The 56,798-nt window shown below is 69.7% G+C and carries 50 protein-coding genes, 2 tRNA genes and 1 riboswitch; of the genes, 30 read left to right on the top strand and 22 right to left on the bottom strand.

Going from position 1 to position 56,798, the window contains the following annotated elements; translation table 11 throughout:
* Positions 1-53: 53 nt before the first annotated feature.
* Both KUM44_RS11490 and KUM44_RS11485 read right to left on the bottom strand, forming a co-directional pair.
* A tRNA-Ser gene (locus tag KUM44_RS11490) sits at positions 54-140 on the bottom strand.
* Positions 141-255: 115 nt separating this feature from the next.
* Positions 256-1,833: a S1C family serine protease gene (locus KUM44_RS11485; RefSeq protein ID WP_217207707.1), complete on the bottom strand. Its 1,578-nt coding sequence runs from the start codon at positions 1,831-1,833 to the stop codon at positions 256-258.
* A gap of 266 nt (positions 1,834-2,099) precedes the next feature.
* Here KUM44_RS11485 and KUM44_RS11480 point away from each other — a divergent pair, with 266 nt between their 5' ends.
* The 3 genes from KUM44_RS11480 to KUM44_RS11470 all read left to right on the top strand — a co-directional run bounded on the left by KUM44_RS11480 (position 2,100) and on the right by KUM44_RS11470 (position 4,871).
* The gene (locus KUM44_RS11480; RefSeq protein ID WP_217207706.1) at positions 2,100-2,927 is read left to right on the top strand and encodes a glycerophosphodiester phosphodiesterase; all 828 of its coding nucleotides are present in this window, start codon (positions 2,100-2,102) and stop codon (positions 2,925-2,927) included.
* A 201-nt stretch (positions 2,928-3,128) separates the two neighbouring features.
* Positions 3,129-3,767 (top strand): ATP-binding protein, encoded by a 639-nt coding sequence (locus KUM44_RS11475; protein WP_217207705.1) that lies wholly within the window; start codon positions 3,129-3,131, stop codon positions 3,765-3,767.
* Between the two features lie 138 nt (positions 3,768-3,905).
* A complete protein-coding gene (locus KUM44_RS11470) occupies positions 3,906-4,871 on the top strand; it encodes a DUF5926 family protein (protein WP_217207704.1) in 966 nt (321 codons plus the stop codon).
* Positions 4,872-5,114: 243 nt separating this feature from the next.
* Here the strand turns inward: KUM44_RS11470 and KUM44_RS11465 are convergent, their stop codons facing one another.
* Positions 5,115-5,783, bottom strand: coding sequence for a hypothetical protein (locus KUM44_RS11465; protein ID WP_254389381.1), 669 nt, complete (start codon positions 5,781-5,783; stop codon positions 5,115-5,117).
* 56 nt (positions 5,784-5,839) lie between these two features.
* Entirely contained in the window at positions 5,840-6,499 is a 660-nt protein-coding gene (locus tag KUM44_RS11460) for a bifunctional DNA primase/polymerase (RefSeq protein WP_217207703.1), read from the bottom strand.
* A gap of 502 nt (positions 6,500-7,001) precedes the next feature.
* On the opposite strand from KUM44_RS11460, the gene KUM44_RS11455 reads away from it, so the two are divergent.
* Both KUM44_RS11455 and KUM44_RS11450 read left to right on the top strand, forming a co-directional pair.
* Positions 7,002-8,513 (top strand): PP2C family protein-serine/threonine phosphatase, encoded by a 1,512-nt coding sequence (locus KUM44_RS11455; RefSeq protein ID WP_217207702.1) that lies wholly within the window; start codon positions 7,002-7,004, stop codon positions 8,511-8,513.
* A 144-nt stretch (positions 8,514-8,657) separates the two neighbouring features.
* Positions 8,658-10,142 (top strand): aminopeptidase P family protein, encoded by a 1,485-nt coding sequence (locus tag KUM44_RS11450; protein WP_217207701.1) that lies wholly within the window; start codon positions 8,658-8,660, stop codon positions 10,140-10,142.
* A gap of 365 nt (positions 10,143-10,507) precedes the next feature.
* Here KUM44_RS11450 and KUM44_RS11445 read toward each other — a convergent pair whose 3' ends face one another.
* On the bottom strand, positions 10,508-10,957 hold the full coding sequence (locus tag KUM44_RS11445) for an ATP-binding protein (RefSeq protein WP_217207700.1): 450 nt from the start codon (positions 10,955-10,957) through the stop codon (positions 10,508-10,510).
* A 258-nt stretch (positions 10,958-11,215) separates the two neighbouring features.
* On the opposite strand from KUM44_RS11445, the gene KUM44_RS11440 reads away from it, so the two are divergent.
* The 9 genes from KUM44_RS11440 (at position 11,216) to KUM44_RS11400 (ending at position 21,278) form a co-directional block, all read left to right on the top strand.
* Entirely contained in the window at positions 11,216-12,076 is an 861-nt protein-coding gene (locus tag KUM44_RS11440) for a hypothetical protein (RefSeq protein ID WP_217207699.1), read from the top strand.
* Between the two features lie 192 nt (positions 12,077-12,268).
* The gene (locus KUM44_RS11435; RefSeq protein ID WP_217207698.1) at positions 12,269-13,009 is read left to right on the top strand and encodes a YcnI family protein; all 741 of its coding nucleotides are present in this window, start codon (positions 12,269-12,271) and stop codon (positions 13,007-13,009) included.
* A gap of 122 nt (positions 13,010-13,131) precedes the next feature.
* Positions 13,132-13,785 carry an SCO family protein gene (locus tag KUM44_RS11430; RefSeq protein ID WP_217207746.1) on the top strand — a complete coding sequence of 218 codons (654 nt, stop codon included), beginning with the start codon at positions 13,132-13,134 and terminating at the stop codon, positions 13,783-13,785.
* On the top strand, positions 13,782-14,240 hold the full coding sequence (locus tag KUM44_RS11425; RefSeq protein ID WP_217207697.1) for a copper chaperone PCu(A)C: 459 nt from the start codon (positions 13,782-13,784) through the stop codon (positions 14,238-14,240). Before KUM44_RS11430 ends, KUM44_RS11425 begins: the two co-directional genes overlap by 4 nt.
* A 13-nt stretch (positions 14,241-14,253) precedes the next feature.
* Entirely contained in the window at positions 14,254-16,215 is a 1,962-nt protein-coding gene (locus KUM44_RS11420; protein ID WP_217207696.1) for a copper resistance CopC/CopD family protein, read from the top strand.
* A gap of 8 nt (positions 16,216-16,223) precedes the next feature.
* The gene (efeB, locus tag KUM44_RS11415) at positions 16,224-17,534 is read left to right on the top strand and encodes an iron uptake transporter deferrochelatase/peroxidase subunit (protein WP_217207695.1); all 1,311 of its coding nucleotides are present in this window, start codon (positions 16,224-16,226) and stop codon (positions 17,532-17,534) included.
* Between the two features lie 120 nt (positions 17,535-17,654).
* Positions 17,655-18,587 carry a prephenate dehydratase gene (gene pheA, locus KUM44_RS11410; RefSeq protein ID WP_217207694.1) on the top strand — a complete coding sequence of 311 codons (933 nt, stop codon included), beginning with the start codon at positions 17,655-17,657 and terminating at the stop codon, positions 18,585-18,587.
* Positions 18,588-19,185: 598 nt separating this feature from the next.
* Positions 19,186-20,463 (top strand): serine--tRNA ligase, encoded by a 1,278-nt coding sequence (serS, locus tag KUM44_RS11405; RefSeq protein ID WP_217207693.1) that lies wholly within the window; start codon positions 19,186-19,188, stop codon positions 20,461-20,463.
* On the top strand, positions 20,460-21,278 hold the full coding sequence (locus tag KUM44_RS11400; RefSeq protein ID WP_217207692.1) for an HAD family hydrolase: 819 nt from the start codon (positions 20,460-20,462) through the stop codon (positions 21,276-21,278). The genes serS and KUM44_RS11400 overlap by 4 nt, the downstream gene beginning before the upstream one ends.
* A 97-nt stretch (positions 21,279-21,375) precedes the next feature.
* Here the strand turns inward: KUM44_RS11400 and KUM44_RS11395 are convergent.
* The 6 genes from KUM44_RS11395 to KUM44_RS11370 all read right to left on the bottom strand — a co-directional run bounded on the left by KUM44_RS11395 (position 21,376) and on the right by KUM44_RS11370 (position 25,687).
* Positions 21,376-21,480, bottom strand: a tRNA-OTHER gene (locus tag KUM44_RS11395).
* A 310-nt stretch (positions 21,481-21,790) separates the two neighbouring features.
* The gene (locus KUM44_RS11390) at positions 21,791-22,033 is read right to left on the bottom strand and encodes a hypothetical protein (RefSeq protein WP_217207691.1); all 243 of its coding nucleotides are present in this window, start codon (positions 22,031-22,033) and stop codon (positions 21,791-21,793) included.
* A 128-nt stretch (positions 22,034-22,161) separates the two neighbouring features.
* Complete coding sequence (locus KUM44_RS11385; protein ID WP_217207690.1) at positions 22,162-22,881, bottom strand: ABC transporter permease subunit; 720 nt, start codon at positions 22,879-22,881, stop codon at positions 22,162-22,164.
* 10 nt (positions 22,882-22,891) lie between these two features.
* On the bottom strand, positions 22,892-23,803 hold the full coding sequence (locus tag KUM44_RS11380) for an ABC transporter ATP-binding protein (protein ID WP_048586465.1): 912 nt from the start codon (positions 23,801-23,803) through the stop codon (positions 22,892-22,894).
* Positions 23,800-24,708, bottom strand: coding sequence for an ABC transporter permease (locus tag KUM44_RS11375; RefSeq protein ID WP_217207689.1), 909 nt, complete (start codon positions 24,706-24,708; stop codon positions 23,800-23,802). The genes KUM44_RS11380 and KUM44_RS11375 overlap by 4 nt, the downstream gene beginning before the upstream one ends.
* Entirely contained in the window at positions 24,698-25,687 is a 990-nt protein-coding gene (locus KUM44_RS11370) for an ABC transporter ATP-binding protein (protein ID WP_217207745.1), read from the bottom strand. The genes KUM44_RS11375 and KUM44_RS11370 overlap by 11 nt, the downstream gene beginning before the upstream one ends.
* Before the next feature lie 277 nt (positions 25,688-25,964).
* Between KUM44_RS11370 and KUM44_RS11365 the strand changes: the two genes are divergently transcribed.
* The 6 genes from KUM44_RS11365 to KUM44_RS11340 all read left to right on the top strand — a co-directional run bounded on the left by KUM44_RS11365 (position 25,965) and on the right by KUM44_RS11340 (position 32,282).
* Positions 25,965-26,816: a M24 family metallopeptidase gene (locus KUM44_RS11365; RefSeq protein ID WP_217207688.1), complete on the top strand. Its 852-nt coding sequence runs from the start codon at positions 25,965-25,967 to the stop codon at positions 26,814-26,816.
* Positions 26,813-28,579, top strand: coding sequence for an SDR family oxidoreductase (locus KUM44_RS11360; RefSeq protein WP_217207687.1), 1,767 nt, complete (start codon positions 26,813-26,815; stop codon positions 28,577-28,579). Before KUM44_RS11365 ends, KUM44_RS11360 begins: the two co-directional genes overlap by 4 nt.
* Before the next feature lie 44 nt (positions 28,580-28,623).
* Complete coding sequence (locus KUM44_RS11355; protein WP_217207744.1) at positions 28,624-29,571, top strand: MerR family transcriptional regulator; 948 nt, start codon at positions 28,624-28,626, stop codon at positions 29,569-29,571.
* Positions 29,572-29,693: 122 nt separating this feature from the next.
* Complete coding sequence (locus KUM44_RS11350) at positions 29,694-30,242, top strand: RNA 2'-phosphotransferase (RefSeq protein WP_217207686.1); 549 nt, start codon at positions 29,694-29,696, stop codon at positions 30,240-30,242.
* A 125-nt stretch (positions 30,243-30,367) separates the two neighbouring features.
* Positions 30,368-31,270, top strand: a complete 903-nt coding sequence (locus tag KUM44_RS11345) for an LLM class flavin-dependent oxidoreductase (RefSeq protein WP_217207685.1) — start codon at positions 30,368-30,370, stop codon at positions 31,268-31,270.
* 112 nt (positions 31,271-31,382) lie between these two features.
* A complete protein-coding gene (locus KUM44_RS11340) occupies positions 31,383-32,282 on the top strand; it encodes an HAD-IIB family hydrolase (RefSeq protein ID WP_217207684.1) in 900 nt (299 codons plus the stop codon).
* Here the strand turns inward: KUM44_RS11340 and KUM44_RS11335 are convergent.
* From KUM44_RS11335 to KUM44_RS11320, 4 genes are all read right to left on the bottom strand, one after another.
* Entirely contained in the window at positions 32,279-33,361 is a 1,083-nt protein-coding gene (locus KUM44_RS11335; RefSeq protein WP_217207683.1) for a M23 family metallopeptidase, read from the bottom strand. The two genes, KUM44_RS11340 and KUM44_RS11335, sit on opposite strands and share 4 nt — an antisense overlap.
* 143 nt (positions 33,362-33,504) lie before the next feature.
* A complete protein-coding gene (gene cydD, locus KUM44_RS11330) occupies positions 33,505-37,029 on the bottom strand; it encodes a thiol reductant ABC exporter subunit CydD (protein WP_217207682.1) in 3,525 nt (1,174 codons plus the stop codon).
* 72 nt (positions 37,030-37,101) lie between these two features.
* Positions 37,102-38,121, bottom strand: a complete 1,020-nt coding sequence (gene cydB, locus KUM44_RS11325; RefSeq protein WP_217207681.1) for a cytochrome d ubiquinol oxidase subunit II — start codon at positions 38,119-38,121, stop codon at positions 37,102-37,104.
* A 20-nt stretch (positions 38,122-38,141) separates the two neighbouring features.
* The gene (locus KUM44_RS11320) at positions 38,142-39,650 is read right to left on the bottom strand and encodes a cytochrome ubiquinol oxidase subunit I (protein ID WP_217207680.1); all 1,509 of its coding nucleotides are present in this window, start codon (positions 39,648-39,650) and stop codon (positions 38,142-38,144) included.
* A gap of 143 nt (positions 39,651-39,793) precedes the next feature.
* On the opposite strand from KUM44_RS11320, the gene KUM44_RS11315 reads away from it, so the two are divergent.
* Positions 39,794-40,186 (top strand): cyclophilin-like fold protein, encoded by a 393-nt coding sequence (locus KUM44_RS11315; RefSeq protein WP_217207679.1) that lies wholly within the window; start codon positions 39,794-39,796, stop codon positions 40,184-40,186.
* A gap of 15 nt (positions 40,187-40,201) precedes the next feature.
* Here the strand turns inward: KUM44_RS11315 and hisC are convergent, their stop codons facing one another.
* The gene (gene hisC / locus KUM44_RS11310) at positions 40,202-41,281 is read right to left on the bottom strand and encodes a histidinol-phosphate transaminase (RefSeq protein ID WP_217207678.1); all 1,080 of its coding nucleotides are present in this window, start codon (positions 41,279-41,281) and stop codon (positions 40,202-40,204) included.
* A 488-nt stretch (positions 41,282-41,769) separates the two neighbouring features.
* Here hisC and KUM44_RS11305 point away from each other — a divergent pair, with 488 nt between their 5' ends.
* The 3 genes from KUM44_RS11305 (at position 41,770) to KUM44_RS11295 (ending at position 45,266) form a co-directional block, all read left to right on the top strand.
* Complete coding sequence (locus KUM44_RS11305) at positions 41,770-42,882, top strand: LacI family DNA-binding transcriptional regulator (protein WP_217207677.1); 1,113 nt, start codon at positions 41,770-41,772, stop codon at positions 42,880-42,882.
* A 244-nt stretch (positions 42,883-43,126) separates the two neighbouring features.
* Positions 43,127-44,203: a metallophosphoesterase gene (locus KUM44_RS11300; RefSeq protein ID WP_217207676.1), complete on the top strand. Its 1,077-nt coding sequence runs from the start codon at positions 43,127-43,129 to the stop codon at positions 44,201-44,203.
* 193 nt (positions 44,204-44,396) lie between these two features.
* Positions 44,397-45,266, top strand: coding sequence for a hypothetical protein (locus tag KUM44_RS11295; RefSeq protein WP_217207675.1), 870 nt, complete (start codon positions 44,397-44,399; stop codon positions 45,264-45,266).
* Between the two features lie 154 nt (positions 45,267-45,420).
* On the opposite strand, the gene thiC is transcribed toward KUM44_RS11295, so the two are convergent.
* On the bottom strand, positions 45,421-47,205 hold the full coding sequence (gene thiC / locus KUM44_RS11290) for a phosphomethylpyrimidine synthase ThiC (RefSeq protein ID WP_254389379.1): 1,785 nt from the start codon (positions 47,203-47,205) through the stop codon (positions 45,421-45,423).
* A riboswitch (TPP riboswitch) is annotated at positions 47,198-47,387 on the bottom strand. It overlaps the preceding gene by 8 nt.
* Positions 47,388-47,740: 353 nt before the next feature.
* Between thiC and KUM44_RS11285 the strand changes: the two genes are divergently transcribed.
* The gene (locus KUM44_RS11285) at positions 47,741-49,297 is read left to right on the top strand and encodes a YibE/F family protein (protein ID WP_254389378.1); all 1,557 of its coding nucleotides are present in this window, start codon (positions 47,741-47,743) and stop codon (positions 49,295-49,297) included.
* 143 nt (positions 49,298-49,440) lie between these two features.
* On the opposite strand, the gene KUM44_RS11280 is transcribed toward KUM44_RS11285, so the two are convergent.
* The 4 genes from KUM44_RS11280 to KUM44_RS11265 form a co-directional block, all read right to left on the bottom strand.
* Positions 49,441-49,878 carry an SsgA family sporulation/cell division regulator gene (locus tag KUM44_RS11280; protein WP_030048438.1) on the bottom strand — a complete coding sequence of 146 codons (438 nt, stop codon included), beginning with the start codon at positions 49,876-49,878 and terminating at the stop codon, positions 49,441-49,443.
* A 96-nt stretch (positions 49,879-49,974) separates the two neighbouring features.
* Entirely contained in the window at positions 49,975-50,835 is an 861-nt protein-coding gene (locus tag KUM44_RS11275) for an IclR family transcriptional regulator (RefSeq protein WP_217207673.1), read from the bottom strand.
* 205 nt (positions 50,836-51,040) lie between these two features.
* Positions 51,041-51,253 carry a DUF5326 family protein gene (locus KUM44_RS11270; RefSeq protein WP_030048440.1) on the bottom strand — a complete coding sequence of 71 codons (213 nt, stop codon included), beginning with the start codon at positions 51,251-51,253 and terminating at the stop codon, positions 51,041-51,043.
* A gap of 190 nt (positions 51,254-51,443) precedes the next feature.
* Positions 51,444-51,761 (bottom strand): cupin domain-containing protein, encoded by a 318-nt coding sequence (locus KUM44_RS11265; RefSeq protein ID WP_217207742.1) that lies wholly within the window; start codon positions 51,759-51,761, stop codon positions 51,444-51,446.
* A gap of 59 nt (positions 51,762-51,820) precedes the next feature.
* On the opposite strand from KUM44_RS11265, the gene KUM44_RS11260 reads away from it, so the two are divergent.
* From KUM44_RS11260 to KUM44_RS11240, 5 genes are all read left to right on the top strand, one after another.
* On the top strand, positions 51,821-52,198 hold the full coding sequence (locus tag KUM44_RS11260) for a phage holin family protein (protein WP_217207672.1): 378 nt from the start codon (positions 51,821-51,823) through the stop codon (positions 52,196-52,198).
* Between the two features lie 7 nt (positions 52,199-52,205).
* Complete coding sequence (locus tag KUM44_RS11255; RefSeq protein ID WP_217207671.1) at positions 52,206-52,697, top strand: low molecular weight protein-tyrosine-phosphatase; 492 nt, start codon at positions 52,206-52,208, stop codon at positions 52,695-52,697.
* Positions 52,694-53,848, top strand: a complete 1,155-nt coding sequence (locus tag KUM44_RS11250) for a cystathionine gamma-lyase (protein WP_217207670.1) — start codon at positions 52,694-52,696, stop codon at positions 53,846-53,848. Before KUM44_RS11255 ends, KUM44_RS11250 begins: the two co-directional genes overlap by 4 nt.
* 251 nt (positions 53,849-54,099) lie before the next feature.
* Positions 54,100-55,005, top strand: a complete 906-nt coding sequence (locus KUM44_RS11245; protein WP_217207669.1) for a LysR family transcriptional regulator — start codon at positions 54,100-54,102, stop codon at positions 55,003-55,005.
* Positions 55,006-55,117: 112 nt separating this feature from the next.
* Positions 55,118-55,600, top strand: a complete 483-nt coding sequence (locus KUM44_RS11240; RefSeq protein ID WP_217207668.1) for an NUDIX domain-containing protein — start codon at positions 55,118-55,120, stop codon at positions 55,598-55,600.
* 35 nt (positions 55,601-55,635) lie between these two features.
* On the opposite strand, the gene KUM44_RS11235 is transcribed toward KUM44_RS11240, so the two are convergent.
* Positions 55,636-56,798: globin domain-containing protein (locus tag KUM44_RS11235; protein ID WP_254389377.1), on the bottom strand; the 1,163-nt coding region annotated here is incomplete at its 5' end.

The following is a 56,798-nucleotide window of genomic DNA, read 5'->3' as shown; positions in this document are numbered from 1 at the left end:
GGTGCTCCGTCGACGGGAGCACCCCTCCTGACCAGCACCTACGCTGACCTGCGCGGTGGGTGTGGGATTTGAACCCACGGTGACATCGCTGCCACGACGGTTTTCAAGACCGTTCCCTTAGGCCGCTCGGGCAACCCACCTCGCCCCGGCCCACCAGGGGCGGGAGCGCGTACAGACTACCGGCCCCGCCCGCTGCGCGGGATGGTGATCCCCTCTTGTCGAAGCCGGGCCCTACGCGCGCGCGTGGCGGTCGGGTCAGCTGTCGCCCGTGCGGGAGCCCAGGGTGACGTCGACGGTGTGGGTCTGGCCGCCCCGTTCGTAGGTGATCGTGACCTTGTCGCCGGGCTGGTGGGTCCAGATCTCGCCGATCAGAGTGGGGCCGGAGTCGATCACCGTGTCGTCCAGCTTGGTGATGACGTCACCGGGCTTGAGGCCGGCCTTGTCGGCGGGGCCGCCCGCCTCGATCGCGTCCGAGCCGCCGGTGTTCTGGTCGATGATCTTGGCGCCGTCGGTGGTGTCCCCCGTGGAGACGGAGGCACCGATCTTGGCGTAGACCGGCTTACCGGTCTTGATCAACTGCTGGGCGACGTACTTGGCCTGGTTGACCGGGATGGCGAAGCCGAGGCCGATCGAGCCGGACTGGCTGGTGCCGCCCAGGCCGTTGGCGGCGGACTGGATCGCGGAGTTGATGCCGATCACATTGCCCTGGGCGTCCAGCAGCGGGCCGCCGGAGTTGCCGGGGTTGATCGAGGCGTCGGTCTGGAGGGCGCTCATGTAGGACGCGTTGCTGCTGGTGCCGTCGCTGGAGGCGACCGGGCGGTTCTTGGCGCTGATGATGCCCGTGGTGACCGTGTTGGAGAGGCCGAACGGGGCGCCGATCGCGATGGTCGAGTCGCCGACCGCCACCTTGTCGGAGTTGCCGAGCGTCAGGGGCTTGAGGTTCGGCGGGGCGCCCTTGAGCTTGATGACCGCGACGTCGTAGCCCTGCGCATGGCCGACGACCTCCGCGTCGTACTTCTTGCCGCTCGGGAAGGTCGCCGTGAGCTTGCCGCCGTCGACCGCGTCGGCCACCACGTGGTTGTTGGTGAGGATGTGGCCCTCCCTGTCGAAGACGAAGCCCGTGCCTGTCCCGCCCTCGCCCGCGCTGCTCTCGGCCTGGATGGTGACGGTGCTCGGCAGCGCCGTGGAAGCCACGCCGGCGACCGTTCCCGGGTCGCGCTTCAGCGAGCCACCGCTGTCGGAGGCGGAGACGGTCGTCGAGGAGGTGTTGTCGTCGTTCCTGGCCAGCGTGTAGCCGAGGCCGCCGCCCAGGCCGCCCGCGACCAGCGCGGCAATGAGCACCGCGGCCAGCAGGCCACCGCGCCCGCGGCCGGACTTCGGCGCCGGCTGCTGATACGTCGCGCCCCAGCCGGAGCCCGCACCGGCTCCGCCCATACCGGCGGCGCCCATACCGGCACCGGCACCCGCAGGGGCACCGGCGTCGGCGTACGGCGGAGTGCCGGGCGGCGGCGGGGGCGGCCAGGAGGCGTCGGGGGCCGAGCCCTGCGGACCGGTCGGGCCGGTCGGCTGAGCTCCGTGCGAGGCGGCCGCGGCGGGAGTCGGCTGCGGCCCGTTGGCGGGCACCTCGGGCGCGTGCGGCTCTGCGGCGTACGGCTGGGTGCCGTTCGAGCTCGCCGGGGTGTCGCTCGGCACCGGCGGCAGCGGGGTGGTCGGGGCGGCACCGCCCTCGGGAGCGGGGGGCTGCTGGGGCGCCGGAGCAGCAGGAGCGTCCACCGGCACGGGGGGTGCGGACGGCGCCGGGGGTACCGCGGCGCCCTCGTTCTCGGTGCTCACAGCTTCTCTCCTCGATCCACGGCTGGTGTTTTCGGTCGCACTCGGTCACGCCCGTTCACGCTTGTCCACGGCCGGTGCGCTCAGCTGTGCATGCCTTTGTGTATGCGGTCAGCTTTTCCCATGGGCCGTCAGAGCACCATAAGCGGTTGCTGTGCGTCCACGGCCACTCCTTACATAGGTCAAGTGCGACCAAAAAGGCACAATCTCAGTGTCCTCGCACCTGCTCCGACCGCACGTCTACCCCTCTGCGGTGGCACCATGACGCGGTGACCCACGCACGGCAGCACCAGATCCAAGTCGTCGCCCACCGCGGAGCCTCCGAAGACGCTCCTGAGCACACCCTGGCCGCGTACAAGAAGGCGATCGAGGACGGTGCGGACGCCCTTGAGTGCGATGTACGCCTCACCGCGGACGGCCATCTCGTCTGCGTCCACGACCGTCGCGTCAACCGTACGTCCAACGGCCGCGGCGCGGTCTCCGCGCTGGAGCTCGCCGAGCTCGCCGCCCTGGACTTCGGCTCCCGCAAGAACCGCGACTCGTGGAAGAACCGGGCCGAGGAGCCCGACTGGGAGTTCCGGCCGGAGGACCCGGAGGACACCTCCGTACTGACCCTGGAGCGGCTGCTGGAGCTCGTCGCGGACGCGGGGCGGCGCGTGGAGATGGCGATCGAGACCAAGCATCCGACCCGGTGGGCGGGGCAGGTCGAGGAACGGCTGCTGGTTCTGCTGAAGCGGTTCGGGCTCGACGCGCCCGCCTCGGCCGCCGAGTCCCCGGTACGCGTCATGAGCTTCTCCGCTCGCTCGTTGCATCGCGTGCGTGCCGCCTCGCCGACGCTGCCGACGGTCTATCTGATGCAGTTCGTCTCACCGAGACTGCGGGACGGGCGGCTGCCCGCGGGTGTCCACATCGCGGGCCCCTCGATCCGGATCGTGCGCAGTCACCCGGCGTACGTGGAGCGCCTGAAGCGGGCCGGCCACCAGGTGCACGTCTGGACCGTGAACGAGCCCCAGGACGTCGACCTCTGTGTCGAACTGGGCGTCGACGCCATCATCACCAACCGCCCGCGCGCGGTGCTCCACCAGCTCGGCCGCTGACACGCGCGCGGGCGGCAGACACACGCGCCCTGTGCAAAGCGCGCATCCGGAAACCCCTGAAACCTCACCAATCTCTGCGCAACCTATTGACCCCCGGACCTCTTCAGCCCCATCCTCCACTCTCGGCCACACCGACGGATTTCAGCCATCCCGATTACAGGGTGTGCTCCGGCGCGTTCGGTCCGTATTCGATCGTTGCGAATGCGTCACCGGACCTTGATTGGCCGGTTTCCGGTACAGGCCAATGGGGCATCCACACCGTGGCGTGGGGCAAAGGAGGTCTCGGGGGTGGCGTTGGTGGTGGCACAGGAGGTGCCCGCGTCGTCGAGCATGGCCGTACCCCATGGTCCTGCGGGCGTGGGGGAAGCGAGACACCGTATGCGCTCGCAGTTGCGCATGGGCGGTGTGGCGGAATCGGTCATCGACGATGCAGTACTCATTCTTTCCGAACTCTTGAGCAACGCGTGCAAACACGGCCGACCACTGGGTGACGCGCTTGCCGGGGACGGGGACGTCCGGGCCGCATGGCGCGTGGACGCGAGCGGCAGGCTCACCGTGGAGGTGACGGACGGCGGCGGACCCACTCGCCCCGCTCCGGCCACGCCCTCGGTCACCGCACACGGCGGCCGCGGGCTGAACATCATCACCGCCCTCGCCGACGACTGGGGTGTCCGGGACGACGCCCGGGGCGAGGTCACGGTCTGGGTCGTGGTCCACGACGACGTTCACGATCCCGATGCGGGGCACCGTCGCGCCGACTTCGCTACGCGCGTCGCGGCACCCGCGGTGAGCGCGATATCCGGCCTCGACTTCGCGGACGCCTTCGACAACCTGGACTAAGGGCAGCTGAGGCCACCCGGTTGCCGGAGCACCGCCTCCGGCACGACCCGTGGGTTGTCCACAGGCTCCCGTCGACCATGGCGTGAACGGCTAGGCTCGCGCCCGTACGAGACGAGCCGTAACCGGGAGACACCCACGATGGCCAAGAAGCGACCCCAGACCAAGGCCAAGCGCCCGCAGCTCAGCGATGAAGAGATCCCGGTCGTCGGCGCACGCGAACCCTGCCCCTGTGGCAGCGGCCGACGCTACAAGGCCTGTCATGGCCGGGCCGCCGCGCAGGCGGTGACCGAGCTGGTGCAGCGCCCGTTCGAGGGACTGCCCGGCGAGTGCGACTGGGTGGCCCTGCGCGAGCTGGTGCCCGCCGCCACCGTCGAACTGCCCCTGAAGGGCGGCCTCCCCGAGGGCGTCCCGTCCGTCACGCTGGCCACGGTGCTGCCGATGGCCTGGCCGGCCCTGCGCCGCGACGACGGCTCGGTGCTGCTCGGCCTTCAGAACGACACGGCGTCCGGCGACATCAGCCGCGACCTCGCCGACACGCTCCAGCAGGCGCTCACCGCCAAGCCCGGCACCCCCGTGCAGGGCCGACGCGCCCCGGCCGACGGTCCGCGGCTGCAGGATCTGCTCGACCCGGAAGGCGCGTTCGAGCCAGTTGTGCACCCGGGATTCGAGTTCTGGGTCCCGGACGCGGAGAACGCCACTCCGGAAGTGACAGCCTCCCTGGAGCGGGCCAACGCCGCGGCCATCCCGACCGTGAAGCTCACCGGCGTGGACGCCGCCTACTGGTGCGAGACGCCGGAGAAGAACCACCTGCGCTGGGTCATGCCGCACCCCGAGGAGCAGCTTCTGGACGCCCTCGCGCGACTGCACGCGGCAGGCAGGTCGAACCTCGGCGAGGGCACCCGCCTCGTGGGTTCCTTCCGCGCTCACGGTCTCACCGTGCCGGTCTGGGACCTGCCGAGCGGTGTCGGCGCGGAGGATGTGGAGAAGCCGGCGGCCGAGTTCGCCGAGCGCCTCGCCACGGCCCTGGCCACGGACGCCCCGCTCACTCCTGACGAGCGTCGCGCGCGCGGCGGACTGACCAACCGGCAGGTCACGCTCAGCTGACGTGCGCCGCGGAGATCGGGTTCGGCTGAACGGCCGTTCAGCCGAACCGGCCCGCGCCGGGACGGTGAATCCGATCACAACTCCCATGCGGAGCAAGGGAATCCGTGACTGGAAAGCCCGGATCGAATTTGCGAACCGCCGATCTCTTGTTACCGTTCCAGTAGCCCGGTTGCTGGTGCATCCCCCGTCGCCAGCAACCGGGTCTTTCCATGTGCGCGTTCCTTTACGGAACGCGGTCACATGTCAACGGCCCGAGGACTCCTCGGAATTGCCGTGCTCGGAGTTGCTCGCGGAACGCAGCAACAGCGCCCCGCGCCCGGCCCGCTCCGCGAACTCCGTGACCGCCGTATAGGCGTCCGAACCTCCGCGCGTGCGCTCCCGAGGCGTCTCGCACGTCCCCGGCTCGTCCTCGGCGCCCACGACGCAGCGCATCTGAAGCGTGCGCCCACCGGGCCCCATGAGGCTCAGCACGGAGTCCAGCGCACCGCCCGTCGCATTGCGGAAGTACGTGCGCGCCCAGGTCTCCTCGCCCTGGGTGAGGACACAGGTCTGCGCCTCGATGCCCTCGGGCGAGGTGAGTTCGGGACCGCAGCGCACGGCGGTGGAGAGACCGAGGTCGAGCAGCAGCGCGGTGCCGGTCGGATCGGCGGAGGGCGCCTTGGCGTCGCCGCGCGGTGACGGACGCACGGCGCCGTCCTTCGGGGCGGGCGAGGAGGGCCGTACGGCCTCTCGATCGGCTGCCCCCACGGCGGCCCGGCCCGCGTCCACGACCTGGCCGGCGGCCGCCCAGGCCAGTGGCAGGGCGACCGCGGCCGCCGCGACGGACGCGAGGGCGATCAGACGGACTCTTCGATGGTTCGGCCCGCGGCGATGCGACGACGGTGCCCTATTTCCCCTGGTATGACGCGGCATACAGCGGAATGTAACGACCGCACGGGCATGTGCCGTTCCGCGCGCGCCGGATGGCCCTACAACTCGGGCGCGCTCACACCCGTACGAGTGAGGGCCTCGACCACGGCGTCCACCACGGCCTCGACATCGGGCACCCACGGGGAGGCCGAGCCGGGGAGGGGGGCGCGGTGCCAGGTGATGGGGCCCTGGCCGGTCTCGGAGGGCGGCAGGGCGATGTAGCCGCCCTCGCCGTGGAAGCGGAGGGAGCCGGGGACGAAGTCCTTGGCGTACAGCAGTTCGCCCAGCTGTTCCATGGAGTACGGCTTCACCAGGATCGCCCAGCGGGCGGGCGAGGCGACGACCGGGCCGAGGCGCATGCCCATACGGTCGAGTGCCGAGAGAGCGTGCGCGGCCGGCAGTGCGGGCAGGCTGACCGCGCAGGGCGCCGTGCCGCCGGTGGCGAGGATGATCGGCGCCGCGGGCCGGTTGGCCCACCACCAGCGCACCATGCGCTCGTCGGTCGTGGCCGCGAGGAGTCCGGGATCGAAGGGGTGCGCGCCGGGCACCGTGCAGTCCGGGTCGGGGCAGCCGCAGCGGGAGCGTCCCTGCGGGTTTGTCGTCGCGCCCGGGAGTACGGGCCAGCGCCATTCCGTCGCGAAGGTCAGGGCCGCGCTGATCAACTCAGACTTCCCGTCGCCGCGCAGAAGCCTGCGTCGCCTTCCGAGGATCTCGCGCATGAGCGCTCGTTCCTTTCCGTTGCACCGCTGGCAACACCGTGGTCACATCACACCATGTGTCGATCACTTCACTGTGCGTACCTGTAGGCGCATCACACCCCTGCCGCGAGCAAGGGGATCCCCTATCGGCCGAGCGTTGGCTGCTTCCGCGGCAGCCTCGTCCATACGTCGTCCATCAAAAACATGGGCACGGCGTGGGGGTGGCGAAGTATGGCGTTTGCCGTCGCGCGTATTTCTCTTCGCCTCCGCCACGGGAGGATGGGGCACGATCGTCGGTGGCTAAGACGCCCGGGTCCGTCACCAGGTTCCGGGTGACTGTCAACCACCCCTGGCCTTCACCGAGTACGTACCCATCACGACCGCTGTGACGCTCTGTGGAACGAAACCAGTCGACCGCAATACCCCGTTCCCTGAGGCAGTTTTAAGCCAACTTTGCCTTTACGCAAGAGGACTGCGACGAGTACTCAGGTTACCCACGGACACCAGGAATCCCGGCAGGACAATGCTGGACATCCCCTTACGAGTGCGTGTAGATGTGGAGACACTGCTAGCGGCGCAGAATGACATGGGGGTTTGCGATGCTTTTGAGCAATACGCACCGGTCGGAAAGCCGGACGCCATGAACGCCCCTCACCCTTCGAAAGTGGCCGGAATCGATTCCACGGTTCCCTCGCCCGCACACACTGTCGCGCCCGCGCCCGCGGCCCCGGGAACCCCAGCGGTCCCCCCGCCGAACGCACCCGGCGCGGTACTTCAGGACCGTCTCGCCGGCTGGGTCTCGGACCTCACGACGCTGCACGAACTCACCGAACGCCTGGCCCGCACGGACGCGCTCGCCGACGCCCTCCAGGAACTGCTGCGCGCCGGATCCGCCCTCGTGGGCGCCCGGCGCGGTCTCGTCGTACTGGAACCGGCGGACGGGCTGGGCCCGGACACCACCATCGGGCTGGGCCTCGCCCGCGCCGACCTCGGGCACATCGAGACCGTCCCGCGCAGCGCGATGTCGTACGGCAGGATCCTCGACGGGCTGCCCGGCGGCGACGGCGAGATCGCCCAGCCGGACCTGCTCTCCGAGGACGGACTCGACCCCCGCCACCGCGAGGTCGCCGCGCGCCTCGGCTACGCCGCCAGCTACGCCCTCCCTCTGTCCACCGAGGCCGCCGGCCGCCTCGGCGCCGCCGTCTGGCTGTACGACGAGCCCGCCGAACCGGCCGATCGACAGCGCCACCTGGTCGGCCTGTACACCCGCTACGCCACCGAGCACCTGTCCCGGCTCCTGGAGATCGAGCGCACGCGCGCGTGCATGAAGACGATGGCCGAGGAGCTGCTCCCCTCCCGCCTGCCGCGCATGGCCGGCGTCCAGCTCGCCGTGCGGCACCGCACCGGCCCGCGCGGGGGCGGGGACTGGTACGACGCGCTGCCGCTGCCGGACGCCGCGCTCGGCCTGGCGGTCGGCTCCGTCACCGGGTCCGGGCCCAGCGCGGTCGCCGCGATGGGACGGCTGCGGGCCAGCCTGCGGGCGTACGCCGTGATGGAGGGCGAGGACCCGGTCGCGGTCCTGTCCGACCTGGAGCTGCTGCTCAGACTGACCGAGCCCGCCCGTTCGGCCACCGCCCTGTTCGCCTATTGCGAGCCCTCCCTGCGGAAGATCACGCTAGCCGGAGCCGGACACACCCCGCCGCTGCTGATCGGCGAACGGCGCACGGAGTTCGTGGAGACCTCCGTGTCCGCACCACTGGGCATGCTGGCCTGCTGGGAGGCGCCGAGCGTGGAGCTGATGACAGAACCCGGAGAGACGGTTCTGCTGTACACCGACGGGCTGCTGCACCGTACCGGCGACCCCACCGACCGGGCCTTTGCCCGGCTGCACGCGGCGGCGGCCGGGGTACCGAGGGCGATCCGGCACGACCCGGACGCCGTCGTCGACCACGTCCTGCGGACCGTGCTGCCGGACGGGAGGGACCAGGCGGACAGCGAGGAGGACGTCGTACTGCTGGCGGCTCGCTTCGAGTAGCGGCTCGTGGCCCTCGGTGACCCACCCATAACAGGCGCGTGGCCTGCGCCATAGCAGCGGTGGGCGAGCGGTCTTCCACCCTGGGCGCTCTCCTGCGCGACCGTACGATGGACGGGGTCCAGTGCCGTATCGAGGAGGATGACCGTGGCCGACGAGCTCACCCCGGCAGTGTCCGATTCTGCTGCTGACGCAGCGGGCCCGGAAGAGTCTGAAGAGCCGATCAAGCAGCGCAAGAACGGCCTGTACCCGGGCGTGTCCGAAGAGCTCGCCGAGAACATGAAGTCCGGCTGGGCCGACACCGAGCTGCGCGACCTTCGGCCGATCCCCCAGGCCGCCGAGACGGCTGCCCGCCGTGCCGCGCTGTCGGCGCGGTTCCCGGGTGAGCGTCTGGTGATCCCCGCGGGCAACCTGAAGACGCGGTCGAACGACACCGAGTACGCCTTCCGCGCGTCCGTCGAGTACGCGTACCTCACCGGCAACCAGACCGAGGACGGCGTGCTCGTCCTGGAGCCCAGGGGCGGGGGCCACGAGGCCACGATCTACCTCCTGCCGCGCTCCGACCGGGAGAACGGCGAGTTCTGGCTCTCCGGCCAGGGCGAGCTGTGGGTCGGCCGCCGGCACTCGCTCACCGAGGCGCAGACGCTGTACGGCATCCCCGCCTCCGACGTGCGCGAACTCGCGGACAAGCTGCGCGAGGCCACCGGTCCCGTGCGGGTCGTCCGTGGTTACGACGCCGGCATCGAGGCCGCCCTGACCGACAAGGTCACCGCCGAGCGGGACGAGGAGCTGCGGGTCTTCCTGTCCGAGGCCCGCCTGGTCAAGGACGACTTCGAGATCGGCGAGCTCCAGAAGGCCGTCGACTCGACCGTGCGCGGCTTCGAGGACGTGGTGAAGGTCCTCGACAAGGCCGAGGCGACCAGCGAGCGCTACATCGAGGGCACGTTCTTCCTGCGCGCGCGTGTCGAGGGCAACGACGTCGGCTACGGCTCCATCTGCGCCGCCGGGCCGCACGCCTGCACGCTGCACTGGGTGCGCAACGACGGGCCCGTGCGCTCCGGCGACCTGCTGCTGCTCGACGCGGGCGTCGAGACGCACACGTACTACACCGCCGACGTCACGCGCACGCTGCCGATCAACGGCCGCTACAGCGAGATCCAGGAGAAGATCTACGACGCCGTGTACGACGCCCAGGAGGCCGGTATCGCCGCCGTGCAGCCGGGGGCGAAGTACCGGGACTTCCATGACGCGGCGCAGCGTGTGCTGACCGAGCGCCTTGTCGAGTGGGGGCTTGTCGAGGGGCCGGTGGAGCGGGTGCTGGAGCTGGGCCTTCAGCGGCGGTGGACGCTGCACGGGACCGGGCACATGCTCGGCATGGATGTGCACGACTGCGCTGCCGCGCGGACCGAGACGTACGTCGAGGGTGTGCTGGAGCCCGGGATGGTGCTGACCGTCGAGCCCGGGTTGTACTTCCAGGCCGATGACCTGACCGTGCCGGAGGAGTACCGGGGGATCGGGGTGCGGATCGAGGACGACATCCTGGTGACGGGCGACGGTAACCGGAACCTGAGCGCTGGGCTGCCTCGGCGGTCGGATGAGGTCGAGGGCTGGATGGCCTCTTTGAAGAGCTGACGTTGGTTGATGGCCGGATACCGAAGGGGTGTCCGGCCATCGTTGCGGGCTGCGGGCCGCATGTGGCTCCCGCCAGTAGGCCCGCGCTGCCTCTCGCGCTCCACGCGCGTGCGTGCAGGTCGGTGTCGAGCGAAGCCAAGGCCGCCGCGCCTGCCTTTGCCGCCGTGCAGAGCAGTTCGGTGTCCCGGAGCCAATGCCCGGCGTACGTGCGGGAATCCGGCCCTTCCCTCGCCCCGCGCTCCGGCGGCGCCGCGCCATCGCGGTGACCGGCGGCACGGTTCGCGGCGGACGGGCTCGCCGTCGCCGGTTACCAGGCGGCCTTGGCCAACACCGGCAGGACCACGACCACGACCGTGCCGTCGGCGCTACACCGCCATCAGTGACGGGTCCTTCTTCCACTTGAGGATCTTGTCGAAGCTCACCACCGCACCGCTCCGGCCCGGCTTGTTGCCGATCGAGACGTGGTCGGCGAGTTCCTGGATGAGACAGAGCCCCCGGCCGTGCTCGGCGTCAGAGTTCGCCGGGCGGGGCGGCCGGTGGGGTGCGGTGAACCCGGGGCCCGAGTCGGTGACCTCGATGTGGCACTTCTCGCCGTCCAGGTACGCCGTGACGCGGTACGCCGGTGGGGAGCCGTCGGGCGTGGTGTCCCCGCCGTGCTCGACGGCGTTGGCGCAGGCTTCGCTGAGGGCGACGGAGAGGTCGTAGGACACATCGGGGTCGACGCCCGCGGTCTCCATGGTGCCGATCAGCAACCGCCGGGCGAGCGGCACGCTCGCGGCTTCCCGCCGCAGATGGAGTGACCACCAGATGCTCATGCTCCAGCCTCCTGGCTGCGGCTCGACATACCGTTACGTATTGCCGCGAGTGCCCGGCTGTAAGCACATCATTGACGTGATGCCGCCCATATGGTCGATGCATCTACGAGGGAATCGGTGTATGTGGGGCCGGGCCACACCAGAAGGTGATCTTCCGGTCGTACAACCCCTATGCCCCGTACGTCCCCAACCGCCCGTATGTCATCTTGCGGACCTGCCGTATGGCGGCCATGAGGCCAGTGCGATGATGAGCCCGCCATGAGTGCCCCCCACCCGCGCACGACGCGCTCCGGACGTGATCTCCGGATACTGCGGGCCGCGGTGTTCGCCGCGGTCTGCGTCGTGCTGGCCGGGGTCGGGCATGTGCTGGGCTCCTGCGCCAGGATCCCGCTGTGGACGCTGGGCGCGGGGTTCCTGGGGATCCTGCTGGTCACGGTGCCGTTCACGGGTCGCGAACGCTCGCTGCCCGGGATAGCCGCGCTGCTCGCGGCCGGGCAGACCGTTCTGCATACGCTGTTCGGGCTCGGGCAGCACGGGGCGATTGCCGGTGCCGCCTCCGCGTCCGTCGCCTCCTCCGCATCCGCCTCGGACGCCGCCCTGGTCGAACAGGCCGCGCGGCTCCTGTGCGGGACCGCCGCGGCGGCGATCAGCCCGGCCCAGGCCCAGCGGATCCTCACCGAGGCGCGGATCGGCACGGGGACGGGCACAGGGGCTGGGGTGCATGTCTCGCACCGGTCGACGGACGCCATGTCCGTCGCCGCCGACTCCTCCGCCGCCTCCGTCTCACTGCTGCCGTCCCTGCCGATGCTGCTCGCCCACGTCCTCGCGGCGGTTGTCGCGGGGTGGCTGCTGCGCCGCGGGGATCTGGCCCTGCTGCGGATCGCCGAGATGTCCACGCTGTCGGCGCATTCGGTCGCCGAGGGGGCCTTCGTACGTTCCCTGCGCGGGGCGCTCGCGCTGGTGCGCGCCCTGCGTGCCGGGCTGCCGGGCGCGCCCGAAGCGGGCCCGCGCTTCCTGCGCACCGAGTCACTCGCGCGCCCCACGCCCCGCACCGTCGCCCTCCAGCACACGGTGATCAGGCGCGGCCCGCCGGCCACCGCGCTCACCCTCGCCGCCTGACACGGCGCGACCGCCACTCCACTGACGTGGGCTGAGGGCCGCCGTCGTGCGGCACGCGCGCGTGCCCGTGTTTCGATCGAGGGACGACTCATTGCCGTCGTTTCCGTCGTTCCCGCCTGATCGGGCACCCCACGCACGCGTACTCCTCTTCACCACCGGAATCCGAATCTCACTCACAGTGGAGTGCTCCGAATGAAGGCCTCTCGTCTCGCCGCCGCCGGCGCCCTCGCCGGCACGGCCGTGCTCGCCCTCTCCGCCCCCGCCTTCGCCCACGTCAGCGTGCAGCCGGAGGGCACCGCCGCCAAGGGCGGTTACGCGGTCGTCGACTTCAAGGTGCCCAACGAGCGCGACAACGCGTCGACCACCAAGCTCGAGGTCACGTTCCCGACCGACCACCCGCTGGCCTCCGTGATGCCGCAGCCCGTTCCCGGTTGGAAGCCCGAGGTCACCAAGTCCACGCTGGACAAGCCGCTGGAGATGCACGGGAAGAAGATCACGGAGGCCGTCACCAAGGTCACCTGGACCGCGGACGGCAAGGGCATCGAGCCCGGCTTCTTCCAGAAGTTCCCGGTCTCCATCGGCCAGCTCCCCGAGGACGCCGACGAACTCGTCTTCAAGGCGATCCAGACGTACTCCAACAAGGAGGTCGTCCGCTGGATCGAGGTGCCGCAGGAGGGCCAGGAGGAGCCCGAGAACCCGGCGCCGGTACTCACGCTGTCCGCCGCCCAGGACGACCACCACGGCTCGTCGTCCTCATCCGACAAGGCCGCCGACTCCGACGACGCCGAGGCCGCCGCCGCGAAGACCGAGGCCGCGAAACCTGCCGACAGCAGCGACACGACCGCCCGCGTCCTGGGCGTCGTCGGCATCGTCGTCGGCGCCCTGGGCGTGGCGTACGGCGTGCTCGCCGGCCGTCGGCGCACCGAGGCCTGACGGCCCCTCCGGTTCACGGCGCGCGCCGGGGCACATCCCCGGTGCGCGCCGGAGCACTCACCACTGGGACGTTTTTTCTATGCGTAAGAAGAACTGCCATGCGTAAGACCGCGCGGAAGACCATGCGTAAGAAGACCTTCGCGGCGGCCGCGCTGTTCGCCGCCGCCACCCTGACCCTGTCCGCCTGCGGCAACGGTGACGACAGCGCCTCGCCCGTGACCGTGGTCTCCGAGGAGGCCGGCTCGGACAAGGCCGCCATCGTCCTCGACAAGCCGTTCGAGAAGCCGGACCTGGTCCTCTCCGACACGAACGGCAAGAAGTACGACCTCCGCAAGGAGACCGAGGGCAGGCCGACGCTGATCTACTTCGGCTACACCAACTGCCCCGACGTCTGCCCGCTGACGATGAACAACATCGCCGTCGCCAAGAAGCAGCTGCCCAAGGCCGAACAGGACAAGCTGAGCGTGGTGTTCGTCACGACCGACCCGGAGCGCGACACCGCGCCCGCGCTCGGCAAGTGGCTCAAGGGCATCGATCCGCAGGTCGTGGGTCTGACCGGCGACTTCGACACCATCCAGGCCGGCGCCCGCACCCTCGGCATCTCCATCGAGCCGCCGCACAAGGACAAGAACGGCAAGATGGTCTCCACCCACGGCACCCAGGTCGTCGCGTTCTCGCCGAAGACCGACGCCGGGTATGTCCTGTACACCGAGGACGCGACCGTCGACGACTACACCAAGGACCTCCCCAAGCTCATCAAGGGGGCAAAGCCGTGAGGCGGTTCGCCCCGGTGACCGTGGTGCTGGCCGGAGCCCTCGTCCTGGCAGGCTGCGGTTCCGAGGACTCCCCGGCCGACTCCAAGGCGGAACTGTCCGTCAGCGACGCCTATATGCCGCAGCCCGTCTCCGACTCCATGGCGGCCGGCTTCCTGACGGTCACCAACAAGGGCGGTACGAAGGACGAGTTGACCTCGGTCACCAGCGACGTCGGCGAGGTGACCGCCCACGAGACCGTCGGTTCGTCGATGCAGGAGGCCACGGACCTCGCCGTCCCCGCCCACGGTCAACTCGTCTTCAAGAGCGGCGGCAGCCATCTGATGTTCGAAAAGCTGAAGCGCAAGCCCGAACAGGGCGAGAAGGTGACCGTGAAGCTCCACTTCGCCGAGTCCGGCACGGTCACGGTCGAGATGCCGGTGAAGTCGGCGACGTACAGCCCGAAGACCGGACACTGAGGGAGAGATCGCCTTGACCCAGACCATCGCCCCCCGTGTCCGGCCCCGGGTACTCCCGAGCGTCCGGATCCTGGTGCTGCTGCTCCTGGCCGCCACTGGTCTGCTTCTGGCCGGTGCCGGGCCGGTCTCCGCGCACGCCGCGCTGACCGGCAGCGACCCCCAGCAGGGGGCGGTGGTCGACAAGGCGCCGACGCAGGTCTCACTGACCTTCTCCGAGAAGGTCGCCCTGTCCGACGACTCCCTGCGCGTGCTCGACCCCAAGGGCAAGCGCATCGACCGCGGCGACCCGGCCAACCTCAGCGGCACGACGTACGCCGTGAAACTCCACAGCGGCCTGCCCGACGGCACGTACACCGTCACCTACCAGGTGGTGTCCGAGGACAGCCATCCCGTCGCCGGCGCCTACACCTTCTCCATCGGCGCGCCCTCCCAGACCACCGTCTCCCTCTCCGGCCAGACCGCGGGCGGCGGGATCGTCGGCGCGCTCTACGGCTTCGGCCGGTACGTGTCGTACGCCGGCTTCATCGTCATGGTCGGCGGCGCCGCCTTCGTGCTCGCCTGCTGGCAGCGCGGGTCGGGTGTGCGGGCCTTGCAGCGGCTCGTCGTCTCCGGCTGGCTGGCCCTGACCGCCGCCACACTCGGACTGCTGCTCCTGCGCGGCTCGTACACCAGCACCGGGAAGGTCCAAGACGTCTTCGATCTGGAGCTGCTGGGGCAGGTCCTCCAGACCAAGACGGGTGCCGCGCTGGTGTCCCGACTGCTGCTGCTGGCCGCGGCGGCCCTGTTCATCGCCGTGCTCTTCGGGGCGTACGACAAGCGGGAGGACGACGAGAAGCGGGACCTCAGCTTCGGGCTCGCCATCGGCGGGACCGTGGTCGCGGCGGGGCTCGCGGCGAGCTGGGCGATGTCCGAGCACGCCTCGACCGGGCTCCAGGCCGGGATCGCGATGCCGGTCGACATCGTCCACCTGCTGGCCGTCGCCGGCTGGCTCGGCGGGCTCGCCGCACTTCTCGTCGCCCTCTACCGGGCGCCCGCCGACACTCCGCTCGGGTCGTCCGCCGTACGACGCTTCTCGCGCGTCGCCTTCGGCAGCGTGCTCGCGCTGGTCGCGACCGGGATCTACCAGTCGTGGCGCCAGCTCGGGTCGTGGTCGGCGTTCACCGGCACGCGATACGGGCAGTTGCTGCTGGTCAAGATCGGGCTCGTGGTGGTGCTGGTGGGCATCGCATGGATCTCCCGGCGCTGGACGGGGCGGCTGGCCGAGAACGGAGACGCGGCAGTCGAGGGCGACAACGAGCACGCGACTGCCCGGGTCGGTACCTCCGCGTCCGCGACCGCCTCCCCCGCCTCCGCCTCGGCCGGCGGCAAGAAGGGCGGCGCGTCCAAGGGCGGTGGCTCACAGCGCGCCACCCAGCTCGCCCGGCAGCAGGCCGCGATCGACACGGCACGGCAGAAGCAGCAGCGGGACGCCGACCCGAACCGCTTCGGGCTGCGCCGCTCGGTGCTCGCCGAGGCGGGCGTCGCCGTCGTCCTGCTCGCCGTCACCACGATGCTGACGTCGACCGAACCGGGGCGTACGGAGGAGGAGGCCAGGGCTGCCACGTCCGCCTCGTCCGCCGAGGCCGCCTCGGCCGGGGCGCTGACCCTGGACATGTCCTTCGACACCGGTGGCCAGGACGGCAAGGGCGTCGTACGGATCGACCTCGATCCCGCGCGCGTGGGCGGCAACGAGATGCACGTCTATGTGCAACGGCCCAACGGCCGTGCCTTCGACATCCCCGAGGTGAAGGTCGCCTTCACCCTGGAGTCCCAGGACATCGGGCCGCTGCCCGTCGTCCCCGACCACATCTCCACCGGACACTGGTCGGCGAGCGGAGTGCAGATCCCCATGGCCGGCGAGTGGAAGATCGCCGTGACCGTGCGGACCTCCGACATCGACCAGACCACTGTCTCCAAGAACGCGCAGATCGGCTGAACCTCACCATGGCTGACCAGTCCATTCCGGAGGCCCGTACCCCCGAGACCCCCGCCTCTGCCGAAACGGCACTTAATGGCGGCGTTTCCGGGCACGCGCCTGGAACGCTTTCGCGGCGACGGCTGCTCGGGACCGCCGGTGCGACCGGTCTGGTGCTCGGTGCGGCCGGCGCGACCGTGGGATACGCCGGCCGGCCGGCCGAGGCGACGCCGCTCACCTCGGTGGGCGCCGATCAGGTGATGTTTCACGGGAAACATCAGCCCGGCATCCTCCAGGGCCTTCAGGCGCGCGGTCACGTGGTCGCCTTCGACCTGGCGGCGGGCGCGGGCCGCAAGGAAGCGGCGGCGTTGCTGCGCCGCTGGTCGGAGACTGCTCGGCGGCTGATGGCGGGCGAGGCGGCGCAGCAGGACGACACGGATGTCGCCCGGGACGCCGGGCCGTCGTCGCTGACGATCACCTTCGGCTTCGGGCACAGCTTCTTCGCACGGACGGGCCTGGAGAAACAGCGGCCGGTCTCCCTGGACCCGCTGCCCGACTTCTCCTCCGACCAGCTCGACAAGGCACGCAGCAACGGCGACCTGTGGGTGCAGATCGGCGCGAACGACGCCCTGGTCGCCTTCCACGCCCTACGCGCGATCCAGAAGGACGCGGGCAGCGCCGCCAGGGTGCGGTGGCAGATGAACGGCTTCAACCGGTCGCCGGGCGCCACCGCACACCCGATGACGGCGCGCAACCTGATGGGCCAGATGGATGGCACACGCAATCCGAAGCCGACGGAGTCCGACTTCGACGAGCGGATCTTCGTGCCGGAGTCCGGCTCGAAGGACCCCGCCTGGATGGCGGGCGGCTCCTACGCCGTCGTACGCCGTATCCGCATGCTCCTCGACGACTGGGAGCAGCTCTCGGTCAAGGAACAGGAGGACGTCATCGGCCGCCGCAAGTCCGACGGGGCACCGCTGTCCGGGGGCACCGAGACCACCGAGATGGACCTGGAGAAGACGGACGGGTCCGGGAACCTGGTCGTCCCCCTCAACGCGCACGCCCGCATCACCCGGCCCGACCAGAACGGCGGTGCCGCGATGCTGCGGCGCCCGTTCTCGTACCACGACGGCATCGACGCGGACGGCGTCCCCGACGCGGGGCTCCTCTTCATCTGCTGGCAGGCCGACCCGCTGCGCGGCTTCGTCACCGTCCAGCGCAAGCTCGACCGGGGCGACGCGCTGTCGAAGTACATCCGCCACGAGGCGAGCGGACTGTTCGCGGTGCCGGGCGGGGCGGCGCAGGGGGGGTACGTGGGGCAGGGGTTGCTGGAGGGGTGACGGTAACGGGAGGGTCGTACGGGTGGTGCACAGGCGTACGGCGCGGTGAGGTCGCTCTCGGGAGTGGCTCGCGGTCAAGAGGCGTGCGCCGCCCCGCGCAAGGCCCATTAGGGTGAGGTCATGCCAGCGAGCTATGCCTATCTCGGCCCCGAGGGCACCTTCACCGAGGCCGCCCTGCACACCCTCCCCGAGGCCGCGACCCGGGCGCTGATCCCGTACGTGTCCGTGCAGTCCGCGCTCGACGCGGTGCGCGTCGGCGAGGCCGAGGCCGCGTTCGTGCCGATCGAGAACTCCGTCGAGGGCGGCATCACGACCACGCTCGACGAACTGGTCGCGGGCGCACCGTTGATGATCTACCGCGAGGTGCTGCTGTCGATCACCTTCGCGCTGCTGGTCCGGCCCGGCACGAAGCTGTCCGACATCAAGACGGTCTCCGCACACCCGGCCGCCCAGCCGCAGGTGCGCAACTGGCTCAAGAACAACCTTCCGGACGCCCACTGGGAGTCGGCCGCGTCGAACGCGGACGCCGCACGTCTGGTCCAGGAGGGCCAGTACGACGCCGCCTTCGCGGGCGAGTTCGCCGCCGCGCTGTACGGCCTTGAGGCGCTGGAGACCGGGATCCACGACGCGGAGAACGCCCAGACGCGGTTTGTGCTGGTGGGCAGGCCTGCCCGGCCCGCGGCGCCGACCGGCGCGGACAAGACGTCGGTCGTGCTGTGGCAGCGCGACGACCATCCCGGTGGGCTGCGCGACCTCCTGGGCGAGTTCGCCACGCGCGGCATCAACCTGATGCTGCTCCAGTCCCGGCCGACCGGGGCAGGCATCGGCAACTACTGCTTCTGCATCGACGCCGAGGGCCATATCTCCGACCGCCGGGTGGCCGAGGCGCTGACGGGGCTCAAGCGGATCTGTCTGGAGGTGCGCTTCCTGGGCTCGTATCCGCGCGCGGACCTTAAGCCCGGTGAGGTGCAGCCGCCGCGTGCCGGGACATCGGACGAGGAGTTCGTGTCGGCGGCGGACTGGGTGGCCCGGTGCCAGGACGGGCGGTTCTGAGCAGGCCGTGAAAGGCGGTTCCAGGCGGCTCTGAGGAGCGCCTGGGACCGGGTTCGGCACGTCGTTGCGGCCGGTACTACCAGCTGATTGTCGTTATCCACAGAAGTTATCCACAGGTACTCATCTCGACCTGGGGACAAGTCGACAAGCAAGGGTGAGTCTGTCGACAAATAGGTCCCTGGACCTCCTCCGCATCCACCGCGATGCAAGTCACCCTTCGTCCACTCTTTTCCTTTGAGCAATCCTTTGAGGCGACCGCTTTCCACTCGAACGTGGGGATGAGGAGGGTTTGTCCTGGGAATCCTCGACTTGCTCGGCACGTTACGGAGTGATCAATTCCGACGTCCACAGTCCATCCACACACCCTGTGGATAACTCTTCTGAGGCTGGGGATCCCTGTGGACAACCGAGACCCAAGTCCCGTTCCCCGCAAGGGAATCGAGTCAACCCGCTGCCTCGCGCCTGCCCCGTTCCAGGGAGTGAGACGCCTTTTATTGACACGACAAGCAATTCCCCCACGACGGAACGTAAGCCATGTAAGCCGCAGCTCGGAATAGTGAGTCGTTGGCTGTCACCCTGCCCCGGTAGCCTTGAGCGCGTGATTGACCTTCGCCTGCTTCGTGAGGACCCCGACCGAGTGCGCGCCTCGCAGCGCGCCCGTGGAGAGGACGTCGCGCTCGTCGACTCCCTCCTGTCTGCCGACGAGCGGCGCAGGTCGTCCGGCGTCCGCTTCGACGAGCTGCGCTCCGAGCAGAAGTCGCTCGGCAAGCTCATCCCCAAGGCCTCCCCCGAGGAGCGCGCGGAGCTCCTGCAAAAGGCGGAGCAGCTCAAGGCCGACGTCAAGGCGGCCGAGGCCGCGCAGAACGAGGCCGACGAGGAGACCAAGCGCCTCGCGCTACAGCTCGGCAACCTCGTCCACCCCGACGTCCCGGTCGGCGGCGAGGAGGACTTCGTCGTCCTGGAGACGCACGGCACCATCCGCGACTTTGGTGCCGAGGGCTTCGAGCCCAAGGACCACCTGGAGCTCGGCGAAGCGCTGGGCGCGATCGACGTCGAACGCGGCGCCAAGGTGTCCGGCTCCCGCTTCTACTACCTCACCGGCGTCGGGGCCCTGCTGGAACTGGCGCTGGTCAATGCCGCCATCGCCCAGGCCACCGAGGCCGGGTTCACCCCGATGCTGACTCCGGCGCTGGTCCGCCCGCGCGCCATGGAGGGCACCGGCTTCCTCGGCCAGGCCGCGGAGAACGTGTACCACCTGGAGAAGGACGACTACTACCTGGTCGGCACCTCCGAGGTCCCGCTCGCCGCGTACCACATGGACGAGATCCTCGACGCCGACAAGCTGCCGCTGCGCTACGCAGGCTTCTCCCCGTGCTTCCGCCGCGAGGCCGGCACCTACGGCAAGGACACCCGCGGCATCTTCCGCGTGCACCAGTTCGACAAGGTCGAGATGTTCTCCTACGTCGCCCCCGAGGACGCGGAGAACGAGCACAAGCGGCTCCTGGAGTGGGAGAAGCAGTGGCTCACCGGCCTGGAGCTGCCCTTCCAGGTCATCGATGTGGCCTCGGGCGACCTGGGCGCGTCGGCCTCCCGCAAGTACGACTGCGAGGCGTGGATCCCGACCCAGGGCAAGTACCGCGAGCTGACCTCGGCCTCCAACTGCGACGGCTTCCAGGCGCGCCGGCTGTCCGTCCGCATGCGCGACGGCAAGAAGGTGCAGCCGCTCGCAACCCTCAACGGCACCCTGTGCGCCGTACCGCGCACGATCGTGGCGATCCTGGAGAACCACCAGCAGGCCGACGGCTCCGTCCGGGTGCCCGAGGTGCTGCGCCCGTACCTGGGCGGCCGAGAGGTCCTGGAGCCGGTCGCCAAGTGAGCATCGCCTCGCCCGCCGCCGGGTTCCCGTACAAGCTGATCGCGACCGACCTCGACGGAACGCTCCTGCGCTCCGACGAGTCGGTCTCCCGGCGCACCCGGGACGCCCTCGCCGCGGCCACCGCGGCGGGCGCGGCGCACATCGTCGTCACGGGCCGGGCGGTTCCCTGGACCCGCCCCATCCTCGACGACCTCGGCTACGAGGGCCTCGCTGTGTGCGGTCAGGGCGCCCAGGTGTACCACGCCGGGGAGCAGCGCCTGCTCACGTCGGTGACGCTGGACCGGCAGCTGGCGGGCGTGGCCCTGGCCAAGATCGAGGCGGAGGTCGGGCCGCTGTTCCTGGCGGCGAGCCGCGACGGCCTGGACGGCGACGTCCTGGTCGGCCCCGGCTACGCGGTGACGGGCCATCTCCCGTCGATCCCGTTCACGGACGCGTCGGATCTGTGGAGCGCCCCGCTGAACAAGATCTACATACAGCATCCGGAGCTCTCGGACGACGAACTGGCCGAGGCCGCCCGCCAGGCCGCGGGCGGCTTCGTCACGGTGGCGATGGCCGGCGAGGGAATAGTGGAACTGCTGCCGCTGGGCCTGTCCAAGGCGACGGGCCTGTCGCTGGCGGCCCGCCGTCTGGGCCTCAGGGCCGCGGACACGATCGCCTTCGGTGACATGCCGAACGACATCCCGATGTTCGCGTGGTCGGCCCACGGCGTGGCGATGGCCAACGCCCACGAGGAGCTGAAGGCGGTGTCGGACGAGGTGACGGCCTCCAATGAGGAGGACGGGATCGCGGTGGTGCTGGAGCGGTTGCTCGGCTAGCGGCCTGCGGGGCCAGCGCCTTCTCGACGCGCCCCAAGCCCTGCACCACGGCCCAGCCCAGCCCAGCCAGCCAGCCAGCCCCAGTAGCAACGTCGCGCGGAGGATGCACGAATCGAACGTGCGCGGGCTTTCAGACCCGACCTTGCTTGCTTCTGATCAAACACAGCGCAAGCCCAGTGCCTTACCACTCGGCCAATCCTCCGGGTGGGCGACCCACGCGAGAGCGACATCGCGTGCTCGAAGCGGCCGCCCCGGGCAGCTCCCCGTGCGGTACGGACTCTACGGAGGGGTAGCGATTACTCCGGAGGCCGCCGCCGGCTGCCCTGTCGGGAGCTCGACGTACTGCCGTGCATGGACATCGTCGAACTCCTCTCCCAGAACGTGGCGCCGAACTCGTCGTCCGGCGGTGTGGACACAACCACTGTGCCTGTGCGCCGAGTTGGGTGCCACTGATTAACGGGCCGAGGGGAGGCGCCGTACGCCGCCGCTCAGTACGCCTCTCCCAACGCCCCTTACCGGCGGCGCCACTTGCGTCGACGCGCCTTGCTGAAGAACCATCCGGCAGGCGGTTCGTCGGAGCGCCACGGCTGCGGCTCGGGGTCCTCACGGCGCCAGCGCTCGGCCAGCATGCGGGCGCGGGCGGACGGCTCGGCGGTCTCGGCCGCGCGTATGAAGTCGTCGTCCAGGACCAGGTTGTTCCAGGTGTCGTCCCCGGAGTGTTCGCGATCCTCGTGCTGCGCCATGCCGCCTGCCATCGCCGTCCTCCAGTTCGTACAGCGCATCCCTTTTGCCCAGTGTGCCCGGGCAGAGGTGAAGCCCCCGTCAAGAGCGGGCCCGGTCAGGGGCCCGGCTCCTTAACTCCTCGCTCTGTTGCTCCCGCCGCTCACTCCTCACCGGCCAGCGTCAGCGACCGCAGCTTCTGTCCCGCGTACCAGGTCGCGAGGACGGTGACCACGGCCAGCAGGACCGTCGCCGTGGGCAGCGTGACGTCCGACGTCACCAGGTCCCCGCCGGCGACCTTCTGCGCCACCGCCAGCGCCCACTGCTGGACGCTCAACGTGCGCGCACCGGACACCAGGGAGCCGAACAGGGCCTCCCAGACCAGCGCGTAGACGAGGCCGAAGACCACCGCGTGTCGGGACACCGTGCCGAGCAGCAGGAAGATCGCGGCGTAGGCGATGGAGGCGACGAGCGCGGCGACCGTGTAGGCGACGGCGATCTGCTGGCCGTTGCCGTTGAGGATGAGGCCCGCGATGAAGGTGGGCAGTGCCGAGAACACCATCGTCACGGCGATCGCGACGATCAACTTGGTGAAGATGATCGTCGGCCGCTTCACCGGCTTGGACAGCAGATAGACCACCGAGCCGTCGTCGATCTCCGGCCCGATCGCGCCGGTGCCGGCGATGACGCCGATGATCGGCACCATGGTGGCCAGCGCCAGCCCGCCGAGCAGGTCCGACGCGGTCTGGTCGTCGGCTCCGGCGAGGCCGCGCACCACGACCGAGATTCCGATGAGCAGCAGCGGCAACGCGCCGAGGATGAGGGCCCGGCGGCGGCCGAGCAGGGCTCGATAAGTGAGCCGGGCGACTGTGGGGTCGTACATCTTCGGCCTCCTACGCCGCGACCAGATAAGAGAAGACGGACTCGAGGGACTCGTCCGACGGCGAGACCGTGAGCAGGCGGATGCCGTGGTCGCGCGCCACCCTGGGCAGCAGGGTGGTGAAGCGGCCGAAGTCGACCGCCTGGATGTGCAACGCGCCCTCGGCGAGGTCGACCTCGATGCCGGATGTCGACGGGTCGGCGATCAGCGCGGCCGCGAGGGTGCGGTCGTCGCTGGAGCGCACCAGGTAGCGGTGCGGGCGGTCGGTCATCAGGCGCCGGATCTTGCGGAAGTCGCCGCTGGCCGCGTGCCGTCCGGCGACCACGACCTCGATGTGCCAGGCGAGTTGCTCGACCTCTTCGAGGATGTGGGAGGAGAACAGCACCGTGCGGCCCTCGTCGCCCATCCGTCGCAGCAGGTCCATGAGCTGCATGCGCTGGCGCGGGTCCATGCCGTTGAAGGGCTCGTCGAGCAGGAGCAGCGAGGGGTTGTGCACGAGGGCGCTCGCCATCTTCACGCGCTGGCGCATGCCCTTGGAGTACGTCTGGATCTTGCGGTCCTGCGCGTACTCCATCTCGACCGTGGCCAAGGCCTTTTGGGCCGCCTTGGCGCCCAGGCCGTGCAACTCGGCGTTGGCGACGACGAATTCGCGGCCGGTGAGGAAGTCGTACATCGCCTCGCGCTCGGGGACGATGCCGATGTGCTGGTAGATCGACTCGTTGCGCCACACCTGCTGGCCGTCGAGGGTGACCGTTCCCGTGGAGGGGGCCAGGAAGCCGCCCATCATGTTGATGAGGGTGGACTTCCCGGCGCCGTTGGGGCCGAGGAGGCCGGTGACACCGGGGCCGATCGTCATGGTGATGTCGTTGACGGCGACCACGTTGCCGAACCAGCGGGAGACGTGGTCGATCTGGAGCGTGGTCACAGTCCCACCTTCTTGTAGCGGCGCATCAGGAGGCCGTAGCTGGCGGCGATCAGGCCGAGGGTGACGAGGACATAGACCGCTCCCTCCCCGTTGGTCGGGCCGACTCCACCGGGAAACGCCGACGTGGCTCCCAGGAAGGCGGTCTGCACGCCGTCGATCAGCGTGACCGGCGAGAAGAGGCCGATCCAGGCGATGGCGCCCGAGCTGTCCTGTACCTCGGCGATGGCCTGGAGGGTGGAGACGGCGCCGTAGGAGATGGTCAGTACGGCGATCACGGCCGCGATGCCGAAGCCGCGGCGCGGGGTGACCGACGCGATGACCAGGCCGATGCCGGCGAACAGCAGTGAGAGCAGTGCCACGGAGACGAGTCCCTGCGCGAATCCCTTGGTCTGGTCGGCGAAGTCGAGCTTGGCCAGCAGCGCGCCCACATAGAGCACGATCAGTGGTGCCGCGGTGAGGATGAACAGTGCCGAGGCGAGCGCCGCGTACTTCGCGCGGACGTAGTCGGCGGTTTCGATGGGCCGCGAGAAGTACAGCGGTACGGTCTTGAAGCGCAGGTCGCGGGAGACGGACTGGGGTGCCTGCGAAGCGATGTACAGGCTGATCACGGCCTGCATGACGATCGCGTAGCGCGTGTAGTCGAGGGGCAGGTCGTTGGCCTTCGTGGCGACCGCGACGGCGACCATGATGGCCGCGGGGACGCACATCACCACGAACAGCAGCATCGGCAGCACCTTGGACTTCACCGAGCGGCCGAGGCCGTAGGCGCCGCGCAGGGACTGCGAGTAGAGGGACCGGGTGGCGTAGGAGCGGCCGAGGCGGGGGCCGTCGTAGGTGCGGTAGCCGATGTTGTGGATGCGGGTCTGGTCACCCGGCTGTGCGGCTACGGGGTGCTCAACTGCCATGGCCGACCGCCTCCTTCCGCTGTGCTTCGGTGCTCTGCTCGCTGCCCTGCTCGCTGTCGGTGAAGACCTCCGAGATGTGGTGCCGGCGCTGTTCCATGCGGACCAGGCCGAGCCCGAGGTCGGCGACGACGTCGCGCACCAGGTCGTACGTCTCGTCGCCCTGCGCGGTGAGCAGCAGGATGTGACCGGCGCCGGGGAGGCCGCCGCTGCCGTCGAGGACGTCCACCCCGCGCGCGTGGAGCGCGTCGCGCACCGCGCGGGTGCCGTCCGGGTGGTCGTCGCTGTCGGTGACCTCGATGGCGAGGGTCGTCGTGGTCTGGGTGAAGTCGGTGGTGGAGCTGGAGCGCAGGAGCTTGCCGCCGTCGACGACGACGACGTGGTCGCAGGTCCGCTCCAGTTCTCCCAGCAGGTGGGAGGTGACCAGGACCGAGATGCCGAAGTCGGTGTGGATGCGGCGGATCAGGCCGAGCATCTCGTCGCGGCCGACCGGGTCGAGGCCGTTGGTCGGCTCGTCCAGGAAGACCAGCTGCGGGTCGTGCACCAGGGCCTGCGCCAGCTTCACGCGCTGCTTCATGCCAGTCGAGTAACCGCCGATGGGGCGGTAGCGCTCCTCGTACAGACCGACGTGGCGCAGCGTGTCCGCGGTGCGCTCGCGCGCGGCGGCGGGCGGCAGGCCGGACATGCGTGCCATGTGCACAACGAACTCGGTGGCCGAGACGTCGGGCGGCAGACAGTCGTGCTCCGGCATGTACCCGACGCGCTCGCGGATCTCGGCGCCCTTGGTCGCGACATCGAGTCCGAGCACTTCGGCTCGGCCCTCGGTGGCGGGGGACAGACCCAGCAGGATCTTGATCAGTGTGGACTTGCCGGCTCCATTGGCTCCGACGAGTCCGGTCACACCGGGCCCGACGTCCACGGAGAGCCGGTCAAGCGCGGTCACCCTCGGGAACCGCTTGCTCAGGCTTTCGGTCGCGATCACAGTCACGCTTCGAAGGTAGTGACGCGGACCACGCCGGTCGTCACCCCGCAGAGCTGTATTGGAGTCAGACTCCAGGACTACGGGGCCCTAGGGGTCACCCCCGGGTCGAACGGCGCGTCCCTGGTTTTCCACATCGACGGGGATTCGGCGGGGGTGCCGGCGAAGTTTTCCACAGCCCTCGGCAGCCCTATTGACGCAGCCTCTAACAACTGTCACATTCGCCAGTGTCAAGTTACGGGCACGTACCGCAGTCAGTGTGGACAAGGTGGGCAGTGGCATGACTACGGCGGTGACAGGCGAACTCTCCGTGGACTCCGCGCGATTGCGCGGGTTCAGGCGGGTCCAGCAGCTGGCCTACGCTTGCGCGGAGGCCGTCGCGGCGCGGCTGGAGCCGGGCATCACCGAGCGCGAGGCGGCGCGGATGCAGCGGGCGTGGCTGCGTGAGCGCGGGGTGCGCGACTGGTTCCATCTGCCCTTCGCCTGGTTCGGGGACCGCACGGCGTTCGTGAACTTCCGGATCCCGTTGCAGTTCTTTCCCACCAACCGTCGGCTGGAGCCCGGGATGCCGTTCATCCTGGACATGGCCCCGGTGTACGACGGCTACACGGCCGACATCGGCTACTCCGGCTCGCTCGGCATCAACCCCGTGCAGGACAAGCTGATGTCCGACCTGGAGGCACACCGGGAGCTGATCCTTCGCGAGGTGCGCGAGCGGCGGCCGCTGCGGGAGATCTACGAGGACGTCGACCGGCTCATGGTCCGCCAGGGCTATGCCAACCGGCATCGCGCCTACCCCTTCGGCGTGATCGCCCACAAGGTCGACCGCGTCAAGCAACGCCGCTGGTCACCGCATGTATTCGGGTTCGGTGCCCAGTCCCTGAAGGGCCTGGCGAGCGACGCCCTGCACGGCCACCGCGACGGCTGGTCCCCGCTGTGGTCGCCGTACCGATTCTCCGACCACCCACCGCGGCCGGGCCTGTGGGCGGTCGAACCGCACCTCGGCTTCCGGGGGACGGGCGCGAAGTTCGAGGAGATCCTGGTCGTCACCGACTCCAAGGATCCTGAGCAGAGTGCCTTCTGGCTGGACGACGACCTGCCGCATGTGCGGCGCTGGGCGGAGGAGAAGTGACGGTACCGGCGACTCTTGACGGCGCTCGGGAGCGCCGGGTGCGGACCGGCGGGGTCGAGCTGTGTGTCGCCGAGCTGGGCGATCCCGGGCAGCCGACGGTGATCCTGGTGCACGGCTATCCGGACAGCAAGGAGGTGTGGTCCGAGGTCGCGCCGCGGCTGGCAGACCGCTTCCATGTCGTGCTGTACGACGTCCGGGGCCATGGCCGGTCGACGGCGCCCAAGCCGCTGCGCGGCGGGTTCACGCTGGAGAAGCTGACGGACGACTTCCTGGCCGTCGCGGAGGCGGTCAGTCCGGACCGGCCCGTGCATCTGGTGGGGCACGACTGGGGCTCGGTGCAGGCTTGGGAGTTCGCCACGGTCAAGCGCACCGAGGGCCGGATCGCGTCCTTCACCTCGATGTCCGGGCCGTCCCTGGACCACTTCGGTCACTGGATCAACAACCGTCTCAAGCGCCCCACCCCGCGCCGGGTCGCCCAGCTCCTCGGGCAGGGCGCCAAGTCCTGGTACGTGTATCTGCTGCACACCCCCGTGCTGCCCGAGCTGGCCTGGCGCGGCCCCCTCGGCAAGTCCTGGCCGCGCATCCTGGAGCGCGTGGAGAAGGTCCCCGGCCGCGGCTACCCGACCTCGTCCCTGCCGACGGACGCGGCGCACGGGGCCTGGCTGTACCGGGACAACGTACGGGCTCGGCTGCGCCGCCCGCGCCCGGACGCGTACGCCCACGCGCCCGTGCAGCTCATCACGCCCCTGGGGGACGCCTTCCTCTCGGAGCGGCTCTACGACGAACTGGAGCTGTGGGTTCCCCAGTTGACCCGGCGCACACTGCCGGCGAAGCACTGGATCCCGCGCTCCCGTCCCGACCGACTGGCGGCCTGGATCACGGAGTTCGTGACCTCCGTGGAGGGCGGCCGACCCGGGGTGACGGCGACCGGGAAGTACGCCGACCGTTTCGGCGGGCAGCTCGTGCTGGTCACGGGCGCGGGCAGTGGCATCGGACGGGCGACGGCGTACGCGTTCGCCGAGGCCGGCGCGCGCGTGGTGGCCGTCGACCGGGACGCCGAGGCCGCGACCCGCACCGCGGAGATGTCACGTCTGATCGGCGCACCCGAGGCCTGGGCCGAGACCGTCGACGTCTCCGACGAGCAGGCCATGGAGAAGCTCGCCACGAAGGTCGCGACCGAGTACGGCGTGGTGGACGTCCTGGTGAACAACGCGGGGATCGGTCTGTCGGGCTCCTTCTTCGACACGACCCCCGAGGACTGGAAGAAGGTCCTCGACGTCAATCTGTGGGGTGTCATCCACGGCTGCCGGCTGTTCGGCAAGCAGATGGCCGAGCGCGGACAGGGCGGCCACATCGTCAACACCGCGTCGGCGGCGGCGTATCAGCCCTCCAGGGCGCTGCCCGCCTACAGCACCTCCAAGGCAGCCGTACTGATGCTGAGCCAATGCCTGCGCGCGGAGTTGGCGGGGCAGGGCATCGGCGTGACCGCGATATGCCCGGGCCTCGTCAACACCAACATCACCTCGACCGCGCACTTCGCCGGGGTCGACGCCGAAGAGGAGAAGCGGCGCCAGAAGAAGTCCGCGCGGCTGTACGGGTTGCGGAACTATCCGCCGGAGAAGGTGGCCGACGCGATCCTGCGGGCGGTGGTGCGTGACGAGGCGGTGGTTCCGGTCACGCCGGAGGCGCGGGGGGCGTATCTGATGTCGAGGTTCACGCCGAAGGCGCTGCGCGGAATCGCGCGGTTGGAGCCACCCCTGTGAGCGAGGGCGGCCGCCCGGACGAACAGCGCGGTGACGGCGGCCACATGTCCGAGGGGCCGCCCCCGCCCGCCTACCGGATCGAGGACCTCGCACACCTCAGCGGCGCCACCGTCCGCACCATCCGCGCATACCAGGACCGGGGCCTGCTCCCCCGCCCCGAGCGCCGGGGCCGCGCCAACCTCTACTCCGACGCCCATCTCGTCCGTCTGCGCCAGATCGCCGACCTCCTCGACCGCGGCTACACCCTCGCTTCCATCAAGGAGCTCCTGGAGGCCTGGGACGCCGGCCGTGGCCTCGGCGGGGTACTCGGGCTCGTCGCCGAGGTCGACGGGCCCTGGACCGACGAGGAGGCGGCACGGATCTCGCGCGCCGAGCTGGACCGGCGCTTCGGCGGCAAGCCCGACGACGCGGCGGTGGCCGAGGCCGTTGAACTCGGCGTGCTGGAACCGGTCCCCGACGACGAGGACACCTTCGTCGTGCCGAGCCCCCAAGAGCTGTCTGTGGCCGTCGAGTTGCACGCAGCCGGTGTCCCGCTGTCCGCGATCTCGTCCCACCTACGGGAGTTGAGGGCACAGGTCGAGCACATCGCCGCCCGTTTCCTGGAGTTCACCACCGAACACGTCTTCGCCCGCTACCTCGACGGAGAGCACCGCCCGACAGACGCCGAAGCGGCCGAGGCGGCCTCTCTCGTACGACGGCTGCGCCCACTCGCCCAGCACACCGTGGACGCCGAACTGGCCCGGGCAATGCGATTGTTGGCGGTGCGCCACCTACGACAGCAACTGGGGACCGACGAGGCGGCGGATCTTCGGAACCGGACGCGAACAGTCCTGATTCCTGAGGAGAAAATACGGGCCGTGGAGAGCCTGGTTGGCCCACCGCAGGCCGCTGCGTTCATCACTTTGGCCGCCGAACGGGAAGTGCGGGCCCGCACTTTGGACCGGCTCGCCTCAAATCACAGCTCATCAGCTGATCTTGGCGAAACCCCTTGATTCGACGGCTCGTTGTCCACAGAATCGCCAATTCCCCTGTGGATAACCTTACTTGCTTGTGGATCAAACATCCGGAGGGAAATCGTTCGCGTGATTCGTGCCTCTCCCGGCAGGCTGGTGGCATGGACGAAAGACGCACCGTGAAGGTGTCGAAGTACCTCTCGAAACACCTTCGCCATCAGCCCGAGCGCATCGGGCTCACTCTCGACGAGGGCGGCTGGGTCGAGATCGACACATTGATCGCCGCCGCGACCGCGCACGGATTCCGGTTCACCCGGGAAGAGCTGGACCATGTGGTGGCCGCCAACGACAAGCGGCGCTTCGCGATCGAGGGTTCCCGGATCCGCGCCAGCCAGGGCCACAGCATCGACGTCGATCTCGGACTGGCCCCGGCGACGCCGCCGCCGTACCTCTACCACGGCACCGTGGCCCGCAACCTGGACGCGATTCGCAGCGCCGGCCTCAAGCCCATGAACAGGCACGATGTGCACCTCTCGGCCGACCGCGAGACCGCGACGCGAGTGGGCGCCCGACGCGGCCGTCCGGTGGTGCTCTCCGTGGACGCCGGTGCCATGCACCGCGACGGCCATGTCTTCCACGTCAGCGCGAACGGGGTGTGGCTGACGAAGGCCGTGCCGCCGGAGTACCTGCGCTTCCCCGAAGCGCACTGATCTTCCTTCGGTCCCGTCGCAGCGCCGGGGGCGCTGCCGCGCCCGTCAGCCTCGCTCCGTGGCCGGGCAGCCGCGCGCGGTGACTGTTTCACGTGAAACCCGTTCGGCCGCATAGGCTCGGCCATATGAGTCTGCGCCTGAGCACCGTGATCCTCCCGTACCGCCGCTGGTCCGAGGGAGGCCGCGAGGCATGGCAGCGCGCGGAGCAGCTCGGCTTCCATGCCGCGTACACCTACGACCACTTGTCCTGGCGCAGTTTCCGTGACGGTCCCTGGTTCGGCGCAGTGCCGACACTGACCGCCGCCGCTGCCGTCACCGACCGTCTGCGGCTGGGCACGCTGGTCACCTCGCCGAACTTCCGGCATCCGGTGCCCTACGCCAAGGAACTGATCTCCCTGGACGACATCTCCGGCGGCCGGTTCACGCTCGGCGTGGGTGCGGGTGGCTCCGGGTTCGACGCCACCGTGCTCGGCCGGGAGCCGTGGTCGCCCCGCGAGCGGGCCGACCGGTTCGCCGAGTTCGTCCAGCTCCTGGACCGACTGCTGACCGCGGACTCGGTGTCGTACGAGGGTGACTTCTACTCGGCTCACGAGGCGCGCAACATCCCGGGCTGTGTGCAGCGCCCCCGGCTGCCCTTCGCCGTGGCCGCGACCGGGCCGCGCGGGCTGCGACTCGCGGCACAGTACGGGCAGGCCTGGGTGACCACGGGCGACCCCAAGCTGTACGAGAACGGCACTCCTGAACAGTCGGTTCAAGCCATTCGCGGACAGGTCGAGAAGCTGGCCGACGCATGCGCCGGCATCGGCCGGGACGTGGCCGCTGTCGACAAGGTCCTGCTCACCGGATTCACCCCGGATCGCGCCCGCCCGCTGAAGTCCCTCGACGCGTTCGTGGACTTCGCGGGACGCCATCAGGAACTGGGATTCACCGAGATCGTGCTCCACTGGCCGATCCCCGGCTCGGACTTCGAGGCCGACGAGAAGGTCTTCGAGCAGATCGCCATGGAGGCGGCGGCGCAGCTGCGCTGAGATCGACTGGTGTGACAGTGCTGGTCAGGGCGCTGGGAGCGGTCTTGTCAGGGGCGGTTTCTCCTCAGGTGCCCCCTCAGATGTGCGGACTCCCGCACGGTCGTGCAGGCATATGCGGGAGAATGAGCCGGTGACCTCAGCGACTCGACAGCCCCAGACCCCGGCGGCCGCTGTCCGCCCGCGGCTCATCGCCACCGACCTGGACGGCACCCTGCTGCGGGACGACAAGTCCGTCTCCCCCCGCACGATCGCCGCGCTGGCCGCCGCCGAGGAGGCGGGCATCGAGGTGTTCTTCGTCACCGGCCGTCCGGCCCGCTGGATGAACGTCGTCAGCGACCACGTCCACGGCCACGGTCTGGCGATCTGCGGCAACGGTGCCGCCGTGGTCGACCTCCACGGCGGTCCCGGCGCCCACCGGTTCGTGAAGGTGCGGGAGCTGGCCCGGGAGAACGCGCTGGACGCCGTACGGCTGCTGCGCGACGCGGCTCCGGGCACGGTGTACGCGGTGGAGCAGACGTACGGCTTCTACCAGGAGCCGGACTATCCCAAGCTGCACATGGAGATACCGGACGATCTCGCGCCGGCCGAGGACCTCCTGGCGCCGGACGCCCCGGGGGCCGGCGAACCGGTGCTCAAGATCCTCGCGTACCACCCCTCCCTCGATCCCGACTCCTTCCTCACCCTCGCCCGCCTCGCCATCGGCGACCGCGCCAACGTCACCCGCTCCAGCCCCAGCGCCCTGCTGGAGATCAGCGGCCCCGCCGTCTCCAAGGCCAGCACGCTCGCCCTGTGCTGCGCCGAGCGCGGTATCTCGCACGAGGAGGTCGTGGCCTTCGGGGACATGCCCAACGACGTCGAGATGCTGACGTGGGCGGGCCAGTCGTACGCGATGGGCAACGCCCACCCGGATGTGATCGCCGCCGCGTCGGGGCGGACGGTCGCCAACAACGACGACGGTGTGGCGGTCGTGATCGAACAGCTGCTGGCGGAACGGCCCAGACCTCACGCCTAGCCGACCGGCACTTCCCGCTTCGTCAGCCACGGCACCGGGTCCACGGCCGAGCCCATCTCCGGTGTGACCCGCACCTCGAAGTGCAGGTGCGGGCCGGTGGAGTTGCCGGTCGTGCCCGACTGGCCGATCCACTGCCCCGTGTCGACCCGCGTGCCCTGGTCCACGGCGACGGACGCGAGATGGGCGTACTGCGTGAAGTAGCCGTCCGCGTGCCGGACGACGACCTCCATGCCGAAGGCGCCTCCGCACGCCACCTTGACCACCCGGCCGTCCCCGACCGCGCGCACGGGCGTACCGATCGGCACCGCGAAGTCCTGCCCGGTGTGCCGGTGCGCCCACCGCAGCCCGCCGCTGCCGAACGCGGCGGACAGTTCGTACGACTCCACCGGCGTGACCCACGCGCTCGCAAGGTCCGTCTTCTTCTGGTCCAGCCGAACGGCACCTGGGCAGGAGCCGGCCGCCACGGAGGCGTCGGCCTTTCCCTGCAACTGCCACCGCGCCTCTTCCAGCTTGTCCTCGATGCCCTTCTTCAGCTCGGCGAGCCCGGTGTTGCGCTTCTCCAGCGACTGCCAGGCCGCGGCGGCCCTGGCCTCGTCCCGAGAGAGCCGGGCCTCGGCGCGGCGGCTCTTCTCGATGGCGTTGCCGACGGCCAGATTCGTCTGCGAGAACACATGCTGGCCGCGCATCAGCTGGTCCGGGCTCGACGCGAGAATGATCTGCGCGGTGAGCGGCATCCCGCCACCGCTGCGGTACTGGGCACGCGCCAGCCGGCCCAGGTCCTCACGCAGGACACCGATCTCCCGTCGCTCCCGTTCGAGCAGCTTCTCGATCCGCAGTGCCTGCGCCCGCTGCGCCTCGGCCTCCTGGCGCCCCGCCTCGTACCGCTGCGTCGCCAGCGCCGCGTCCTCGTACAGCTGCACCACCCGCGCGCTGAGAACCGAGTCACCGCCGGTTCCGGTGCCGTTGCGGTTCGGGCCGCCCTTGCCGTCGCCGACGGCATCGACGGGCCGGGCGACGAGTGAGGTGATCGCGCACAGGAGCGCCGGAACGACCAGGAGGCGACGGCGGTATGAGCGCATGCCAGCGATCCTGGCCCGCGGATCGGGTCAGAGCCTTGTTCAGGTCGTGCACCTGGGGGACGTGTTGCTGCGGATGGGTCAGTACGGATGTTGACGCGGACTCCGACGGAACCGCTACAGGAACGGGGACTGAAGCGCGGGCGCTACGGCGCCCCCACCAACAGGTCCGCCTCCTCCTCCCGCGCCACCATCGTCCGCAACGGCCCCTCCACCGCGGCCAGATCCGCGAACGCCCCCCGCTGCACCACCCGCCCCTGCTCCAGCACGACCACCTCGTCCACGGCCTCCAGCCCGGCCAGTCGGTGGGTGATGAGCAGTGTCGTACGGCCCTCGGTGGCGGCCAGCAGGTCGGCGGTGAGGGCGTCGGCGGTCGGCAGGTCGAGGTGCTCGGCGGGCTCGTCGAGGACGAGGACAGGGAAGTCGGCGAGCAGTGCGCGGGCCAGCGCGAGCCGCTGCCGCTGCCCGCCTGAGAGCCGTGCCCCGTGCTCGCCCACGAGCGTGTCCAGCCCGTCGGGCAGAGCGTCGGCCCAGTCGAGCAGCCGGGCGCGCTTCAGGGCGTCGCGCAGTTCGGCCTCGGTGGCGTCCTTCTTGGCGAGGAGCAGGTTCTCGCGCACGGAGCTGTCGAAGAGGTGCGCGTCCTGCGCACACAGCCCGACCAGCCGCCGTACGTCGTCGCCGTCCAGCGCGTACGCCTCCACGCCGCCCAGCGTGTACGAGCCCGCATCGGCGTCCAGGAAGCGCAGCAGCACCTGCGCCAGCGTCGTCTTGCCGGACCCGGACGGTCCGACGACGGCGATCCGGCGGCCCTCCTCCAGGGTCAGGTCGAGGCCGGCGAGGGCATCCCGGTCCTGTCCCGCGTGGCGGGCGGTCAGATCCCTGACGGCGACCGGGAAGGGCGACGCGGGCGCCTGGCGGGGCCGCTCCGGCTCCCTTACGGGCTCGGGCGCGTCCAGCAACTCGTACACGCGCTCGGCGCTCTTGCGCACCCGCTGCCGGTACTGCACGGCGAGCGGCAGGCTCAGAACAGATTCGAAGGCGGCCAGCGGGGTGAGGACGACGACGGCCATCGCCACGCCGCCGAGCCGCCCGTCGGCGACCGCCTGGGCGCCCGCGAGGGCGGTGGCGGCGACGGTGAACCCTGAGATCAGCGCGGTGAGTCCGTCGCCGAGCGCGGTCGCGGTGGCGGCCCGCGAGGCGATCCGGGTGAGCGTCCCGTCGGCCCGCCGCGCTTCGGTGGTACGGCTGGGCAGGGCGCCGGCGACGGTCAGCTCCGCGGTGCCGGTGAGCAGATCCGTCACGCGGGTCGCGAGTACGCCTCGGGCGGGGGCCAGCCTGCATTCGGCGCGTCGGGCGACGGCGCCCGTGACGAGGGGGACCCCGGCCCCGGCGACGAGCAGCCCGACCGCGAGTACGGCACCGGCCTCGGGCAGCAGCCAGGCGGTGAAGCCGACGGCGCCGGCGGACACGACGGTCGCGGAAGCGGCGGGCAACAGCCACCGCAGCCAGTAGTCCTGGAGCGCGTCCACGTCGGTGACGAGCCTCGCGAGCAGATCGCCCCGCCGTGTGCGGCGCAGCCCGGCCGGTGCCAGCCGCTCCAGCCGCCGGTACACGGCGACCCTGGTGTCGGCCAGCATCCGCAGCACCGCGTCATGCGACACCAGGCGCTCGGCGTACCGGAACACGGCCCGCCCGATACCGAAGGCCCGCGTGGCCGTGACGGCCACCATCAGATACAGCACGGGCGGCTGCTGGGAGGCCCGCGAGATGAGCCACCCGGAGGTGGCCATCAGCCCGACGGCGCTCCCGAGCGCGAGGCTTCCGAGCAGCAGCGCGAGTACGAGGCGGCCGCGCCGGGGGCCGGACATGGCACGGACGCGGGCGAGGACGCCTCGCGGGTCCGCCGCGGGGGACGTGGTTTCGGCGTCGACCGCGGCGGTCCGGGTCCCGTCCGCAGCGGCGTCGCCGTGCCCTTCCCGCTCGATAAGGCCGCCTTCGGTCACGGGCGCCTTGCGCAGTGCCCTCGCCTGTCCGAGCGCCTCCGCCTCCGTCAGCCGCACCACCCGGTCGGCCACGCCCAGCAGCGCCGGCCGATGCACCACGAGCAGCACCGTCCGTCCCACCGCCAGCCGCCGCACGGCCTCCACGACGTCGGCCTCGGTGGCCCCGTCGAGGGCAGCCGTCGGCTCGTCGAGGAGCAGGACAGGCCGGTCCGCGAGGAACGCCCGTGCCAGCGCGAGCCGCTGTCGCTGCCCCGCGGACAGCCCAGCCCCGTCCTCACCCAGCACGGTGTCGACACCCAGGGGCAGCGCGTCCACGAACTCGAGCGCCCCGGCGTCCGCCAAGGCCTGGCGCACAGCAGCGTCATCCGCGTCGGGTCGAGCCAGCCGCACGTTCTCGGCGATCGTCCCGGCGTACAGATGCGGCCGCTGGGGAACCCAGGCGATGCGCGAGCGCCACTCCTCGAGGTCGAGCTCGGCAAGATCGGCTCCCCCGACCCGGACGCGCCCCTCCGTCGGCCGAACGAACCCCAACAGCACATTCAGCAGCGTCGACTTGCCCGCGCCACTCGGCCCGACGAGCGCGACCGTCTCACCGGGTTCGACGGCGAAGGACGCACCCGACACGGCGTCTGCGGACCGTCCGGGGTAACGGACCGCGACCCCCTCGAAGGACACCGACCCCGTCGGCACCGCCGCGGCACCCGACGCCGGCACCGGCGTCTGAAGCACCTCGAAGATCTCCTCGGCTGCCGACAGCCCCTCGGCCGCCGCGTGGTACTGCGCGCCCACCTGGCGCAGCGGCAGATAGGCCTCGGGCGCAAGCACGAGGATGACCAGGCCGTCGTACAGATGCATCTCGCCGTGGACGAGCCGCATGCCGATCGTCACCGCGACCAGGGCCACCGAGAGCGTGGAGAGCAGCTCCAGCGCGAAGGAGGAGATGAAGGCGATCCGCAGGGTCCGCATCGTCGCCCTGCGGTATTCGCCGGTGATACGCCGGATCGACTCGGCCTGTGCCTTGGCGCGCCCGAACACCTTCAGGGTGGGCAACCCGGCCACGACATCCAGGAAGTGCCCCGACAGCCGGGACAGCAGCTGCCACTGACGGTCCATGCGGGACTGAGTGGCCCAGCCGATCAGCATCATGAAGATCGGGATGAGTGGAAGGGTGCCTACGATGATCGCCGCCGAGACCCAGTCCTCGGTCACGATGCGCGCCAGCACGGCGACCGGCACGACGACCGCGAGTCCCAACTGCGGGAGGTAGCGCGAGAAGTAGTCATCGAGGGCGTCGACCCCGCGCGTGGCCAGGGCGACCAGCGATCCCGTCCGCTGTCCGCTCAGCCAGCCGGGCCCCAGCTCGGCCGCCCGCTCCAGCAGCCGTCCCCGAAGCTCCGACTTCACCGCCGCGCTGGCGCGGTGAGCGGCGAGCTCGGTGAGCCACGCGACCACCGCGCGGCCGACGGCGACAGCCATCAACAGCAGGAGAGGAGTGCGCAGTTCGGCCGCGGACATCCCGTGCTGAAACGCCCCCACCACCGCCTCGGCGATGAGCATGGCCTGCGCGACGACCAGCCCGGCACCGACAGCTCCCAGACCCACGACCGCGATCAGGAAGAGGCGAGTGGCGCGTGCGTATCGGAGGAGACGTGGGTCGATCGGTTTCACGTGAAACAGCCCTTCGGTCCAGGGCGGGGTGTTTCACGTGAAACATCGTGAATCACCCCGCCTGCGGCGGACTCAGTGCGTGGCCCCCGCAGCGGCCTCCGCGGCGATGTGCTGCGTGCCGATCCGCTTGCGGAACACCCAGTAGGTCCAGCCCTGGTAGAGCATGACGATCGGCGTGGCGATCACCGCGCACCAGGTCATGATCTTCAGGGTGTAGGGGCTCGACGAGGCGTTGGTGACCGTGAGGCTCCACTCGTCATTGAGCGAGGACGGCATGACGTTCGGGAAGAGCGTCAGGAAGAGCATCGCCACGGCAGCCACGATGGTGACGCCGGAGAGGGCGAACGACCATCCTTCACGCCCGGCCTGGTTCGCCACCAGTGCCGCCACCAGCGCGGCAACGGCCACAGCGAGCGCGACCAGGCTCTTGCCGTCTCCGTTCTCGATCTGCGTCCAGAGCATGAAGATCAGCGCGAGCACGGCAGCGACCAGACCGACCCACAGAGCCAGCTTCCGTGCCCGCTCCCGGATCTCCCCGACGGTCTTGAGCGCGGTGAACACCGCCCCGTGGAAGGTGAACAGCGTCAGCGTCACCAGACCGCCGATGAGCGCGTACGGGTTGAGCAGGTCCAGCACATTACCGACGTACTCATGGCTCTGATCGAGCTTCACACCCCGCACGATGTTGCCGAAGGCGACGCCCCAGAGGAACGCCGGGATCAGCGAGCACCAGAAGATGGCGTGCTCCCAGTTGCGCTGCCAGTTCTCCTCGGGTCGCTTCGCCCGGTACTCGAAGGCGACGCCCCGGACGATCAGGGAGACCAGGATGACCAACAGAGGAAGGTAGAAGCCCGAGAAGAGCGTGGCGTACCACTCGGGGAAGGCGGCGAAGGTGGCGCCGGCCGCCGAGAGCAGCCACACCTCGTTGCCGTCCCAGACCGGGCCGATGGTGTTGATCAGCACCCGCCGCTCGGGCCGGTTACGGGCGAGCAGCTTGGTGAGGACACCGACCCCGAAGTCGAAGCCCTCCAGGAAGAAGTAGCCGATCCACAGGACGGCGATCAGGACGAACCAGACGTCGTGCAGTTCCATGACTGTGCAGCTCCCTCGGCCTAGTACGAGAAGGCCATCGGCTTGTCGGCGTCAGGGGAGTCGCCGCCGATCTTCGTGGGCGGGTTCAGGTCGGCCTCGGTGAGCTCGGGCGGGCCGGCCTTGACGTACTTCACGAGCAGCTTGACCTCGACGACGGCGAGGATGGCGTAGAGCGCGGTGAAGACGATCATCGAGGTGAGGACCTCGCCCTGGGAGACACCGGGGGAGACCGCGTCACGGGTGCGCAGGACCCCGTAGACGACCCATGGCTGACGGCCCATCTCGGTGAAGATCCAGCCCCAGGAGTTGGCGATCAGCGGGAAGCCCAGGGTCAGGACGGCGATACGCCAGTACCACTTGGTGAGCTTCGGTCCGAGAGCCTTGTTGGGAAGCAGCACGAGATGCGGCACCTCGTCGTCACCGACCCTCAGGTGCTGCGGCAGCATGAACTTCTTGCGGGTCAGCCAGAGTCCGGCCAGGCCGATGGCGAACGACGTCATACCGAAGCCGATCATCCAGCGGAAGCCCCAGTAGGCGACGGGGATGTTGGGCCGGTAGTCGCCGGGACCGTACTTCTCCTGCTCGGCCTTGTTGACGTCGTTGATGCCGGGAACGTACGAGCTGAAGTCGTCCTTGGCCAGGAAGGACAGCAGGCCGGGGATCTCGATGGCGACCTTGTTGTGGCCCTTGTCGACATCGCCATAGGCGAAGACGGAGAAGGGCGCCGGCGCCTCGCCGTCCCACAGTGCCTCGGCAGCGGCCATCTTCATCGGCTGCTGCTCATACATGATCTTGCCGAGGACGTCGCCGCTGATCGCGGTGAGCATGCCACCGATCACGACGGTGACCAGGCCGAGCCTGAGCGATGTCTTCATCTCGCGGATGTGCTTCTTGCGCAGCAGATGGAAGGCGGAGATGCCGACCATGAACGCGCCGCCGGTGAGGAAGGCCGCCGAGAGAGTGTGGAAGGCCTGGGCGAGCGCGGTGTTCTGGGTCAGTACGAGCCAGAAGTCGGTGAGCTCGGCCCGCCCCTTCGCCTCGTTGATCCGGTAGCCGACCGGGTGCTGCATCCAGGAGTTGGCCGCGAGGATGAAGTACGCCGACAGGATCGTGCCTATGGAGACCATCCACATACAGGCCAGGTGGATCTTCTTCGGCAGCTTGTCCCAGCCGAAGATCCACAAGCCGATGAAGGTCGACTCGAAGAAGAAGGCGATCAGGGCCTCGAAGGCCAGCGGCGCACCGAAGACGTCACCGACGAAGCGGGAGTAGTCGGACCAGTTCATGCCGAACTGGAACTCCTGCACGATGCCGGTGACCACACCCATCGCGATGTTGATCAGGAAGAGCTTGCCCCAGAACTTCGTCGCCCTGAGGTACTTCTCCTTCTCCGTACGCACCCAGGCGGTCTGCAAACCGGCCGTGAGGGCGGCCAGCGAGATCGTCAGAGGGACGAACAGAAAGTGGTAGACGGTGGTGATACCGAACTGCCAGCGCGCCAGAGTCTCCGGCGCCAAAGCCAGGTCCACGTCGCCGCTCCTTACTAACCGCTTGTGAAAGCGTTCACATTCACAAGCAATTATGCAGCACCATCCTCCGGGTTCTGAAAGGGGGGTCCCTCCTCACGGCCGACCCCTTGGCGCGAACTTCAACATATTGTTGAATCGGCAGCATGCAGACACCGACGCCGACACACATACGGATCTCCTGGCCCGCGGGACACCTCACCGCGACCCTCGACGCCACCCCGACCACACAGGCCCTCTCCAAGGCCCTGCCCCTCGTCTCCACCGCCCGCACCTGGGGCGAGGAGGTCTATTTCGACACGGGCATCGTCGTTCCACGTGAAACCAACGCGCGGCAGATCGTCGAGCCGGGCACGGTCGCCTTCTGGACGGACGGCGACGCGCTCGCCCTCCCCTACGGACCCACACCGATCTCGCGAGGCGACGAGTGCCGCCTCGCGAGCCCGTGCAATGTCCTCGGCCACATCGACGGCGACCCGCGCCTGTTGGCGACCGTCCGCACAGGCGACCCCGTGCGCGTGGAACTCGTGGACGCCTGAGCTGCCGACCAAGCCCTACAGCTCCTTGCGGAACCCTTCCGCCACCTTCAGGAAGATGTCGTTCGCCTCGGCCTCCCCGACCGTCACCCGCACACCCTCGCCCGGGAACGGTCGGATCACCACGCCCGCCTGCTCACAGGCCTGAGCGAAGGCGACCGTGCGCTCCCCCAGCCGCAGCCACACGAAGTTGGCCTGGGTCTCGGGCACCGTCCAGCCCTGAGCGCGCAGCCCGTCGACCACCCGGTTGCGCTCGCACACCAATGAGCCGACCCGGCCGATCAGTTCGTCCTCGGCGCGCAGCGAGGCGATGGCCGCGTCCTGCGCGATCTGGCTCACCCCGAACGGCACGGCTGTCTTGCGCAGCGCCGCCGCGACCGGCTCCTGGGCGATCGCGAAGCCAACACGGAGGCCGGCGAGGCCGTACGCCTTGGAGAACGTCCGCAGGACACAGACGTTGGGCCGCTCACGGTAGATCTCCATACCGTCCGGCACCTCGGGGTCACGGATGAACTCGCGGTACGCCTCGTCCAGCACCACCAGGACATCACCGGGCACCCGGTCCAGGAACCGCTCCAGCTCGGCCCGCTTCACGACCGTGCCCGTCGGGTTGTTGGGGTTGCAGACGAAAATCAGCCTGGTCCGGTCGGTGATGGCGGCGGCCATCGCCTCCAGGTCGTGCACATCGCCCGGCGTCAGCGGCACCTGGACGGACGTGGCACCGCTGATCTGCGTGATGATCGGGTACGCCTCGAAGGACCGCCAGGCGTAGATGACCTCGTCCCCGGGGCCGGCGGTGGACTGGATCAGCTGCTGGGCGACGCCGACCGAGCCGGTGCCGGTCGCCAGATGGGAGGCCGGGACGCCGAAGCGCTCGGACAGCTCGTTCATCAGGCCCGTGCACATCATGTCCGGGTAGCGGTTGAAGGACGAGGCCGCGGCCGTCACGGTCTCCATCACGCCGGGCAGCGGCGGATAGGGGTTCTCGTTGGAGGACAGCTTGTAGGCCACCGGGCCACCGGCCGCGGCAGGCTTGCCCGGCTTGTAGGTGGGGATACCCTCCAGCTCGGCGCGCAGCTTGGGGCTCGTCTCGCTCACCGCAGTCCTCCTCGCGACCACCGGCGGCCCATCACCACCGCCGGCTCCAATACTTCTCACCTTATGAGGATTCGGCTCCGATGCGTACAGGTGCGGGAGCCCGACTGCTGACCTCATGCCGAACCCTGGTGCCGACTGCCGAGGTCTTCCGAGCCCTGCCGAGTCGCGCTGGCCCCAGCTGTCACACCTGCATCAGGGGCATCAACGTACGAACGCGTACGAATTAGGGGGCGCATCACACATATATCTATGCGCCGGTGGCTCGCGCCGTAGCGCGCATCACCCGTGAAGGTGAGTTGAGACCTCTTCGAAACATCGGGCACTTGGCAGGCCCATGCGTGCCGACAAGTCACGTCTTGCCATTGGATCGTTCAACTCCCTTACTTTCCAAGGAGTTTGACGCCTGATGACCTTGCAGAAACGTGCCTGTCAACGGCTGCATATGCGTCCGCACTACCCCACCGAATGAGCCCTACTATCGGCTCGCCATGACAGCAGCAGGGAAGCACCAGGTGAGCCGCGCGGAAACCTCACGTCGAGGCAGTCGGCCCGGTCGGGCGGGCATCAGAGACGTGGCGGCCGCCGCCGGGGTCTCCATCACGACCGTCTCCGACGCCCTCAACGGAAAGGGCCGGCTCCCCGACGCCACCCGACGCCATGTCCGCGAGGTCGCCGACCGGCTCGGCTACCGCCCGTCGGCCGCCGCCCGGACACTCCGTACCGGCAAGTCAGGACTCATCGGCCTGACCGTGACGACATACGGGGATGAACCTTTCACCTTCACCGAGTTCGCGTACTTCGCCGAGATGGCCCGCGCCGCCACCTCGGCCGCGCTCGCCCGCGGATACGCCCTCGTGATCCTCCCCGCGACCTCGCGCCACGACGTCTGGTCGAACGTCGCCCTCGACGGCACGGTCGTCATCGACCCGTCCGACCAGGACCCGGTGGTCAGCGAGCTGGTCAGACAGGGGCTCCCGGTCGTCTCCGACGGCCGCCCGGCCGGCTCGCTCCCGGTCACCGCCTGGGTCGACAACGACCACGAGGCCGCCGTACTCGGCATCCTCGATCACCTGGCCGATGCCGGGGCCCGCCGGATCGGACTGCTGACGGGCACTACGACGGACACGTACACCCACCTGTCGACCACCGCGTATCTGCGCTGGTGCGAGCGCGTCGGCCAGGACCCGGTGTACGAGGCCTACCCGGCACACGACCCGTGCGCGGGCGCCGTCGCCGCCGACCGGTTGCTCGCCCGCCCCGACCGGCCCGACGCGGTCTACGGCCTGTTCGACCCGAACGGCACCGACCTGCTCGCCGCCGCGCGCCGCTACGGCCTGCGCGTACCGGACGACCTGCTTCTGGTGTGCTGCAGCGAATCCACGGTGTACGCCAACACCGAGCCGCCCATCACCACGCTCTCCCTCAAGCCGCGCCGTATCGGCACGGCCGTGGTCCAGCTCCTCATCGACGCCATCGAGGGGGTCGACTCGGACCACCCGGTCGAGCAGGTGATACCGACCGAGCTGATCGTGCGTACCTCGTCCCAGCGACGCCCTCCGCGAACGACGGTCAGCCCGCCCCGGTCGCCCGAGGAACGGTAGGAGCGGGCCCCGAGGGACGGCTGAGGCCAGTTCGAGGGGTGCCGGGAGCGAGGTCATCGAGCGGCCTAAGCCCGGCCCAATCGGGGCGAAAGCCGCGATGAACAGGAGTCCTGCTCCGATTCACCACCCCTGGGTCATCACATGGCGCGATCGGCATTCCTATGATGGGCGCACGACACCCACGGGCCGCTGCGACCAGGCAGTCCGATGCGGTGCAGCTGCGGCGCGATGGTGGAGGGGTCTGATGACTCAGGGGGCCGGTCAGGGACCCGAGGTGGAGCGGACGGCGACGTTGCGCGACTTCCGGGTGCCCGCTTATGTGCACGAGACCGGCCCGTACGCCCACAGCACACACTCGGGCGAGATCACCCCGCTCGTCGACGAGGCCTACCCGGAGGGGTACACGCCCACCCAGCGGGACCTTCCCGTGATCAATCGCGGCGACACGGTCCAGGTGCAGGTCGACCCCGCCTCCCTGCCGGCCCCGCAGCCGGTGGACGGCCCCGGCCCCCTGTTCGTCGTCGGCGATGTGCACGGCTATCTCGACGAGTTGGTGGCCGCCCTCCAGGAGAAGGGCCTCATCGACGCGGCGGCGAACTGGTGCGCCGGCACCGCCCGGCTGTGGTTCCTCGGCGACTTCACCGACCGCGGCCCCGACGGCATCGGCGTCATCGACCTCGTGATGCGGCTGTCCGCGGAAGCCGCCGCGGCCGGCGGCTACTGCAAGGCGCTCATGGGCAACCACGAGCTTCTGCTGCTCGGCGCCAAGCGGTTCGGCGACACTCCCGTCAACTCCGGCGCGGGCACCGCCACCTTCCAGGCGGCCTGGCTGCTCAACGGCGGCCAGAAGACCGACATGGACCGCCTCCAGGACCACCACCTGCAGTGGATGTCCCGGCTGGACGCCATGGAAGAGGTCGACGGCCATCTGCTCGTGCACTCGGACACCACCGCCTATCTCGACTACGGCGACTCGATCGAGGCGGTCAACGACACCGTCCGCGAGACGCTCACGCGCAACGACGCCGACGAAGTCTGGGATCTCTTCCGCAAGTTCACCAAGCGCTTCTCCTTCCGCGACGAGGGCGGCGCCGACCATGTGCGCTCCCTGCTCGATACGTACGGCGGCACCCGCATCGTTCACGGCCACAGCCCCATTCCGTATCTGAAGGGCGAGGTCGGCTCCGAGGAGAGCGAGGACAGCGGCGGGCCCCTGGTCGAGGGACCGCACGTCTATGCCGAACGCCTCGCCATCGCGATGGACGGCGGCGTGACCATGGCCGGAAAGCTGCTGGTCCAGCAACTTCCCCTGGATATCTGAACGTTCACCGGGCAGACGCCCCCTCATCGCGCAGTGAAGAAAGACGGCGCAGGCCAGGGGCCAATTTTGGCAAACCCCCTGTCACCGTGTGCCGTCACCGCTCTACCATCGGCTTATCCGTAGCAGGCTCCCCTCCGTTTCTGCCCGACGGCTCGTTGGCATGCGAGCCCCAAGCCCTACGGAGCATCGGGGGATGCACATGAACAGCGTTCCGCAGCACCTGCACAGCGAGGACCGCCAGGATTACGAGCGGATCCTCGATGAGGCGCTGCGCTCCGCACCACAACGCCCGGAACTGGCCGCTGTCGGACAGCGGCTCAACCCCGAACAGCTGCGCACCATGGCGCTCAACGCCACCACACTCATCACGGCGGCCGCGGCGACCGAGTACCAGCACTATGTGAAGGTCCGCGAGGAACTGCGCCAGCCGGCGCCGTCCACCCCGTCGTCCACCCGTGAGACCGGCTCCACCGAGTCGGGTACGGGCGCGATGGGGCTCGCCACCACCGTGGGAGAAGTCGCCGAGACAGCCGGGCCCGGCGTGGTCGCCGTGCTCGCCGTCCTGGCACCCGTCCTCGCCGGCACCGCCGCGGCGATCTTCCTGCTCGTCGGTTACATCCTGAAGATGTTCGACCCCGAGCCGGCGTTCGCCCAGACGATGCTCACCACGGGATGGGTGTTCGGCGCCATCGCGGCGGCCGCGATCCTGGTCGCCGCCGTCGGACTCCTGCTCACCGCCCTGCGCAACCGGCCGGCCTTCGACGGCGGCCCGTACGGCGAACTGAGCGAGGAGGTCGCCCGAGCCCAGGAAGCCTGGCGCGAAGCCCTGCTGGAGCGCGGCATCCTGCCCTTCCTTCGGGAGGCACTCGCCGATCCCGGCACGGCATCGGTCCTGCACCGCACGCCACCCTCGACGCCGGCCGGCCGCATCCCGAACCTCGGCTACGACCGCCCGGGTTTCAGCAGCCCGGACGACGGCGCCTCCCGTGGCTCACGGACGGGCTACACCAGCCCGGACTACACGAGCCCGGACTTCGGAGGGCCGGAACACAAGCCGGAGTAGCCCTTCGGCTTGCGCACCCGCCGTAGGAGAGCCCCCACGAGGGACCCCCCTTCGAGACGGAGCCCCGGGGGCACCTCCTCGGGGAGGCGCAAGCCGAACGCCTGGGCCGCACGCCGGACACCGGGGCATGGCGCCCTGGGTCAGGACGTCGACGTCAGTCCGCCATCGGCAGGTACACGCGATTACCCGCGGCGGCGAACTCCTTCGACTTCTGAGCCATGCCCTCCTCGATCTCCTGCTGGGACCCGCCGTGTTGGCGGCGGATGTCCTGGGAGATCTTCATCGAGCAGAACTTCGGCCCGCACATCGAGCAGAAGTGAGCCGTCTTGGCGGGCTCGGCCGGCAGGGTCTCGTCGTGGAACTCCCGTGCCGTGTCCGGGTCGAGCGCCAGATTGAACTGGTCCTCCCACCGGAACTCGAAGCGGGCATCGGACAGCGCGTCGTCCCACTCCTGCGCACCGGGGTGCCCCTTGGCGAGATCGGCCGCGTGGGCGGCGATCTTGTAGGTGATGACGCCGGTCTTGACGTCGTCACGGTTGGGCAGGCCCAGGTGCTCCTTGGGCGTGACGTAGCAGAGCATCGCCGTGCCCCACCAGGCGATCATGGCGGCACCGATGCCGGAGGTGATGTGGTCGTAGGCCGGGGCGACGTCGGTCGTCAGCGGGCCGAGCGTATAGAACGGAGCTTCATCGCAGATCTCCTGCTGAAGGTCGATGTTCTCCTTGATCTTGTGCATCGGGACGTGTCCCGGGCCTTCGATCATGGTCTGTACGTTGAAACGCTTGGCGATCGTGTTGAGTTCCCCGAGCGTCCTCAACTCCGCGAACTGTGCCTCGTCGTTGGCGTCCGCGATCGAACCGGGCCGAAGGCCGTCGCCGAGCGAGTACGTGACGTCGTAGGCGGCGAGGATCTCGCAGAGCTCCTCGAAGTTCTCGTACAGGAAGCTCTCCTTGTGGTGCGCCAGGCACCACGCGGCCATGATGGAGCCGCCGCGGGAGACGATGCCGGTCTTGCGGTTGGCCGTGAGCGGGACGTACGGCAGGCGCACGCCCGCGTGGACCGTCATGTAGTCCACGCCCTGCTCGGCCTGTTCGATGACCGTGTCCTTGTAGATCTCCCAGGTCAGCTCCTCGGCGCGGCCGTCGACCTTCTCCAGTGCCTGGTAGAGCGGCACCGTGCCGATGGGAACGGGGGAATTGCGCAGTACCCACTCGCGGGTCGTGTGGATGTTGCGTCCGGTCGACAGGTCCATGACCGTGTCGGCGCCCCAGCGGGTCGCCCAGGTCATCTTCTCGACCTCCTCCTCGATGGAGGAGGTGACCGCGGAGTTGCCGATATTGGCGTTGACCTTCACCAGGAACCGCTTGCCGATGATCATCGGCTCGATCTCCGGGTGGTTGACGTTCGCGGGCAGCACCGCCCGTCCTGCGGCGATCTCCTCGCGGACCACTTCGGGAGAAACGTTCTCCCGGATGGCCACGTACTCCATCTCGGGGGTGATCTCACCACGGCGGGCATAGGCGAGCTGTGTCACCGCCTTGCCGTCACGGCTGCGACGGGGCTGGCGCGGACGTCCGGGGAAGACCGCGTCAAGGTTGCGCAGGCCGCCACGAGGCGAGGTGTGCTTGACCCCGTCGTCCTCGGGACGGACGGGACGGCCCGCGTACTCCTCGGTGTCGCCGCGAGCGATGATCCAGTTCTCCCGCAGCGGGGGCAGCCCCCTGCGGACGTCGGTGTCGGCGAGTGGATCGGTGTACGGGCCGGATGTGTCGTACAGCGTGACCGACTGCCCGTTGGTGAGGTGCACCTGGCGGACCGGCACCCGCAGATCGGGGCGTGAGCCCTCGACATACGCCTTGTGCCAGCCGATGGACTTCCCGGCCTCCTCGGACTTGTCGTCCTGAACGGAGGCAGGCGTGCGCGCGTCCTTGATGGTCATGAGACCTACTCCCTACGCCGGCATTACCCGGTAACAGGTTCGGCGGTCGACGCAGCGGCTTCCGTCTGCCGACGTTTCGTGTGAAACATCACTCGCGATGGGTGATGTTTCATGTGAAACATCGCTGGGACGGAGGTCAGCGCCCTCTCAGCCCGGTGCTCCGAGCTCCCGCGTGTACAAAGGTGGCACCACGCTAGCGTCAATTCGGGCGCGGTGAACAGGGGGCCCCGGTCGTTCTTGCGATGATCGGTCGGTGACCACGACGCATGAACCTCCGTACCCACCGCCCGAGCCGAGGCGCGGCTCCGGCCCCGGAAACGGCCCCGTGCGGGGCAACGGCCGTACGGACGGCCAGGGTTCGGGCGTGCCCGGAGACAGATACGACGGCGGGTACGGCCGTCCTCCCGAAGGCGGCCACGATGATCACGCGGCTGGAACCGGAGGATGGCACGAACGCGGCACCGAGCCCCTTGAGGCTGGTGAGCGCGAAGGCGGGGCCGGCGACTGGCACGAGCGCGGGCCCGGCCATGGAGGGATGCCGGCCCACGGGGGTGGCGTCGGTGGCGGGCAGGAGCGAGGGCCTGACTCGGCCAGCCCGTACGACCACGGTGCACATTCCGGTGGCTCGGCGGGGCAGGGACACGGCCCGGGTGACCGGTCCGGTCACGACGCCGGCGGTGGTCATGGTCACGGCCCCGGATCCGGCGGGCGGCAGGGGGGTGGCGAGGGCGACGGGCACGGGAACGGGCACGGGCACTCGCACAGTCATGCCCACGGCCCCGCAGCACCCGTCTCCCGGCATCTGCGCAAAGTCATCGCGGCGATCCTGATCCCGTTCGCCGCGGCGGTGGTAGTGGGGCTCGCGGTGCTGTGGCCGGGCGGTGCCCCGCCGCACGAGCGCACCGGGGTCGGCTTCGACCGGCAGACCCAGCAGGCCACGGTCACCAAGGTGGTCGAGCTGAGCTGCAAGGACGTCAACGCCTCGGGCGTGCCCCCGACCGGCGACACCTCTACCGCCGAGGGTTCCTCCGCCGTGCAGCAGGAGAGCGGCACCTGCAAGAAGGCGACGATCCGCGTCGACACGGGCAAGGACAAGGGCCGTACGTTCACGGAGATCGTGCAGCCCGACCAGTCACGCCAGCTGCACGAGGGCCAGGAGGTCGTGGTCGCGTACGAGCCCTCCGCGCCGAAGGATCTCCAGTACTCGGTCACCGATGTGAACCGCAAGTTCCCGATGGCGCTGCTCGCCGGCATCTTCGCCCTCGCGGTCGTGGTGGTGGGCCGGATGCGCGGTGTCATGGCACTGGTCGCCCTGGCCATCAGCTTCCTCGTGCTGACCTTCTTCATCCTGCCGGCGATCCTTCAGGGTTCGAACCCTCTGGTCGTGGCGGTGGTGGGGGCAAGCGCCATCATGCTGATCGCCCTCTACTTGTGCCACGGCCTGTCGGCCCGCACCTCGGTGGCGGTGCTCGGGACGCTGCTCTCGCTGCTGTTGATCGGCCTGCTCGGCTCGGGGTTCATCGACTGGGCCGCGCTCACCGGCAACACCGACGACAACACCGGCCTGATCCACGGGCTCTATCCGACGATCGACATGAGCGGTCTGCTGCTCGCCGGCGTCATCATCGGTTCGCTCGGTGTCCTCGACGATGTGACGGTCACCCAGACGTCCGCGGTCTGGGAGCTGCACGAGGCCAACCCGACGATGGGCTGGCGCGGGCTGTACCGGGCGGGTATCCGCATCGGCCGCGACCACATCGCGTCCGTCGTCAACACCCTTGTCCTCGCTTACGCGGGTGCTGCGCTGCCGCTGCTGCTGCTCTTCTCGATCGCGCAGAGCGGTGTGGGGACCGTTGCCAACAGTGAGTTGGTGGCGGAGGAGATCGTGCGCACGCTGGTGGGCTCCATCGGCCTGGTGGCGTCGGTGCCGGTCACTACGGCCCTCGCGGCCCTGGTGGTCTCGGCCGACCGGCCGAAGAACGGGGCGGAGTCAGCGGGCAACCAGCCGGCCCCGGCGGGCGCGTCGTCGGCTTCGGCCGGCGCACAGTCGGCTCCCGGGCGCGGTGGGCGCGGGCGTCGGCGGAAGCGGTGAGGGAGAAGGCCTTCGAGCCGGGGCGACCGCTCTGCCCGTCCGGCGGAGCGTGAAGTGCACCCGGCGGTGAGGAAGCGCTCCCACGCGCCCCTTGCGCACCCGCTGAAGCGTTACGCCACCCCCACCCCGGCTGCCGTAACGCTTCAGCCCGCGCTCTGTTCTTCCGCCAGGATGCGGTCCAGGGCCTCGTCGAGGTGGGCGTCGAAGTCGGCGAGCGCGCCCTCCTGGCCCAGCGGCACCAGCTTGTCGGTGCGGTCGAGGAAGGCCACGAGCGGCGCCACGGAGGAGCGGAACAACGCCTGGTCGGCTCCGACCTGAAGCCTGATCAGCACATCGCCCAGTGTCTCGGAACCAGCCGGCGAGACCCGTACATCTCCCTCCCCGCACGGTCTGCCCACCCCGTCGACCAGCAGCTCCCGGCCGAACGCCCAGGTCACCGGGGCATCGCCGGGCAGGTGGAAGGTCAGCCGTACGGCATAGGGATCACAGGTCTCGTAGCGCAACTCCACCGGGATGCGGAAGGAGAGCTCCTCGGACACGAGAAAGCTCATCATGACCTCTGCCTCTACGGACTCGCGCATCGCCTACCCCGTCGTTTGCCGTCGACTGGCCGGGATCGGACCCCGACACTGTGGAATCTTGCTGAACGTACACGAGAGATCACAAGGAGTGAGTTTTCAGATACTGATAGAGATCGCGAGTGACCCCAGGAGCCGCCCGATCTCGTCCTGTAGCTGCTGCGCCGCCGACAGCAGTCGGTCGGCCTGGTGGGCGGGCAGGGAAATGGCCATCGTCGCGGCCGTGGTGCCGACCGTGATCGGAATCGCCGCGCACACCGTGCCCAGCGCGTACTCCTGACGCTCGGTCACCGGCTCCATCCGACGGGTCCGTTCGAGGCGTCGTAGCAGGGTGCGGCTGTCGCGCACGGTGTACGGGGTGATGGACTGCACGGGATGGCGGTCGAGGTGATCTCGGCGGGCGTCCTCGTCCAACTGGGACAGCAGGCACTGACCGATGGCGTGCGCATGGCCGGTCTCCCGGAAGTCGGCCCATTCCTCCACCGCGGGATTGCCCGGGGTGTCCGAGACGCACATGACCTCGATCTCCCCGTCGCGGTATTGGGCGTAGTAAACGGGGACGCCGATGACATCACGCCATTGAGCGAGCGCGTCGGCAACTGTGCTGCGACGTTTCTGCTGGGCTGCGCTGCTGCTCAGCCGTACAGCTGCTTCACCGAGGAAGAACAGCCCTTTGTCACGGCGTAGATAGCCCTCGTGCACCAGCGTGCGCAACAGGTGGTACGCGGTGGGCAACGCCAGGCCCGCCTCGCGGGCTAGTTGCTTGGCGGGAGCGCCGTACTCGTGCTCGGCGACGCATTCCAGCAGGCGCATCGCACGCTGGACGGAACCGATGAGTGTCGCGGACTGCGGCTGCTCGGTGGGGGTCGGGGAAGCCTGCCGCGGTACCTGGGGCACCGCGGAACGAGGTCGTCCGTGGGGTGGGTGGGGTTTTGAAGGTGCGGTGTCAACCGTGGCCATGGGTCACTCCCGGAGCGCGAGGGGGGAGCCCGTGCGGGGAACACGGGTGGGGGTGCACGCCGCCCGCGGGGGCATCCCCCGCGTCGATTTCCGGACTCTATTCGTCGGCCACCGCTCGCCGACGCCCTGCCGGGAAAACTTCCCTCGCCCGAGGGAACCGGTGATTCCTGTTACCGTCCACCGGTCCCCACGGCCCTCACGGACCTCACCAGTCGCTGCGTGACGAGGAGCTCGACGTGAACTTCCGTACGACGTAGATCAGTCCACCGACCAGTGCCACGAAAACCAGCACCTTGAAGAGCAGTCCGATGACGAACCCGACGACGCTCGCTATCAGCCCGCCGAACACGACCAGGGCGATGACGGGCACCGCGATCCACTTAACCCACCACGGCAGTCCTGCGAAGATCTCACGCATCGCCCTCGTCCTTACCTCTCCGCCCGTCTCTGTGCCGGGTTCTGATCCTTCGAATCCGCCGACTTCGCATCCATCGGGTCGAATCCGCTGATTCCCTGCCTCGATGCTAGGTCCGGCAGGTGCCCCGGCGGGGGCCTCGCAGCCCTTGTCCTCCCCTGATCGATCCCCTAGGGAACCCCGAGGCCTCGGGTCAGCTCTCGGGTGGAGAGAACACCACGAGCACCCTCAGGTCCTCGCTGATGTGGTGGAACTTGTGGGCGACCCCGGCCGGGACGTACACCACGCTGCCGCGCGCCACCTGCGTGGTCTCCATGCCGACGGTGATGTGGGCACGGCCGCTCACAACGAAGTAGACCTCGTCCTGGTTGTGCGGCTTCTGTGGATCGTGCTCTCCGGCGCCCAGCGCGTACAGACCGACCGACATGTTGCGCTCCCGCAGAAACTGCAGGTAGGCGCCCTCGTTGGCGGCGCGCTCCGCCTCCAGTTCGTCCAGCCGGAAAGCCTTCATCGTTCTTGTCCGCCCTCGTCCCGTGCTCATGGCCGATTTCGTCTGCCACGATCAGACACATGAAGAATTTCGTAGTCAAGACGATCGCCAACGCGGGTGCCCTGGCGGTCGCCGTCTGGCTGATAGACAAGATCACCCTCACCGGTGACAGCACGGGCAAGAAAATCGGCACCCTGCTCATCGTCGCGCTGATCTTCGGCCTGGTGAACTTCGTCGTCAAGCCGATCGTGAAGCTCCTGAGCCTCCCGCTGCTCATTCTGACGCTCGGCCTGTTCACCCTGGTCGTCAACGCGCTGATGCTGCTGCTGACCTCGTGGCTCGCCGACAAGTTCGATCTGAGCTTCCATGTCGAGGGCTTCTGGACGGCCGTGCTCGGTGGCCTGATCATCTCGGTCGTCTCCTGGGCGCTGAACGTCGTCCTGCCCGACGGGGACTGAGCCTCCGATGACCTACCGCGTCTGCTTCGTCTGCACCGGCAACATCTGCCGCTCCCCGATGGCCGAGTCCGTCTTCCGCGCCCGCGTGGCGGAGGCCGGGCTCGACGGACGGGTGGAGGTCGACAGCGCCGGCACCGGCGGCTGGCACGAGGGCGACCCGGCCGACCCGCGAACCGTCTCCGTCCTCGAGGACAACGGTTACGACAGCGCCCACACGGCCCGGCAGTTCCAGACGTCCTGGTTCGAGCGCGTCGACCTCGTGATCGCGCTCGACACCGGCCATCTCAAGGCCCTGCGCCTCCTCGCACCCTCACCGGAGGACGCGGCGAAGGTACGCCTGCTGCGTTCGTACGACCCCGCCGCCGGCGACGACCTCGATGTACCCGACCCGTACTACGGGGGCCGGGACGGGTTCGAGGAGTGCCTTGAGATGGTGGAGGCGGCAAGTACGGGCCTCCTCACAGCGGTCCGCGAACAGGTGGAGGGACAGGCGGCATGAGCGGCACGGAGGACCAGGGACGGGCGTCCGGCGGCGGAGACGGCACCCGCGCGGTGCGCGCCGGACTGCCCGAACCGGTGGCGTACGAGCCGACCTTGCCCGGCCCGGTCTTCGCCGCCCACTTCCACCTGCCCGGCGAGCCCACGGGACCGTACACCTACGGCCGGGACGAGAACCCGACCTGGACGCATCTGGAACGCGCCATCGGCGAGCTGGAGGCGGCAGGGGAGGACGGCGTCGAGACGCTGGTCTTCGCGTCGGGCATGGCCGCCACGTCGTCGGTGCTCTTCTCCCAGCTGCGGACAGGGGACGCAGTCGTCCTGCCCAGCGACGGCTACCAGGCGCTGCCCCTGGTGCGCGCGCAGCTGGAGGCGTACGGCATCGATGTGCGCACGGCGCCGACCGGCGGGGACGCCCAGCTCGGCGTCCTGGACGGCGCGAAGCTGCTGTGGATCGAGACGCCGTCCAACCCCGGCCTCGACGTGTGCGACATCCGACGGCTCGTCGAGGCGGCACACGCGCGTGGCGCCCGCGTAGCCGTCGACAACACGCTCGCGACGCCGCTGGGGCAACGCCCGCTGGAGCTCGGGGCCGACTTCTCGGTGGCCAGCGGCACCAAGCAGCTGACGGGACATGGCGACGTACTGCTGGGATACGTCACCGGCCGGGACGCCGAGGCCATGGCCGCCGTACGGCGCTGGCGCAAGATCGTCGGGGCGATTCCGGGGCCCATGGAGGCCTGGCTCGCGCACCGTTCCCTCGCCACGCTCCAGCTGCGGGTGGAGCGGCAGAACGCCACCGCCCTCGCGGTCGCGGAGGCGCTGCGGGACCGGCCGGAAGAGCTCGGGGTGCGGTATCCGGGGCTGCCGGGCGACCCTTCGCACAAGATCGCCTCGCAGCAGATGCGGCGCTATGGCTGCGTGGTGTCCTTCACACTGCCCACGCGCGCGCGTGCCGAGCGTTTCCTGGAGGCGCTGCGGCTCGTCGACGACGCAACCAGCTTCGGCGGGGTGCGCTCCACGGCCGAGCGGCGCGGACGCTGGGGCGGCGACTCCGTACCGGAGGGCTTCATCCGCATGTCCGTCGGTGCCGAGGATCCCGAGGACCTCGTGGCGGATGTGCTGCGTGCGCTGGACGCATCGGATCGGTGAACGGGTCCATCCCCGCGTCCGTCGCTGTTCGGCTGCATCCGGCTACGCCCCACTACGAAGAACGGGCGGTCCGAGCCTCCCCCCTCGTGGCTCGGACCGCCCTCGGTTCTGCGCGCGAAGAACCGCGCGAACAAGGCTAGTTGACTCTCTGTCAGTGTCCAATCACAGTAGCGACAGCGACCTATCGACTTATTTATAGTTAGGCCCTGCCTTGGGGGTGGGGAGAAGGGCGGGGAAGGGGAGGGTGTGGCATGGATCTGGCCTTGTTGCGCACTTTTGTGACCGTGCACCGGGCTGGTTCCTTCACCCGCGCCGCCGCGCTGCTCGGGCTGTCGCAGCCGGCCGTGACCTCGCAGATCCGCACGCTGGAGCGGCAGCTGGGCCGCCCTCTGTTCCTGCGGCAGGCCCGCGGCGTGACGCCCACGACCATGGGCGACGAACTCGCGCACAAGGCAGCCCCGCATCTCGACGCTCTGGTGGAGATCACCGAGACGGGCCTCGACGACGAGTCCTCCTTACGCACGCTGCATCTCGCCGGTCCTCCTGAGTTCACCGCCGAGCGAGCGCTGCCCGCGCTCACCGAACTGACCGGCGACGACGGCCAGGGCTTCGCGCTGCGCGCGTCCTTCGGCAATGCCGAGGAGACCCTGGAGGGGCTGGCCGCCGGGCATCACGATCTGGCCATCACCACGGCCCGCCCGCGGGGTGCTCTGCTCACGGCGACTCCGCTCTGCGACGAGGAGCACGTCCTCGTGGCCGCCCCCCGCTGGGAGGACCGGATCGGCTCGGCGATGCTGCGCAGCAAGGGGGCCCATGCCCTGGAGGACGTTCCGGTGGTGGAGGTGCACGAGTCCCTGCCCTTCGTCTCCCGCTACTGGGCTTCGGTCTACGACTCCCGTCCTGCCGCCCCCGGCACGGTGATCGTCCCCGACCTGCGCGCGGTCCTCGCGTGTGCGGTCGCGGGGGCAGGGCTGACCGTGCTGCCCCGCTATCTGTGCGCGGCCGCCCTGGACCGCGGCGACGTCGTCCCCCTGCATGATCCGCCGGTGCCGCCGCTGCGGACGTACTTCCTGGTGGTCCGCACGGGGACACTCGCGATGCCGCACATCGCACGGGCTCATGAGTGGCTGCTGCGGGCAGCTGCCGACTGGGCCTGAGCAGGCCCATCCAGCGGGTCCGGACCAGGTCTTCGAGGGCTGTCACAGCATGAACTCGATCAGTGACATCTCGCGATGTTTCACGTGGAACCAGCCGGGCCACATTTCCTCCATGACCGTCCGACCCGTGGTCAAGCGCACCGCCCGCGCCGTTCTGCTGGACGGTGACGACCTGATCCTGATCAAGCGCACCAAGCCCGGCGTGGATCCCTACTGGCTCACGCCCGGCGGCGGGGTCGAGCCGACGGACACGACTGTCGTCGACGCCCTGCACCGCGAGGTGTACGAGGAACTCGGCGCCAAGATCACCGATGTGGTGCCCTGCTTCGTCGACACCGTCGAGCACATCGGCGATGACGGCGGGGCGACCGGTGTGAAGGTGCAGCACTTCTTCGTCTGCCACCTCGAGTCCATGGACCCGTCCTTGCGGCACGGACCCGAAGTGGACGAACCCATCGGCGAGTACGAGATCGTGCGGGTGCCGTTCACTCGGGTCGGGATCGCGTCCGTCCATCTCGTACCGCTGTCACTGCGGCACTATCTCGACGGGAACATCGAGGGCGTCCGCGCCATGCACGCCCCTGACTTGGGCTGATATCGACCGTCGGCCTCGACGGCGACGGCGGTTCGTCAGTCCCCGACGACGACGAGCTCCTCCACCGAGTCATGACGTATGCGCTCGGACGGGATACCGACGCCTCGCAGTGCGTCCACTCCGCTGCGGATCATGCCGGGCGGGCCCGACACATAGGCGTCGTACTCGGTCCACGGCCCGTACTCACGTATGGCGTCGGGGAGCTGAAGCAGTCCGTGCCGGTCCACCACCGGACGGACGGCCAGCCAAGGGTGGGACTGCTGGAGCCTGAGCATCGTGTCGATGTCATACAGGTCCTGGTTGGTGCGGGCGCCGTAGAAGACCTCGACCGATCGCCGTTCGCCGTGCTCGGCGACATCCTCGACCAGCGCCTTGATGGGCGCTATGCCGGTGCCTCCGCCCAAGCAGAGCAGGCCGCTGTCGGTGGTGTGGTCCACGGTCATCGAACCGGTCGGCGGGCCGAGCCGCACGATGTCGCCCGGACGGGCACGATGCACCAACGCGTTGGAGACCCAGCCCGCGGGCACGGCCTTCACGTGGAACGTCAGGAGTCCGTCCGAGCGGGGCGCCGAGGCGAAGGAGTAGTGCCGCCAGATCCGGGGCCACCAGGGTGTCTCCAGGCTCGTGTACTGCCCGGCGAGGAAGGGGTAGGGCTGGTCGGGACGGACGGTGATGACCGCGACGTCCGAGGTTCTCAGGTCGTGTGCGACGACCTCCGCGTACCACCAGGCGGGAGCGCGTAGTTCGTCTGCTGCCGCCGCGTCGATCATGACCTGCGAGATCGTCGTGTACGTCCGGACCCAGGCGGCCTCCGTCTCCCCGTCCCAGACGCCGGCGGCGTACTTGCTCAGGGCGCCGATGAGGCACTCGCCGACGGCCGGGTAGTGCTCGGCCCGGGTCCCGTACTTGCGATGGCCGCGGCCGAGATTCTGAAGGTAGTCGACGAGAACCGGGGTGTTGTCGATGTGCTCGGCCGCTGTGAGCAGCGCCTTCAGTAGCCGGTCGCGCTGGGTGTCCATCGCGGCAGGAAACAGAGAGCGCAGATCGGGGTGGCGTACGAAGAGCAGCGCGTAGAAGTAGGAGGTGACCTTGTCGGCAACGGGCCCGATCTCGGCCATCGTCCGGCGGATCAGGATGGCGTCAGGGGAGGCGGTGGGGGCGGGCGCCGGGCGCTGGGTCGGCACGCGTACGTGCGGGG

It is taken from the genome of Streptomyces sp. AC550_RSS872 (assembly GCF_019049285.1).
Classification (GTDB): domain Bacteria; phylum Actinomycetota; class Actinomycetes; order Streptomycetales; family Streptomycetaceae; genus Streptomyces.
The sequence above is the reverse complement of the archived record's forward strand: the minus strand, read 5'-3'. Positions and strand labels throughout refer to the sequence as shown.

Excerpts from the sequence above, each read along its gene's own strand:
- KUM44_RS11355 (WP_217207744.1), top strand. The coding sequence starts at position 28,624 with ATGTCCGAGGGGCCGCCCCCGCCCGCCTACCGGATCGAGGACCTCGCA.
- KUM44_RS11440 (WP_217207699.1), top strand. The coding sequence starts at position 11,216 with ATGAGTGCCCCCCACCCGCGCACGACGCGCTCCGGACGTGATCTCCGG.
- KUM44_RS11435 (WP_217207698.1), top strand. The coding sequence starts at position 12,269 with ATGAAGGCCTCTCGTCTCGCCGCCGCCGGCGCCCTCGCCGGCACGGCC.
- KUM44_RS11335 (WP_217207683.1), bottom strand. The coding sequence starts at position 33,361 with ATGCGCTCATACCGCCGTCGCCTCCTGGTCGTTCCGGCGCTCCTGTGC.
- KUM44_RS11295 (WP_217207675.1), top strand. The coding sequence starts at position 44,397 with ATGCACATGAACAGCGTTCCGCAGCACCTGCACAGCGAGGACCGCCAG.
- KUM44_RS11300 (WP_217207676.1), top strand. The coding sequence starts at position 43,127 with ATGACTCAGGGGGCCGGTCAGGGACCCGAGGTGGAGCGGACGGCGACG.
- KUM44_RS11270 (WP_030048440.1), bottom strand. The coding sequence starts at position 51,253 with ATGCGTGAGATCTTCGCAGGACTGCCGTGGTGGGTTAAGTGGATCGCG.
- KUM44_RS11430 (WP_217207746.1), top strand. The coding sequence starts at position 13,132 with ATGCGTAAGAAGACCTTCGCGGCGGCCGCGCTGTTCGCCGCCGCCACC.
- KUM44_RS11340 (WP_217207684.1), top strand. The coding sequence starts at position 31,383 with ATGCGGGAGAATGAGCCGGTGACCTCAGCGACTCGACAGCCCCAGACC.
- efeB (WP_217207695.1), top strand. The coding sequence starts at position 16,224 with ATGGCTGACCAGTCCATTCCGGAGGCCCGTACCCCCGAGACCCCCGCC.
- KUM44_RS11350 (WP_217207686.1), top strand. The coding sequence starts at position 29,694 with ATGGACGAAAGACGCACCGTGAAGGTGTCGAAGTACCTCTCGAAACAC.
- KUM44_RS11385 (WP_217207690.1), bottom strand. The coding sequence starts at position 22,881 with ATGTACGACCCCACAGTCGCCCGGCTCACTTATCGAGCCCTGCTCGGC.
- KUM44_RS11265 (WP_217207742.1), bottom strand. The coding sequence starts at position 51,761 with ATGAAGGCTTTCCGGCTGGACGAACTGGAGGCGGAGCGCGCCGCCAAC.
- pheA (WP_217207694.1), top strand. The coding sequence starts at position 17,655 with ATGCCAGCGAGCTATGCCTATCTCGGCCCCGAGGGCACCTTCACCGAG.
- KUM44_RS11475 (WP_217207705.1), top strand. The coding sequence starts at position 3,129 with ATGCGTCACCGGACCTTGATTGGCCGGTTTCCGGTACAGGCCAATGGG.
- cydB (WP_217207681.1), bottom strand. The coding sequence starts at position 38,121 with ATGGAACTGCACGACGTCTGGTTCGTCCTGATCGCCGTCCTGTGGATC.
- KUM44_RS11275 (WP_217207673.1), bottom strand. The coding sequence starts at position 50,835 with ATGGCCACGGTTGACACCGCACCTTCAAAACCCCACCCACCCCACGGA.
- KUM44_RS11315 (WP_217207679.1), top strand. The coding sequence starts at position 39,794 with ATGCAGACACCGACGCCGACACACATACGGATCTCCTGGCCCGCGGGA.
- KUM44_RS11255 (WP_217207671.1), top strand. The coding sequence starts at position 52,206 with ATGACCTACCGCGTCTGCTTCGTCTGCACCGGCAACATCTGCCGCTCC.
- KUM44_RS11345 (WP_217207685.1), top strand. The coding sequence starts at position 30,368 with ATGAGTCTGCGCCTGAGCACCGTGATCCTCCCGTACCGCCGCTGGTCC.
- KUM44_RS11455 (WP_217207702.1), top strand. The coding sequence starts at position 7,002 with ATGCTGGACATCCCCTTACGAGTGCGTGTAGATGTGGAGACACTGCTA.
- KUM44_RS11260 (WP_217207672.1), top strand. The coding sequence starts at position 51,821 with ATGAAGAATTTCGTAGTCAAGACGATCGCCAACGCGGGTGCCCTGGCG.
- KUM44_RS11285 (WP_254389378.1), top strand. The coding sequence starts at position 47,741 with ATGCCGGCCCACGGGGGTGGCGTCGGTGGCGGGCAGGAGCGAGGGCCT.
- thiC (WP_254389379.1), bottom strand. The coding sequence starts at position 47,205 with ATGACCATCAAGGACGCGCGCACGCCTGCCTCCGTTCAGGACGACAAG.
- KUM44_RS11460 (WP_217207703.1), bottom strand. The coding sequence starts at position 6,499 with ATGCGCGAGATCCTCGGAAGGCGACGCAGGCTTCTGCGCGGCGACGGG.
- KUM44_RS11245 (WP_217207669.1), top strand. The coding sequence starts at position 54,100 with ATGGATCTGGCCTTGTTGCGCACTTTTGTGACCGTGCACCGGGCTGGT.
- KUM44_RS11390 (WP_217207691.1), bottom strand. The coding sequence starts at position 22,033 with ATGGCAGGCGGCATGGCGCAGCACGAGGATCGCGAACACTCCGGGGAC.
- KUM44_RS11240 (WP_217207668.1), top strand. The coding sequence starts at position 55,118 with ATGACCGTCCGACCCGTGGTCAAGCGCACCGCCCGCGCCGTTCTGCTG.
- KUM44_RS11280 (WP_030048438.1), bottom strand. The coding sequence starts at position 49,878 with ATGCGCGAGTCCGTAGAGGCAGAGGTCATGATGAGCTTTCTCGTGTCC.
- KUM44_RS11305 (WP_217207677.1), top strand. The coding sequence starts at position 41,770 with ATGACAGCAGCAGGGAAGCACCAGGTGAGCCGCGCGGAAACCTCACGT.
- KUM44_RS11445 (WP_217207700.1), bottom strand. The coding sequence starts at position 10,957 with ATGAGCATCTGGTGGTCACTCCATCTGCGGCGGGAAGCCGCGAGCGTG.
- KUM44_RS11470 (WP_217207704.1), top strand. The coding sequence starts at position 3,906 with ATGGCCAAGAAGCGACCCCAGACCAAGGCCAAGCGCCCGCAGCTCAGC.
- KUM44_RS11365 (WP_217207688.1), top strand. The coding sequence starts at position 25,965 with ATGACTACGGCGGTGACAGGCGAACTCTCCGTGGACTCCGCGCGATTG.
- KUM44_RS11375 (WP_217207689.1), bottom strand. The coding sequence starts at position 24,708 with ATGGCAGTTGAGCACCCCGTAGCCGCACAGCCGGGTGACCAGACCCGC.
- KUM44_RS11250 (WP_217207670.1), top strand. The coding sequence starts at position 52,694 with ATGAGCGGCACGGAGGACCAGGGACGGGCGTCCGGCGGCGGAGACGGC.
- KUM44_RS11465 (WP_254389381.1), bottom strand. The coding sequence starts at position 5,783 with ATGCCGCGTCATACCAGGGGAAATAGGGCACCGTCGTCGCATCGCCGC.